Origin of the sequence: Vibrio sp. 11-4(1), assembly GCF_013048625.1 — a bacterium.
GTDB lineage: Bacteria > Pseudomonadota > Gammaproteobacteria > Enterobacterales > Vibrionaceae > Vibrio > Vibrio diabolicus.
Map to the genome: position 1 here is coordinate 346,029 of NZ_VHSY01000004.1, position 56,258 is coordinate 402,286.

Consider the following 56,258-nt stretch of genomic DNA (forward strand, 5'->3'; position numbering starts at 1 on the left):
TGCAGCACGTATTGAGCGTACTCGCTGATTGTCTGTGTTTTCGTGTTGACAGTTTGGTACTAGGTAAAATCAACAAGACTATGATTTCAAGGAACATTTTATGTTAAAGAAACTACTAAGTTGTTGTATCACCTCCGCGCTCTGTTTTCATTCTTCTCTCGCTTTTTCGCAACCCAATGAGATTGCGGACAGTGCAGAGTTACAACAAGCTCCCGACACATTGCCTGCCACATTAATGCTTGCACCGGACGACATCGCCATTGCAGATCGCTATATAGTGGTATTTCAACAACCGCAAATGATGGCGAGCAGCTCACCGGAATTCGAGCAATTCACGCAACAGTCTGTAGACCGCATGTCCGGTTTATATTCGATAAAAGTGGAGTCGGTTTTTGACCACTCGATAAGTGGATTTGTCGCTAACTTGAGTCCTGAGCAGCTACAAGATCTACGTTCTGATCCTCGTGTGGACTACATTGAGCAAGACAGAATCCTATCGCTTGACCCAATAGTCTCGGTAGATGCAAATCAAACCAATGCCATTTGGGGACTAGATCGAATCGACCAACGTAACTTGCCACTCGATAACAACTACAGTGCCAACTTTGATGGGACTGGGGTAACGGCTTATGTTATCGATACTGGTGTGAACAATGCACACGTTGAGTTTAGTGGGCGCTCGGTTTCTGGGTATGACTTTGTCGATAATGATGCAGATGCAAGTGACTGTAATGGACACGGTACACACGTTGCGGGCACCATTGGCGGCAGCTTGTATGGTGTTGCGAAAAACGTCAACCTTGTCGGCGTGAGAGTATTGAGCTGTACCGGATCGGGTTCTACGTCTGGTGTTATTGCCGGTGTGGACTGGGTGGCTGCGAACGCTTCCGGACCTTCAGTCGCCAACATGAGTTTAGGTGGCGGTCAATCTGTTGCTCTAGATAGCGCAGTGCAAAGTGCGGTTCAATCAGGTGTCAGCTTTATGCTAGCAGCAGGTAACTCCAACGCCGATGCATGTAACTACTCTCCAGCGCGCGTAGCTACAGGAGTGACTGTCGGTTCGACCACAAGCACGGATGCACGTTCGAGTTTTTCAAACTGGGGCAGTTGTGTGGACGTGTTTGCGCCAGGCTCACAAATCAAATCTGCGTGGTATGACGGTGGTTACAAAACCATTAGTGGTACATCGATGGCGACGCCACATGTGGCGGGTGTAGCAGCATTATATCTTCAAGAAAACAGTTCGTTATCTCCAAGCCAAGTAGAGGCCTTGATCGTTAGTCGCGCAACTAGCGGAAAGGTGACGGATACAAAAGGCAGCGTGAACAAGCTACTTTATAGCTTAACGGATGCTGATTGTGGCCAAGACTGTGGTGGCCCAGATCCAACACCGGATCCAGAAGGTAAGTTAACCTCGGGTGTGCCAGTGAGCGGTTTAAGTGGTTCAACTGGTCAAGTAGCGTATTACTATGTTGATGTCGAAGCTGGGCAGCGCTTAACCGTACAAATGTATGGTGGCAGTGGTGATGCAGACCTGTATCTCCGTTTTGGTGCAAAACCAGCACTGAACGCATGGGACTGCCGACCTTTCAAATACGGTAACAATGAAACATGTACGGTCAGCGCGACACAAAGTGGACGTTATCACGTCATGATTCAAGGTTACTCAAACTATAGCGGTGTCAGCATTCAAGCGAGCTACTAGTTATTATTTTCGTTATTGAAAGAGAACAAAGCCCACTTGTCGGTGGGCTTTGCTTTGGGAATACTGAGTTTAATAGGTGGCGTTCGACGCTATTCAAACGCACCGGCCTTTTTCTTCAAGAACTCAACTCGAAACGGCATCGAAGCTTTCTATTAGTACACCGCATAAGTCGGGTTCTCCAAGTCGTATACATCAAATAGGATGCGAACTTAATCTCCTCGAGCTAACTCTTTCTCCATCATAAATCTTGGCATGATGGCAAACCCAAGATGATACAAAACAAATTCTTTACTGTGACCGCGGTTCTCAATTGCAATTTTAGGCTGTGAGACAAACGCGTGACCTGACCTTGGCTGTTGATAATCGTGAACGATATAGTGGCTAATCCGAGAAGATTGTATCCACTCAAAACTCAGACCCTATACTGCACATGTTGATGGGCTGGCAACGGTAACATTGGATGAAATGGGCCTTGAACCACGCAAGATCATTATAAATGGGAACTATTAGGCAAAGAGACGCTCAAACGAGCTAAATTGGAATGAGGCAAAAACGTTACAAACCATACCGACACGCCTCTGGATATAAATGTTCGAGTCCTTTTCTATTAAATCATTAATAACCAAGGATATTGCAAAGAGAGTTGTGGACAGTTAGCAGTATCAGTAGGCTTGTGCTAGCCAGGGCGCCTGACATTGGGAGAGCACTAAACATAAACCTTGGATTCTGCTACCGTAAAGCCCATATTTAATTTGAGAGAGATGGATAATGAACGACAGTTGGGCTAACTTCTTTCCGTACTTTGCTGGAGCTTTTAAGCTTATTGTACTAGGTATTGGAGCCTACTTAGCTATTAAATGGCATTTTGATGAAGAGCGAAGAGTAAGGGAAGCCGAAGGCGTGGTATTCGATAAACCAAGCTTCAAGAAAAAGCTCGCAATGATGCTAACCTTCCCATTCCTTCTAGGTCTTCTAGTCCTTCTCGTTATTTATGCAACTAACTGGTTTCTCTACTGACGGAATTTATTGATACGATCAATGTTTAAGCTCTCAACGGGTTTGGAGCAAAAAAGAGTCAGCCTAACGGTCTGGCTCTTTTGATGAAAACACATGGTATCGTGGAATAACTAGGGAAGCTGTGGCAGGTTACACTCACTTACTCCTTAGGCAGGTGACCAGTTTCCTTCGCAAGCTTTTGCATCGCCTCGGCAAACGTTGTTGTCCCGCCTTTAGCTTTAACCTGTATTACCTTATACCCCATTTTTTCCAACGCTTGGCGCTCTGCCAAAACAGCTTTGTCATCTTGCTGGCTACCTTGAGCTGGCTGATGAATGTAACATCCCTCTAATTTACCATCTTCGACCAATTGGTGGTGTTTCAGTGCATCGATATCAAAATTCATAATAAGTCTTTCATTAAAAGTGGGAGTTTCTGTGGCTAGTTACATACGCTTCAAAGGCTTCACGACACTATCTAAGCCTTCAATTTTGAGCGCTAAACACAGCTTGAGCAAATCCCCTAGTTCGCCGCTTGGCCAGCCCTTTTTATCGAACCACAGTAAGTATTCTTCAGGTAGGTCGATTAACACTCGCCCTGCATATTTCCCAAATGGCATTTGCATTCTAGCGAGTTTAATGAGGTTTTCTTTTTCTAACATAAGTGACAAAGATTTTAGGTAACTCGTCCAAGAATATCACTGCCGCCCTCTCCTCACCAGCAAATCGCACTCACGTTTATTTTGGCGGCTTTGACTCGCTTTGTGCTAGAGTACGCGGCATAAAAAATGAGAACGAGAAAGCAATGAAGTCACCTTGTCGAGCAGCATGTAAAAATAACGCCGGAATATGCTCTGGTTGTCACCGAACGATGGATGAAATCATCCAATGGAAAGACAAAACCGATCTCCAACGAGATACGATTATCGAACAAATCGCAGGGGAAGATTCAACGCACAATTGTCCTGAGTGCGGGACTCAAGCCCATTGTGATATCGCCGCAGGCAAAGAAACCTGTTGGTGCTTTACTATTGAAACCCGTGATTTACCCAAGCCAAGCGCCAACCAGCTGTGTTTGTGCCGAAAATGTCTAGAAAAAAAGCCAGTCGCATAATACGACTGGCTTACTGTTCTGCGTTTTCTGACTGGTGTTTATTTAGCGGTTAAAGCGGGTGCTTCAAACTTAATACCATCCCACCCTGTTACCATAAAATTACGAATATTCTGGTGATCGCTATTCTCTGGATGCTGCAATACATCTTCACGATAAAAACGGCCAAAGCAGGCTAGTGTCGCTTCTTTGTCTAGGTTATTTAGCAAGCCGAAAGCGAAGATCTTACACGAACCGTTGTTCTCACCCGCGTTGTTTTGCGTCTCACCATTAACAAAAGCGGTTGGCTCAAACGTATAGTTATCTTCGATCACCGCCATCGTTGCTTCAAATTCGACCTGCTCTGGTGAAGCTGCCAATAAATCTAAAAACGATTTTAATTCCATTATTCCTCAATCCCTACTTCATCATTTTGATGACACATTAGTTTCATAAAAAGCCAATATAAGAGTCATCAATCATACATATATTCAGAGCCTTACCAAATCACACGTCATTCAGCGTTCCATCATTCCAATTGCGGAAATGGACAGAAGCATAAACCCCATGCTGATTGACAACGTATCGGATTGATAAGGAGATATCATGATCACCCCTTTAAAGGCAATCGGTGCACTCGCATTGTCATCACTTGCCATCGCGTGTTCATCACAACCCGAAGATACCGTTGCTTCATTCGCTACACAATGCAAACCGACCACTGCGCCCGTTGCTGGGGAAACGTCAATTCAAGGGTTAACGTTTATCGGGACATCCGTTGCTGATGCCCCATTCGACACATCGGCAGCTGAAATCGTCAGTTATGACGCCTGTACGGATAAGCTCTATGTGGTCAATGCTGAAGCAAAACGTGTCGATGTACTTTCTATGGATGACAACGGCGTACCAACGCAAACCGCATTCATTGATCTCAACAGTGCTGGCGAAGCAGCTGGCGTTGAAATTGGCGCTGCAAACAGTGTCGCTGTATTCAATGGTTTGGTCGCGGTTGCGATTGAAAACAGTAATAAACAAGCGAATGGTATTGTTGGTTTGTACCGCTCCGACGATTTGTCATTAGTCATGACGTTTCCAACAGGCGCATTGCCAGACATGGTAGGCTTCTCGAAAGATGGCCGATATATCGCAACCGCTAATGAGGGCGAACCAAACAGCGATTACAGCGTCGATCCTGAAGGTAGCGTCACTTTGATCGATCTGAACCTTGGCGTTGCTCAAGCAGAAGTGACACAAATTGGCTTTAACGAGTTTGATGGTTCACGAAAAGCAGATCTCCCAATGAATGTGCGTATTTCGGGGCCAAACGCCACTATCGCTCAAGATCTAGAGCCTGAATACCTCACTTTTGCAGATAACGGTAAAATCTATGTCGCGCTACAAGAAAATAACGCCATGGCAATCGTCAATCCAGTGAGCAAATCGGTAGAAAAAATTGTTGGCTTAGGTGAGAAGTCTTGGTCGGACGCTAAACTCGATGCATCTAACAAAGACAAAATTATTGGAAACTTGAAAAGCTACCCACAACTGGTTGGCTTATTTATGCCTGACACCATCGACAGCTACTCAGTGAATGGGAGTACTTACATCGTATCCGCAAATGAAGGCGACGGGCGTGAGTACGGATTCAAAACCACTCAAGAACTGTGCGACAAAGCTGGCTTTATGTGGGATGAAGACGATTACCTTGGTACAGATGAATACACATCTGAGCAAGGGAGCTGTTTAAGCCATATTGATGAAGTGCGCGGTAAGAAGCTGAAAGTAGCAGCAGAACACCCATTGGCAGAGGCACTAAAAGACAACAAACAACTCGCGCGTTTAAAAGTGATTAAGTCGGCACAAACGCTTTCTGCACAAGATAAGGTTCAAGCATTTGGCGCACGTTCATTCTCGATTTGGGATGAAAACGGCAAGTTGGTGTTCGATAGTGGTGACGATTTCGCGACCATCGCGCTGCTGAATGAAGGTAAAAACTTCAACAGTACCAACGATAACAATCACAGTGGCGATGACCGAAGTGATGATAAAGGCATTGAGCCAGAGGCGATTGAAGTAGCACAAATTAACGGTCGTCATTACGTGTTCATCGGCTTGGAGCGTCAAGGCGGTATCATGATTTATGACATTACCGATCCGAAACAAGCGCAGTTCCTACATTACGTAAACCGTCGTGATTACAATCAGCCAGTGTGTACAGAAGTCGAAGATGGTGAATGCGCGAACGGCACATACAATCCAAAAGCAGGCGATTTAGGCCCAGAATCCATCAATTACTTTACCCGTAGTGGTGGTCATTTTATCGCTGTTGGCAATGAGGTATCGGGCACGACATCCGTATTCCGAATCAATCTATAAAGTAATGTAAAAGTCATTTAGAACCAAAACGCCCGACGTAAGCCGGGCGTTTTTTGTATGAGGTAATGTCCTACTCTGCCGATGCTAGCGCGTCACATTTTGATGCGCAGATAAAATCGTTCTTATGCAGACCTTTGATCGAGTGACTCCACCAAGTTACGGTGACCTTACCCCACTCCAACAAAATAGAAGGATGGTGGAACTCATCTTCTGCCAGTTCCGCGATTTTGTTACTGAAAGCCCATGCTTGTTTGAAGTTCTTAAATTTATACACCTTTTCTAGTTGAGGTATGTCTTCTCTTTCAATGATCTGCCAATCAGACAATTGCAGCAGCAGAGATTGTTGTTCTTCTTTGCTTAGTGCAATGGCATCGATACTACAAGCTTCGCATTTTTGTTCATTCAACATGAGCAGGTTCCTTTGGTTCAAAAAGTGGAGGAAGCAGTCCAGCTTCAATCGCTAGATCGGCTTGTTTCAATAAATTTAACTGACTGATTTTAAAGAGCTGAGAAAAGTCATCAATCACGTAGTACTTCGGTTGCATGATGTCGATACGATAAGGCGTTCTCAGCACAGTTTGTAATTCAAATGGGTCGCGAATTGCTACATCACTCTCGAATGCGTAGAGGGTTTCGCCAGGAGATGAGAGAATACCACCACCGTAAATTTTGGTTTTGTCCCCTTCTTTCACCAAGCCAAACTCTACGGTAAACCAGTAGAGGCGAGCGAGATAGGCTCTTTGTTTTGGGGTAGCGGCTTGCCCTAGTTGACCATAATGTTCGGTAAATGCAGCAAAATCTGGGTTGGTTAACATCGCACAATGACCAAATATTTCATGGAAGAAATCCGGCTCTTGCAAGTAATCGAACTCTTCTCTGGTACGCAAGAATGTGGCGACGGGAAAGCGCTTATTACCGAGCAGATTAAAAAAACGGTCGAAGTCAATAAGCGCAGGAACGGGCTCCACTTGCCAACCTGTTGTCTCCATCAGGACACGATTAATTTCTGGCAATTGAGGAACGCGGTCTTGAGGTAAATCAAGCAGCGTTAAACCGTGTAAATAAGCCTTACAAGCTCTGTTTTGGATCACACCCATTTGTCGTGTTACCAAATCTCGCCAAATGGCGTCTTCTTCACGGCTCCATTCAACCCTGCCTTCCTGGTTTACGGGTTTAGAACGATACTGAGTCATGGCACATCTCCATTAACAAATCCTTTACATTAAGCCTATCTTCAGTCTTAAGAGCTTCCAATCCCTACACGATTTTCTCAGTATCAATCCGATGTAACATATTGTTTACAACACGTCGTAACTGCATGATTTTTATGACACGATATAATATCTAGCTTGTTTGACTTTATCGTGTATTCCTCTCAAACTAAAATCTGTTACCACTTTGTTATAGAGGGACCTATGCGCGAGAGCAGCAAAGTATGGCAACCGAGCGAAAGTCGTATCGAAGAAGCCAACATCACACAGTTTATTGAACACATTAATCGACAAGGAAATACCATTGAAAACTTCGCCGATCTGCATCAATGGTCGCTCGATCATGTGGAAAAATTTTGGCAAGAAGTCTGGTTATTCTGCGACGTCATTGGTACTCAAGGAGAGACTGTAAAGGAGCAAGCAGAAAGTCGCTGGCAGCAACCCGTCGAAAATAGGGACATGAAATGGTTCCCAAACGCACAAATTAACTACGCAGAAAACTTGCTAACCTACGCGTGCCACCAACCCGATGATCTCGCGATTTGGTTTGAAAATGAACGTGAAGAAAAGCAAACCTACACATGGAAACAATTGTGTGAAGAAGTTTCGAGTGTCCAGCAATGGTTGAAAGAATGTGGAATCAAGCAAGGTGATGTCGTCGCTGGCTATTTGCCTCACTTACCTCAAACGGTGATAGCCATGTTAGCAACCACCAGTTTAGGGGCAACCTGGACTTCTACCTCACCTGATTTTGGCGTTGAAAGCGTTTTGGAGCGCTTTGGTCAAGTGAAACCTAAAATCCTGTTTACTTGTGATGGCTATACATTCAATGGCAAAACTTTCGATATGTCTGAGAAAAACCAGCATATTGCGGATCATCTTGATGGTCTTAAACAGGTTTGCCAAATTAGCTACCTTAAACCACACATTTTTGAATGCGACGTCTGCACTCAAGATTGGCAAAACGTCCTGAATCAATACACACCCGAAGCGCTGACTTTTACTCGCGTTAATTTAAACGATCCGCTATTTGTGCTCTATTCTTCAGGCACGACAGGCAAACCGAAATGCATCGTTCATTCCGTCGGCGGAACAGTGCTTAACCATTTGAAAGAGCACCAACTGCATTGCGACATCCAACCTAACGACAGAGTGTTTTATTACACGACCTGCGGCTGGATGATGTGGAACTGGCACGTTTCTTCACTCGCGAGCGGCGCATGTTTAGTAATTTTTGATGGTAGCCCTGTTTATCCCGCTCATAACGTGCTTTGGGACCTCGCTGAACAAGCCGAAGTGACGCTGTTTGGAACTTCGGCGAAATACCTAGAGGCATTGGAAAAAGTTTCTTTTTCTCCGCCGAAAAGTGATGCATTTCCAAGTCTGAAAACCATTTGCTCAACGGGCTCAGTTCTGTATCCAGAACAGTTTGATTATGTCTATCAGCACATTAAAGAAGATGTCCACCTCGCATCGATCTCAGGCGGGACAGACATTTGTGGCTGCTTTGTGTTAGGCAACCCTATTTCTCCCGTTTATCGAGGAGAGTGCCAATCAGCGGGATTAGGGGTCGATGTCAGAGTCTTTAACCCGCAAGGTAATAGCGTAATCGGAGAGCGCGGTGAGTTGGTTTGTGCCAATTCATTGCCCAACTTCCCCGCTGGCTTTTGGAACGACACCGGGGAGAGATATCATCGTGCTTATTGGGATAAGTTCGACAATATTTGGCACCACGGCGACGATGTTGAACAAACCAGCGTTGGTGGATACGTGTTTTATGGTCGAAGTGATACCACGTTGAATCCCGGTGGCGTAAGAATCGGCACAGCCGAAATCTATCAGCAAGTGAACAGTATAGACGGTATTCTAGATTCCATCGCAGTAGGAAAAGAAGTCGATCGAAACGAACAAATATGGCTGTTTGTCCAATTAATGAAAGGGATAGAGCTCAACGACGAGATGATCGCCTCCATCAAAGCACAGCTAAAGTCTGCATGTTCTCCAAGGCATGTACCTAGTGCAATTTACGCAATAAGCGATATACCTAAGACCCGTTCGGGAAAATTGGTTGAGTTAGCCGTTAAGCAAGTCGTTAACAATCGGAGCGTAGAAAATTTAGGCGCAATAGCCAACCCTGAAGTGTTGGAGGAGATACGCAGGATAGTCGCCCAAAAATAACCTCAGAACACTTGATTGTTAGAGAACCACTTTGCTTGCGTCCGCAGCGATAGGTGAAGAACAAGTGAGGTTAACTTGGGACATCCCCTCAACCGATAAGAAAAAAGCGAGCTAGGTAGCTCGCTTTTATCATGTGGTGTTCTTTATTCAGTATTAACGGCGACCAAGCCCCATTAATACCGGCATTGTTTTACCGTCAGATGTAATGTCAAAAACGTGTTGCGATTCAACTTCAGTAAAACCTGCATCTTTCAAAGCGCGTTCAGACTTCGCCAGGGTAAAACCGTCTTGTTCAGATTCTGCAATCCAATCAAAATGAACAAAGTAACCGCCGTGGTTAAGTAAAGAATGCGAGATTTTTAATGACGCGTCTAAGTCTTCCACAAACGCTAAAACTGACGATGCAACTACTAGGTCAAACTGTCCACGAAACGCTGGATGCTGAGCGACCAAGCCGCGAGACAATGCATCTACGACAGGTTCTACATTGGCAAGCTCTTTTTTATCGAGTTCTTCAATCATGGCTTCCGATGCGTCTAATGCTACGATGTCTTTAACCATCGGTGACAATCGTTGACTTAACTGCCCTGTTCCGCATCCAAAATCTAGTACTTTAATGCCATCAAGCTGAGTTAGCTGTTGTAACTGCTCAAACACCGACTGCGCAAATTGCTCTGTTGCTGGATTTGATTCCCAGTTTTTTGCTAAGCCGTCCCAATCTTGTGCCATCGTGGCCTCCATGTTCACTTTTTGTAACCCACATAGATTACCGCAAAACCGTTAAAAGACCATAGACTTATCTGGCGGATTCGCGTTTTTTTCGATAATCTTTCACGGCTTTGGGAGCACATCTGCATAATACCCAAATTATTTGAATTCATTTATTGGTTGTGTCAAATCATGAACTTAACTCAAGTAGAAGCCTTCTGCACCATCGCTGAGTGTGGTTCTGTTTCTGAAGCAGCAAGGCAACTCGATTGTAATCGCACCAAACTCAGTATGTCGATTAAGGCTTTAGAGAAAGATCTCAACGTTGAGTTGTTTACCCGAACTGGCAACCAGCTCACCCTCTCTGAAGCTGGGAAAGCCATTTACAAAGATTGCGAACACCTACTTATCATCGCACAGCGGATAAGAAAAACCTGTGCTCAAATCTCTGAAGGTTTTAACGCGGAAGTTTGGGTAGCACGTGACGACTCCTTACCTGATGATCTCTGGCAGGAGCTTTCTCATACACTGAATAACCGCTTCCCTTCCACAACCTTCAACTTAATCTTGGCATCCAGTGGCGACTTAGCCAACTTAGTCAGTACCCACCAAGTGGATTTTGCCTTTGGTGTTGATTATGAGCGCGTCGACGATCCTCGTATCGTGTATAACCCGCTAGGCAAGATACGTATGATGTCAGTATGCAGTGCAGAACATCGCCTAAGTAAGATGCGCCGAGTCTCAGACGAAGATCTGCGCAGCCAGATGCAAGCGTTGATGGTGTACCTAAATGAGAAAGACAACCCTGAACTGCAGCCTTTCTCGACTCGATACATTGGCTTTTCGAGTTTTGACTACATGCTCAACACCATCTTAGAAGAAGACGCTTGGGGTGTACTGCCAGAACCATTAATCCGCCATTACCTTCGCCAGCAAAAGCTCGCCGTTATCAAGCATACATACGGATTGACACAAGAAGACTACTGTATGTTTTCACCTAACGGTCAAACTGAGCACCCAGCAATGACATGGTTAGCGGATAAATTGAGCGAGTATTTATTTGACTTCTAAACATTTTATCAGTGAGCGCCAATTTTATTGGCACCAAGATCATGTAGCAAGTCATTGTTTTATAAGAACATAAACAAAAACGCAACTTTTTAGATTAGAACCTGCTCACTTAGTGGTTGCCTAAATTACCTTATGCGAGAAGAATAGTAAGGTATTAAAATTTAAAGGCATCTTTTATGTGTGACAGGACAAGCAAAAACGAAAACCGTATTCTAACCATTTCAGCCCTTTTAGCATCTGGGTTCGCTGCTGGTGGTATGGTACTTGGCTTGCTTGTAGGATCAATTGTCATCGTTTTTGACGGTGTTTACTCTTTGGTCAGCTTACTGTTAACTTTATTGTCACTGGCCGCTTCCTACTATATTAACAAGCCCTCAAAATCTGTATTCCCATTTGGAAAAGCGGTCTTAGAGCCAATCGTTATTGCGATAAAAGCGGCTGTCATTTTAGTGGTTGTAAGCTTTTCTCTTTACTCTGCAATTTCAGCATTGATGTCCGGAGGCCGTGAAGTCGATGCTGAAATTGCCACTCTATTCGGCATCGTAAACGTCATCGGTTGTGGTTACGCTTGGTGGTTTATGGCTAAACGCAGCCGTCGCTTCTCATCAGGCTTGATTGAAGCAGAGAAAAAACAGTGGCAGATGGATACGCTATTAAGTGTGGCAGTGACGGTAGGATTTGTTGCAGCTTGGGCTGTATCACTAACGCCATTCGCTGAATATGCGGTTTATGCCGATCCTATGATGATGGTGCTAATGGGCTTCTACTTTCTGAAAGTTCCTTTTGATATGTTGGTTGGTGCACTACGTGAGCTACTAATGATGACACCAAGCAAAGAGCTATGTCAGGTCGTTGGCAATGATGTACTAGAGATAGAAAAAACATCTGACCACCAGCTAAAGTTAGCGGGTATCACTAAAGTGGGCCAAGAGCTTCGCATTAACATCGATTTGCACGTCGATGACGACACCATCGCATTAGATAAATTGGAACAAACTCATACTCAGTTAACGAAACGTCTGTCGAAGCACAGATTCAAACTGCAACTCCATTTAAACGTCGCAAACTGTTAGAACACGAAAGAAAAAAGCTCCCTCGGTCGGGAGCTTTTTTCTTTCTGTCATTTGAGCATACAGCGCAAAGATAAAATCAGATAATTTTGGTTTAACCTGCAGCTTCACGCTTCTCCTTGGTGACAACCCAGCAAAGCAAAGAGCCCACCGTAACCATCACAACCCCCTGCCAAAAGCTCGGGCTCAACGTCACACCAAGAATAATGGAAGAAAATAGCGCAGAGAAAATGGGCGTAAAGTAAGAAAGTGTCGCAAGAAAGACCATGTTTCCGCCAACAATCGCGATGTTCCACAAACCATAACCACCAGCCATCAACGCCGCAGAAGCAAAAAGGTAGCCCATTGCTTCCCATGAAAAAGTCATCTCTGGCTCATCAGCAAACGCATATTTCACCCATAGCGAAACAGCAGTAGCAATGAAAAACAACGTAATCGCGTTATGTTTGGATTGCTGCCTTTGGGTTAAATTACAATAAAAGGCCCATATAACTGCTCCTGCGAAAGCCATAAAGTACACCAAAGGGTTACTACTGACATTGGACATAATCTGAGTAACGGATAAGCCATTCTCACCACTCACCGTCCACGCGACTCCGATAAACGCCAGCGCAACCGCTGGATAAAGCAGCAAGTTTGTTTTTTTGTTACTGCCTAAAACCGCAAACAAAACGGTGAGTGCTGGCCAAAGGTAATTGACAATCGACACTTCAATAGCCTGCGCACGCGAGTTGGAATATCCCAGAGATAAAGCGAGAAATATTTCATAACAAACGAACATCGCGCCACCAAGCACGAGATATTTTGGAGAAAAATACGATAACTTCGGAATGCCAACTACGATAAGAAGGAAAATAGAACTGAGAGAGTACAACATGGCCGCCCCGCCCACGGGACCTAAGCTCTCCGTAACCAACCTGGCAATGCCAAGTAAGCAACTCCAAGAGAGGATGGCGATACAACCATAAAGTGTGAAACGAAATTGCACTGATTTCATGTGACCTACCACTCACGAATGCCAAAGGAAACATCAGCTTAACTCAAAAATGATCAGGTTCAACGTACTGTTTTATAAAAATCAGTATAAAAATCACTCCATTACGCAGTTGGAGTCGATATGAAACATTTTCTGCCCTCGAGTGTTATGCTTACACCTTTTGTTGTGCGCTACTATGATGAAGAAGACGACGATAGCGAAATCGCCGAAACTGATTCGAGCACTCAGCATCTAAAAGAAACAGAGCAACAAACGGAAACCTCAGACTAAAGGAATTCTCAAATGAAAAAAGTCGCAGTTATCTTCAGTGGTTCAGGTGTTTACGATGGCACAGAACTGCATGAAGCCGTATTAGCACTCCATGCCATTGAAAAAGAAGGCGCATCATGGCATTGCTTTGCTCCTAACATCGATCAATTACACGTGATTAATCATCTAACTGGCGAAGAGATGGACGAAACACGAAATGTGTTGGTGGAATCTGCACGCCTTGCACGTGGCAATATTGATGATGTTGCAAGATTGAACCCAGATGAGTTTGATGCCCTACTCTTACCTGGCGGTTTTGGTGCCGCTAAAAATCTCACTGACTTCGCAGTATCAGGGGCTGAGTGCTCGATTAATACACACGTAGCTCAAGCATGTCGCGCATTCGCTCATGCGAAAAAGCCAGCAGGTTATCTGTGTATTTCACCTGTCATTATTCCGATGATTTATGAGCATGGCGTGAAAGGAACCGTAGGCAACGATGAAGCGATCTCGATAGCATTTAATCAAATGGGCGGTGAACACATCACTTGCTCTGTCGAGGATATCGTTTTTGATGAAACACACCTCGTTCTATCAACCCCAGCTTATATGTTGGCAGAGAATATCTCTCAAGCGGCATCAGGTATCGAAAAGTTAGTATCAAAGCTGATTGATATTGCCTAATTATTGATAGATAACTTATAAACCTACCTCCCATCCCCATTGATAGTTAAGTTATTAATGGGGATTTTTTATACTTTAGTCTAATTTAGAGATATATCCGTATTAGATATCAATTTTTGCCAATCGATTGCGTCACTGGTTTCATATTTGTTCTACTTTATATCTGTGTTGCACCTATACGCTGTGCAACAAGATCACTGTCACAGTTTTTCTCTTGCAAATACCTCTAAATAGGTAAACTTGCTTCAGATCAACTTCAATCTGGAAACGAGTGTGCGACAGTAAATGGCAAATTAAGAAAGATTATTAAAAATAACGACGGAGCTATCCAATATGACAAGTGCATTTTTTATCCCTACGGTAAACCTAATGGGCGCTGGTTGTTTAAAAGACGCAGCAGACAGCATCCAATCTCAAGGCTTTAAAAAAGGTTTGATCGTTACGGATAAGATCCTTAACCAAATCGGTGTAGTCAAACAAGTTCAAGACCTTCTCACTGAACGCGACGTAGCAACCGTTGTGTACGATGGCACTCAACCAAACCCTACTATCACCAACGTTAATGATGGCTTAGCTTTACTAAAAGAAAACGAATGTGACTTCGTTATCTCACTCGGAGGCGGCTCACCGCACGATTGTGCAAAAGGTATCGCTTTAGTGGCGTCAAACGGCGGCAAGATCGGCGATTACGAAGGCGTTGACCAATCCGCAAAACCAATGCTGCCTCTCGTATCAATCAACACAACGGCTGGTACTGCTTCTGAAATGACGCGTTTCTGCATCATCACAGATGAAGAGCGCCACATTAAGATGGCGATTGTGGACAAACACACAACACCATTGATGTCAGTGAATGATCCTGAATTGATGCTTGCTAAACCTGCGTCTCTTACTGCCGCAACAGGTATGGATGCGCTAACACATGCGATTGAAGCTTACGTATCTATCGCTGCGACACCAATCACTGACGCGGTAGCAATCAAAGCAATTGAACTGATTCAAGCTCACCTTCGCACAGCAGTGAAAAACGGTGAAAACCTTGAAGCTCGCGAGCAAATGGCATACGCACAGTTCATGGCAGGTATGGCATTCAACAACGCATCTCTTGGTTACGTTCACGCAATGGCGCACCAACTAGGCGGCTTCTACGACCTACCACACGGTGTATGTAACGCAATTCTTCTACCTCACGTACAACGTTACAATGCGCAAGTATGTCCAGAGCGTTTACGTGACGTTGCTAAAGCAATGGGTGTTGATGTTGAAGGTATGTCAGCAGAGCAAGGTGCTGCGGCGGCCATTGATGCTATCGTTGAGCTTGCTAAAGATGTCGGCATCCCATCAGGCATTAAAGAGCTTGGTGCGAAGCTAGAAGATATCCCAACCCTAGCGGACAACGCGCTAAAAGACGCTTGTGGTTTCACTAACCCGAAACAAGCAACGCACGAAGAGATCTCTAAGATCTTCGAAGAAGCGATGTAGGCTCGCTAAGTAAACAATTCTCTAGTCTTAATTCAATCCCCGATCTCGTATTGGGGATTTTTTATGTTCGCATACCCTGCCAAACGTCCTCTTTTAGTGTTAGTTTTTAAGTATCTTGGATTCATATTGGAAGGAACCATGAGAACGATCACTGCGACCCTACTCGCTTGCCTAGCTTTTTCTATTGATGCTGCGGAATATCGTGCCAATGAGGTTGCCAATGGGTTTCAAATCCCATGGGGAATTGAATTTCTCGATAAACAACAAATGATCGTGAATGAAAAAAACGGCACCGTTTCATTACTTAATATTGCTTCGGGAAAACAACAAACCCTCTTCAAAGTACCGAATGTGAACACCAGTGGGCAAGCTGGTTTATTAGATGTAGCTCTAGTGCCGAATACCGCTCCACAAAATCCACAACTTTTCTTTACTTACAGCAAACGTACCGATAAAGGAAATACTGTGGCCTTAGCGACCGCACAATTGAAAAACAATCAACTTGTGGATTGGAAAGACGTCTTTGTCGCCGACGCAATCACGGACACCAGCCGTCATTACGGCAGCCGTATTGCGTTTATCGATGATAAGGTTTACTTCTCAATTGGGGACCGTGGCGAACGTGATAATGGGCAAGACACTCAAACCCATGCAGGCACTATTCTTCGCCTCAACCTTGATGGCTCGGTACCACAAGATAATCCATTCAAGACTTCTGAGGCTCGCCCTGAAATATGGAGTTACGGGCACCGTAACCCACAAGGCATGTTTTACGACGAAGCAACAAAACAGCTTTGGTCGATTGAGCATGGCCCTCGTGGTGGTGATGAAATCAACCTGATTAGGAAAGGTGCAAACTACGGCTGGGCAAAAGTCTCTCAGGGTAAAGAGTATTGGGGACCGTTAGACGTTGGAGAAGCGAAAAGCTTACCGAATATGGAAGACCCAAAGTTGGTTTATATTCCGTCTATCGCGCCAAGCAATATGGTGGTGTATCGTGGTGATAAGTACCCAGAGTTGGATGGAAAAATCCTCGCCGGAGCCTTGAAGCTGGCGCACATCAACGTGGTTTCTATTGAGAATGGCAAGCTCACCGAATCAAAAAGATTGATGGAGAATCTTGGCGAGCGAGTCAGAGATATCACCATCAGTCCGGATGGCTATGTCTATTTTTCAACAGATACAGGCAAAATTTTCCGTCTTGAAGAGAAGTAATCAAACACCAACATCATTGAGACTATTTAATTTGTGACGTATCAGTGATTTATTTTCGTACAAGTAACACGTTTGAATCTAAAATTAACAATAACCTTTTGTTTTTAGAAAGATAGCTTGGTTTAAGTCGTACGAGGTCATCATGGTTCCTTTTCCATTAAAACTTGAAAGAGTCAAAGCCGTTATTTTCGACTTAGACAATACACTCGTCAGCTCCGATATGAACTTCAAAGATCTTCGTCAGCAACTAGGCTGTCCACAAAACGAAGATTTATTGGATTTTGTTGATAAGCTTGACCATCCACATCAGAGAGAGCATGCCCATAATGTTATCTTTGATCATGAAATTTCTGATGCTGAGCAATCATCTCCGATGCTGGGTTGCCACGAGCTTTTGGCATACTTACATCAGCATAAAGTTAAAACCGCGATAGTAACGCGCAACTGTTTGATCGCTACGCAGCGTAAGTTGGAACATAACCGAATTGATGTTGAACATGTCCTCACTCGTGAATGCTACCCAGCAAAACCTGATCCTTTATCGCTCCAAGTCCTAGCCAAAGAGTGGCGATTAATGCCAGATGAAGTACTTTATGTGGGCGATTTCCTTTATGACCTACAAGCCGCATACAACGCCCAAATGCCATCCTGCCTTGTTCACCACAATACGACTGCACAATTCCACGACTCCGCCTCTCTTGCTGTAACAGAGCTGACCGATTTACTCGAACATTTTCAGTCTTTTAAGCACATTCACGACTAACTAGGCACTTTCATAAACAAAAGGAGCACTCGCGTGCTCCTTTGACTTATTCCCGATTTATTTATGCGCCCCCAAGTGAGTGCTCGGGTGATGCGTCGCTTAGCCTTGTAGGTAAGCGTTAAGCATCCACATTAATTTTTCTTGCTCACGGATGTAGTCACCCATCAATGCCGCGGTACCTTCGTCACCTGCTTCACCCGCGTTTTGTAGAATCTCACGCTGTTTTAGAAGTAGAACGCTAAAGCCTTGAACCAGACCTTGTACACACTCCTTACCAGAAGTCGCGTTTTGATGTTCTTTAATTTCACTTGCTTCCAAGTAGTGGCTGAATGCGTGCGCTGGTGTATGACCCAAGGTAAGAATACGCTCTGCAAGCTCATCGATTTTGGTTTGTAGATCCGTATAGATCTCTTCAAATTTTACGTGCAGTTCGAAGAATTGCTGACCTTTGATGTTCCAGTGGTAACCGCGAGAGTTCATGTACAACACTTGGTAATGTGCTAGCAGTTGATTTAGCTGTTGAGCTAGTTGTGCTGATTGTTCGCTGTCTAGACCAATTAGGTTTACTTGTTTGTTCATAATCTTGCTCCTAGAAGGATGATACCAATCGTAGTAACGAACGATTCTCTTACTGAGATTGGTATAAAGTTTAAAAATTCTTTTGCAGTATTTGCTGCCGATGGAGTCATATTACGACTCCACCTCGGTGAAGAGAATTTGGTTTTAGCTATGATTTAAATAGCTAAATCCAATGAGCAAGTAGACGAATATCGGCGTATCATCCAACAAAAAGCCCCAACCCTTTTTGTGTGAAAAGGATTGGGGCTTTTTTACGATTTGGTTAACGCTCAAAATTCGATGAACAGATGTAAACCTCATCTACGCCGTTTTGAAAGTTGCCATCTGTTGATTAAGCTCGGTAACTTGCTCTTTTACTTGCAATGATGTCTCTGATGCACGTTGGCTGTTATTCGAAACCTCATCCACTGATTGAGTAATATCGGACATCAATCCAGTGATCGAACTAGTCGCATGAGATTGCTGCTCTGCCGCTGCCGCAAGTTCTGCCATTTGTTCATTCAAAGAGCCAATTTGCTCAGTAGTAACAAGCAAACGAGTTACCGCTTTTTCAATGTGCTCCGCGCCCTGCTCCGCAAGTGATTGGCTGTGTTCAATTTCCTCAACTACCGAATTAGTCGAGCGTTGAATCGCATTGATGATGCCGTTGATTTCTGTCGTCGATTGAGTAGTGCGAGTCGCCAACATACGCACTTCGTCCGCCACCACCGCAAAGCCTCGTCCTTGGTCGCCCGCACGCGCCGCTTCTATCGCGGCATTCAATGCCAGTAAGTTAGTTTGCTCTGCCAAGCCTTCAATCACTTCAGTCACTCGACCAATGGCTTCGCTCTCTTTGCTTAACTGCGTCACTTGCGTACTCGCGGTTTCAATGCTGCCATGTAAGCTTTCCATAGTGACTTTGTTTTGCTCTAAAGCATCACGACCTTGTTCAATCTCACCTTTTGAATCAGAAAGCTTCTGCACTGATTGATTGGCTTGATCTAGGGTGTTACGCGCGGCTAAAGCGATTTCATCCAATTGGCTTCCCATTTCAACAATGCTGGTTTGTTGCTGTTCTACATTCGATGAAGTGACTTGTGCCGATTCCAACAAAGCACCCATGCTGGTATCCACTTGATGCGCTTTCTCGCTCACCCCTGCCACGATGCTCGCTAACGATTGGTTCATGCGGTTAATCGAATCGGTAAGGTCTGCCAATTCATCTTTCCCAGCAACAGTGAGCGGAGGCTGAGAAACGTCCCCTGAAGCGATCGTCTTTGCACGCTCCGATAAGTTTTTCACTCGGCGACCAATGGTGTTGCCCATGTATTTTGAAATCGCTATCGCGGCAAACAAAACCAATACCGCTGCAATCAGCATGGTGGTGAGTACGTTTTTGATCGACTGATTAATGCCCTGTCCGCTTTGATCTGCACGACTTTGTTGAGCCAATACGATCGTTTCTAAACTTTGGTCTAGGGCATCCGCTGCTGGCAACAGTTCGTTCGCCATCAACAAGTTTGATTCATTCCACTCTGGTGACTGACGCAATGCAATCACCTGCTCTGCCAAAGGAAAGTACAGCTGCTGCATTTCTTTAAACAGTGACCACAATGATTGGTCGTTATCAGTAAGCCTGTCGAGTTTGCCGTCGATTTCCGCCACAGACTGATTGTGGTACTTAATCAAGTCGTGGTATTTGTCCAGATGATCTTGCTGGCCGTACAACAGGAAGTCTCGCAAGGCGGACAGAGCATTAGCGAGCGAGGTATAGCTGTCGGCGTAGACTTTAAACAGACGTTTTCTGTCTCCACCAAATGGGTTTCCTGACTCTTCATTGATTAAGCTTTGAAGCTGATCAAGTGCCACTTCTGCAATGGGTGCCGCTTCGTTAATAAAGAGGTTGTGCGCGGGTAAGTTCTCATCACTGTGGCTAAGTTTAATCAGCTTGTTCAAAGAGACTTTTACCGCGTCCCACTGGCTTTGAGTCGCTTGAAAATCCTGTTCAGAGATCAAAGCCTGCAACGTTGGAAGCGACTCGTCTGTAGATGCCATGATATTGCGTACGTCCTCACTCAGACGTGCGCTCGCCTCTTCATCGCCACCTAGCAACATGTAGGCTCGAATAGAAGACAGCGACGCTTGAACGGACTGTTGGATACCGCGACTGGTGTCGACGGTCGGTAAATCGGATTTAAGTAACGAAGAGGCGTATTGCTCTACAGTAGTGACGTTGCGATACGTGAATACCGCTGATGCCATAAAAAGTACGGCTAGCAGCACAAAACTGAGCTGCAACTTCCCTGATATCGTAAGGTTCATCCATAAACTCCTGACAACGATGAGCCTTAAATATAACGATGTTTATAAAAATGTTAAATGCTTGTATCAAAAACAACTTCAGAACAAGGCATTATTTGTGATTGATTGCATTATTTAGGGATAGCAGCTAAATGAAAGGCGTCTCTAGTAACTATACCGGATATTAGCAAACACCAAAGTTGCAGGTGTTTCTCCAAATAAGCTGCCGTCCGTACCGTTAAAATGTTGAACTACAGTTAGCAGTTGCCAATTATCACTGAGTGAATAGCTGCTGGATAATCCAGCAAAGTAAGAGCCATCATCATAGTAACTAGCCGATAAGGTGACGCGGTTGAGCGCCGTTAAGTCGAAGCTAGCATCGGCATAAACAGTATGCTCCGTGAAGCTCAAGGTTTTCGCAGAGAGAGGGAGGTTTAGGTAAGTTAATGCGCTGCTCGCTGGCTTTGGTTCAGAAATAAACAACCAAGCACCTCTCACCATCCAGTTACGCACACCACCAAAACTGTAGTCTGATTCCAAACTAGCGACTGTCGTATCCTCAGTAGGCTGACCTTGACGCTCTGTATCAATAGGATCAAACCAGCTTAACTCGCCTCGAAACCCGGCTTGATAGATATCAGTCGCGAACCCTGCTCCAAGAACATAGTCTTGCCGAGATCGACCCGCAATGATTTGATAGTCCCAACCAGAAACGTTGGAGAAATATCGTAGTGACGTGCTGTTTTCTTTAGACTGCTTTGACGGAGAGAAAGCGAGATCTAACCCATCGGCAAACCCAAGTTTTTTACTCACCATGACAGCGTCGGTGCCCGCCCGCTCTTCGTAATCAAAGTCGTAAATAGAATAGGCGTTGTAGATGTCGTTTGGGTTCCAAATGGTGTTCATTGACCAGTTGACCCGGAACCGCCCTAACCTTGCACCCCAATCTTGGTCACTCCAAGAGACGTAGAGTCGATCCAGTTGGGTATTGAGGATTGCATTATCTTCTCGCCAGTTTTTGCTTAGATCAAAATACCCATTATCAAGCGCCACGAGTTCCGCATATTGAGGAATCTCAAGCGCATCGCCCCACAATGCTCTATTCCTGATACCAAGATTTATTCGCCATTCAGGAGAAAAGCGATATTCAACGTTAATCCGGTTATGGAGTAGATGGTCAAGGGTATTATCCTGCTCGTCAGGCATACTATAGGTCGCCATGTATTTCACATAGCCATTGATATCCCATGCTTTTTCAGGCTCCAAACCCGGTATGCTGGCATTAGTTTTAATGCAAATTACCGCAGGACTTAACGCAAAAAAAAGCCGCAATAACTTGGATAGTAAGCTTACGCCTTCTACTCTACCACGCATGGCTCTTCTCTATGGTGTTATCAATGTTGGCAAAATCTCGTGCCAAACGCCCGTCCTCAAATACTATGATTCGATGTGCGCGCTTAATAACTCTAGGATCATGGGTAGAAAAGATAAATGTCGTGCCTTCTTTTTCACTGAGTTGTTCCATGATATCAAGCAGCTCGGCTGTACTTTTTGCATCCAAGTTGGCGGTAGGCTCATCTGCCATTACAAACCTTGGTTTTGGTGCCAATGCTCTTGCAACCGCAACTCTCTGTTGTTGGCCTCCAGACATTTTACTCGGACGTTTATGCATCTGCTGTGATAATCCAACCTGTTGCAGTAGCGCGCTGGCGCGTTCACGACATTCCCTTTCTGTTTTCCCTTGCAATTGCATAACAAACTCGACGTTTTCAAGAGCTGTCAGTACGGGGAGCAGACTATAATCTTGGAAGATAAAGCCAATGTTATCGCGTCGATAAGCGATCAACTCTTTTTCTGACATATCAGAGATTAAGCATCCATCAATTTCCACGCGTCCTGATGTAGGGGAATCGATCCCGCCCAACATGTTTAGTAGGGTCGTTTTCCCTGAACCAGAAGGTCCCATAATAGCGACAAACTCACCTTGCTTGATCTCCAAATCTACGCTCTGAACCGCATGTACCGGAAAGTCACTCTTTGGGTTGTACGTTTTGGATAAGCCTTCCAATTTAATCGTCATTACGTTTTCTCCGCCATGGCATCCGCAGGTCGATGTTTGAGAATTTGCCTTGCTGGATACAAAGCCGCAAATAAGCTCGCGATAAAAATAGCCACAATAATCAATTGATATTCATAAAACGACACTCTTGGATAAAGCAAGGTATCGACGCCATAAGCACCTAATCCATCCGCAAGTGCGCCAAGCGATAAGCCAGTAATACTCAGTATTTTCAACATGACTGCGCTTCCTAATAACCCTAGCGCGCAACCACTTAAACCAAGGAATAGCGTTTCCAAAATAATCAGTGTGCGAATTTTATGCTGCTGCATGCCAACCGCCATTAACACCCCAAACTCTCTCGTTCTTTCAAAAACTGACATCAGCATGATGTTGATGATTCCCAGAGTCATGGCAAGTACGAAAACGACCAACATAATTTGGTTAGAGATATCCATTGAGCTCATCATTGTTGCGAGTAAAGGCTGTATTTCTTGCCATTTTCTCACGACCAATTGTTCACGGTTGGCTTGTGGCAATATTGATAACGTAAATGCCTCTGCACTTTCTAGCTGTTTAGTCTCGTTGGAGTTCAACAAAACGCCAATTTCATGCGCACCCGACAAGCCTGCGATTGTTTCGAGATCGACTTTACGGACGTAGACATTACCGTCATCAAACGTGGTGGATGGCGTTTTAAAAATACCTCGAACGCGAAAAGCTGCGCCAGATACATCACCCTTGATGTCAGATAATGTTAAAACCACTTTCGATCCAACACGCAGCTTCAACCGATTTGCGGTTTTTTGCGAAACAAGAATGGGGTTTCTTCCCACTTCGTTTAACCATTCTCCGTCTATCACATGGCTTTTAAGAGGTGTGATACTTTGCTCTTGCTCAATATTGATGCCATTGATCCGAACACCTCTCGTACTACGCGCAGAAGCAATCATGCCATCAGCAAGAAATCGCGCCGATACCGCTTTAACATCTTGATGTGCAGCCAAAGCGGCCGTTATCGTTTGATAATTCGTTATTGTGTCACTAAGGTCAGGATTATTAAGGTAGGATTTCTGATGCACTTGTAGATGACTGGTTTGCCACGCAATCGCGTTTTTGATCATGCTGTCGACCAAACCGTTCATGAATCCAATCATGGCAACAACGCCCATTAAGCCGAACACCATCGCTCCTAGCATAATGGAAGTTCTGAGCTTGTTCCGCCATAAATTACGCCACGCCAATTTAATCAACATGCGCGCCTCCTTTTAGCCCACTAGCAATGGGCAAGCGAAGAAGTCTAGCCATCGGATACATCAGACATAACGACAAAATAACGAGAACGACAAGAATTTGATCAATTAACAAATACGGCTCTAGCGAAACAGGTACGATTGGTTCAAAGCCACTCTCCAGCATCACTTGTGCAGCATCGCCTGTAATCTCAATCGGATTGATATAGAAATACGCAAGCACAGGCGCGCTGATCAAGATACCGAGCACAAGACCAATAACGGAGATAAACATCGATTCAATGGCGACGAGCCCCATAAGCTTGCTGCGCAACATACCCGTCGCGAGCATCACCGCAAATTCACGCTGGCGCTCTAACGTCATCATCAAAATCGTGGCAAACAGGCCAAAACCAACAATGCCGTACAAGATATAGATCAAAAAGATCCCACCCGCTTTGTCCAAGGCGATCTGTTGGGAAAGTTCTGGCGACAGCTCCTGCCAGCTTTTTACTGCGACGCCATTCCCGTAGTGGCGCTTTAGTTGTTTAACAATGTCAGGCAACACGCGTAAACTTTGAGTGTTAAGGACCCATGCGGTGACTTGGTTATCAAGCGAATACAGCGCTTGTGCGGTATCAAGAGGCATGTAGACCAACTGAGAATCTAACTGCTGCAAAGGAAAGTGCAAAATACCGGACACCTGATACAGTCCAGCCGCCGTTTGACCACGATAACCCGAACCATACAACACCAGTTCATCACCAACGTTCAAATGAAGGTAGTTTGCCAAGCCCTCACCAACAAGCACCGAGTTTTGTCCAGATGCAATAAAGCGCCCTTGTACGATTTTGTCACTAATGCTGGAGTAGCTATCTTCAGCGTCAGGCTCAACGCCGAGCACCATCACGCCTTTGGATCGTTCGTCTTTGGCGGCAAGCGCAAATGACTCAATTCTCGGCAGAATGATGTCGATATCAGGATTATTTTTGGCAGATGCAATGAACGCAGGCGTTTGTGGGAGGACATCATCAATGCTAGAGGAGTCCCCAAAATCGGGATGTTGTAGCTGAATTAATCCCGTATAGAACTTCGCAGCGTTTTTAATATTTGAGGAGTAACTTCCTTCTTGGAACGCTCGAGTCAGTAAGGAGAGAAACAGAACAAGAGCTAACGCAGAAGCGGTTAACAATGTCCGCCGTTTTTGCCGCCATAGATTTCGCCATGCGAGCTTGATGAGCATCCGATTCTCACCTCTTATCTAAACCAAAATCCACCCTAATCTCGCAGAGCCTTCATTTGCTGCTGGGAGAAAAAGTCATCATCGATATCAAAATCAAATTGCGCTTCGTGCGTAATCAAAACCGTTTTATTTCCTGGTTTATCTATCGGTTGCATCTCCATGCGAGTCGCAACGTCTCGCCCACCCAACGTTTTCACATCGTAAGTCGTCAAAACATTTACTAGTTCATCAAATTCATCGTAAAACTCGACTTTGCGCTGTAAAAAGCTCGTTTGAGAGATCCACAGTCTGACTTTGCTCCAAACCACTGGGGCGTCAGGCTTGGCAAGTGCATCAACTACCCAAACTTTGTCACCATCAAAGGTTTCACTTTGAAGCAGTTGATGTTGATAATCGACAACAATAGAAGATTGGTTAATTAAATCATCATTCGTGAAGTCTGATCCCATCCAAGACTGACTGAGCATGGATGGCGCAATTTTAATCACTCGCTCGATACTCGGCACCCAATTCCACATTTCTCTATGACGTTTTAACGAGGCGCTACCTTTATCTTTCGCCGGAGCAGTCACCAAGACCAAAGATAATTCCGTACCTTTCGTCCAACTCTTCATGGTCATTGAACGTGACCAGTCAGGGCGAACAATTTTCATGGTGGCTTCGCTATAACTGGATTTTCCGCGCATCGCTTGATCAGACTTTTGGACTATATCGAAAGCGCTCTCAGCGTAAGAAAAAGAAGAGAGAAGTACACAAGCGAGAACACAAAACGTTTTATACATACCTTCCCTTTGTACCGACACGACCTAGAATTTGAATCGAAACGGGTATAATAATTTTAAATTCAATTGAGTATAGCAAGTGAGGATTTAGAAATAGCGATTGGTGACTCAAAAATGCTAAGGGACTTGACGAAGCTCAGGTTGAAACTGGCTGTCTGTTATGACTTGAAACACCGCGCGATTTTTACCTTCAGACTTACCTTGATACATCAGTTGATCAGCGTCTTGTAAATTCACGATATGAGTAAATTCAGGGTAGTATGCGCAGCCTAAGCTAATGCTCAAATGAATCGCTTGCCCGCCAAGGATAATAGGTTGTTCGTACACGGCTTTGCAGAGCATTTGAGCAAAGTTGCGCGCCTCTCGCTCAGAGAGCGATGCCGTCACGAGTGCGAACTCTTCTCCGCCAATTCTCGCTAATGTCATACGTTCATCAGTCATTGATTTTGCTGTTTCAGCCACGGCCACTATCGCTCTATCTCCGACAAGATGACCGTATTGGTCATTAATTGATTTAAAATCATCAATATCAAATACCATTACCGTCAAGCTTCGCTGCAAGTGATTCAAGAGCGCCAATTGTTCAATCAAGTGTCTACGGTTGTAGAGTTTTGTTAGGGAATCCGTTAACGTCATCTCCAGCAATTGCTGGTTAGCAATCGTCAATTGTCTTGTGCGCAGCGCAACCATGCGTTTGAGTGCGAAGATATGATACAGCGTCGCGACCGCCATAACGAAAATCGCAATAGGTAGGAGATAAAGAGGATAGACCGTTTTCACCACACTCCACCGATTGAGGATCCTTTCTCGATCTGTATCGATAACTTTTTCAAACGCTCGAGAGACATCCAAAATGGAAGCAGAACTATGCAACCCTGCTGCAATCCGAAGGTCTTTACTATATAAATTTATTACAGGAACAAACATGCCTGCTCCCGGCATAGTTGCCATATAAAAGTTAGCAACTTGAAGGTCCGCGACAAAATACAGCACCTTCTTAGCGACAGCGGCCTGTATCATCGTGTCGTTATTGATGTACTCTGCAATAGGCGCATTAGGATAATTCGTCTTAATAAACTCAGACTCGTAACTTCCTTTAACGACACCAATTGGCAACGTCATTTCACCAGCTAAAACACTTTTGACATCAATCGAAAGCACGTCTTGATTGACATATAATTTGGTTTGAATGGGCATGATAACTGCGCCAAAATCCAAGTAATCGGCTCTTTCCGATGAGTAAACTAATCCCGCGTGAAAGTCAGCACGCCCCTCTTTTACGGCCTGTAAAGAAGCCTCCCAATCAAGAAGCAGAAACTGAACATCAATTTGGTTGTCCGCCGCATACGCTTTCCAGAAGTCGATCAAAATGCCTTTGGGTTCACCGTCTGGGCTAAGGTAAGAGAATGGCTTCCAAGCTTTGGAGTTAGCAACTATTAAAGAATGAGACTCTGACTTGTGCGCATACGTCATCGGGCAAATAGACAGCCATAGTAGTAACAAAGAAGCACACGCTTTTGTACACTTGCAACCATAAGTACCATAACTCGTCGATGACATACCTACTTCTCACCAGTCTTTTTAAACCATAATCTCGGCTGTTTTGTCTGATCTAAAGATATAGCAGAGCGGTGTCGGACAGGAAGCGGCTCCTATTGATATGAATCTAACTTAGTAGGTTTTAGTACTTATTTGGTACTTTTCAGCGTCTAGTTTTAAGAAGAAAGCTAGCCAGTATAAGGTGAGATAAGAGTGATTTAACTAACACTAAACCATTGAATTTGAATAGTTTGATAAAAACCAGCATCAATAAAAAAGCCCTATTCAAAATCCACATCGGGGAGAACTTTGAATAGGGCTCTTTGCCTCTATGCTTCATTTTCCGACTGAAGCTGCCTTTACCTTTTTTCGCTTTTACTACTCGTGTTCTGAACAATTGACTGGTGACAACCGCTTTTAACGCATTGTCCTTGATTTCACCTCTGCCGAAATCGGTCTCGTGTTGTAACTCATTCGGCTGAGGACTGGTTTTAGGTTTTGCCATAAATCCTCCTTAATGGTCGAACCAGATTGGACAATAATTATATAAATAAGTCAAATTTATAGATTTAGTTGAATTTTATGCTGAAAACTTCACATCACCGTCATTTATTTGAAATTTAATCAAAAACATGCTGGTTAAATAGTGACTAAATACAAATATTTGTCCATAAAGCACTAATATATGTTGACTCTTCGTGGAATTAACCTAGACTCAAACACGGCTAGAAAGAAAGTTCTTTGTTTTCACATTTCGTTGGATTACTTGTAACCCGTCGTCCTGTGGTACGCAATAGCAATTTATTTTTCCACGCTATAAGCGCCGTTGAGGCGAAAGATTACATTATTTAGATATTTAGGAAATAGACATGTCTAACACAGCTACTGGCACAGTTAAGTGGTTCAACGAAACTAAAGGCTTCGGTTTCATTCAACAAGAAAACGGTCCTGACGTATTTGCTCACTTCTCTGCAATCACTGGTGACGGCTTCCGTACTCTAGTTGAAGGCCAGAAAGTAGAATTTGTTATCTCTCAAGGTCAAAAAGGCCCTCAAGCAGAGCAAATCAAAGTACTTTAATTCTTAAAGAATTTGATACGATAGCCAGCTTCTAAAGCTGGCTATTTTTTTGTCTATAACTTATTTTTGCCAACAAAAACGATATAAATCCATGGCTCTTAAACCGACTATTTATAAATTTCGTATCGCCATTTCCGATATGAATAACGACTATTACGATTCTAAAAATCTAACTATCGCCCTTCACCCTTCAGAAAAACCTCAACGAATGCTGGCTCGTGTTTTAGCTTACTGCTTAAACGCTCAAAGTAATTTAGAGTTTACGAAAGGGCTTTCTACAATTGAAGAGCCTGATTTATGGCATGTTGGCGATGATCAAAGCATTACTCACTGGATTGAAATTGGCGAACCAGAACCAGAAAGAATTAAGAAAGCCTCTCGCCTAGCAAAACACGTGAAAGTCTACACTTATAACACTAAAGCGACGGTATGGTGGGATAAAATGTCAGGAAAGTTCTCAATGCTTCCCGTCAACGTAGAAAGCTTTGACTACGACGCTATCGACTTGATTTGTCAGCACCTTGACCGAGGCACTAGCCTTTCTGTTATGATTACCGGCAGCTCTATTTTTGTTGATATCAACGATCAACACGTCGAAGTAACGGTGAAGGAACTAAAAAGCCATGACGTCTCTTAATGAACTGAGTCAAGAGATGGGATTCAAAGAAATTCCCTTCGTTAAAGAACATAAAGCGGCAAAGCGACGTTGGTTAAAAGAACAGTCACAACTGTTTACAAAAGTTTGTGAGAACAAACCCGCCACGGCGCCTACTCTTCACCTGCTTGGTCTTTTGACTAAGTCGCATATTGAAGCCAGCGCTAACTATGAGCAACATGCGCATTCTGCCCAGCAAATGCAGCAAGTGCTGACTGACTCCTTGGGTGATGAGCACGCGGATAAGTTCACTAACCAGTCCGCAGAAGACCTTATCTTGATAACTCACCTTTGGCTTTATACTCAAGGCTATTTGAATATGGACTTTAGCTTGGCGCACGATCATGCCGAGCAAACTCAGAATACATTGCAACACGAGCTTGTTGTAAAACGCATGGATGTTGATGCATTCAGAACCGAACTGATGCAAAGCTTTTATCTAGGTAGAGAAGCCAGTCCAGCTTCGACTAGCGGTTTTTGGGGCAGGTTAAAACGCTTATTTTCCGCATAAAATACATGGTTTTATCCATTTCAAACAACTGATAGACTTCACGCTCAATGCAACAAGCATCATTATTGCATTTTTAAAGGACAATTACCCAATGAACATCAAGGGATCATTATGAAGTTTATCCGTTGGATTTTAGGCAAGGTTATCTTATTGCTGAACGCCGTGTTCTCACCTCGTGGTATTAAACGCAGTGCAGAAGAACAACAACGTATTGATGAAAAAGCAAAGCAATACGCACTTTACCAATTTGAAGCTTGCCCTTTTTGCGTAAAAGTCCGCCGTGCAATGAAGCGTCAATCAGTGAACATTGAGCTACGTGATGCAAAAAATAACCCGACTCATCGAGCTGAACTGGAGCAAGGTGGTGGACGAATTAAAGTCCCTTGTCTGCGTATCGAAAAAGATGGCGAAACACAGTGGCTATACGAGTCATCTGACATCGTCGCTTACGTTGAAAAAGAATTTGCCTAAGTTCCCCCTATGAACATTGGCGGATGTAAAAGAGGCACCATACAGGTGCCTCTTTTCTATTCAGTCTAGCTGCTCGTTGCTATGCCTAGCCTTTGGGTTCACTCTTCTTGCTCATTCCCAGACGGAAACGCCAGTAAACACATAAGGGCTCAGTGAAAACGACACGACGTAGTTTATCGACCAGCCACCGCCTTACTCATCAACGATCAGCGTTAGCTCTACGCGTCGATTACAAGCTTTGCCACTGGCTGTCGCATTGCTGCACTGCGGTACATACTCGCCAAAACCTCTAGAAAACACGCGTTGACGAGGAATACTCGTCGCCAGCAGTTGCTTTTCCACTTCACGAGCTCGTTTTTCTGACAACGTGTCATTAAAGCTGGCGGCTCCCGTGCTATCGGCATGGCCATCGATCACGACATCCACATCCGTTCTTCCTGCTAGATAGTGACCAATGTTTCGAATCCAGTCTTGAGATTGCGCTGATAACTGAGCAGAGCCAGTTTGAAAATGCACTTGCTCTTTCAAACGTATCATTAAGTGACCGCCACTGAGTGTCTCATGAGGAATATTGTGCCTGTTCAGAAACATTTCCAGAGAGGTCACATTTTGCGACTTTTTTACTGATGCCCTCTCAGTCTGATACGTGCGAGGTGAAGAAGCCACACTGGAGGCGCTCGGATAGCCCCACTCAGGATGTCTCAGCTCGGTGTTTGTTTTAGGAGCTGTATCTAAAATGTTCCCGCCAGGAACCATGTCTTGATCAAGGCTACTGCACCCAGTCAGAATGCCGCAAACAATTAAAAACCACTGCTTCATACCACTACCAACTTAGAAAAACTCTTGTCCATTGTGTCGACAAAACACGCCAAATCTTTAGCGCTTTTATCCGCCGATTGGTTTGTATATGCAGCGTTCATGCCACTGGAATCAATATCAAGTATCTCTCAAATAAAAAGCGATGCCAAAATATCTCCCTGCAGCCTACACATCAGGAAAAGTCTGTTACCAATCGTCTCACTTTATTGTTATTTAATGGTTTTAGTCACTATCGTTAACCGATAAACTAACGCAAATTTCTTACTTAGAGCATTATTATGTTAAAAACCATATCGAAAGGCTTTGCTGTGATTGCCGCTATGATGGCTTTGTCGGCATGCGATAGCGGCAACACTCAGCCTCAGCAAGGCAAACAATACGAAGTTTTGCCTGTATCCCTTGAAGAATATGATTTGGCGCCATTGACAGAAGCTTTTGCCCTAACTTGCGGCCACTGCCGTTCAATGGAAGAGTTTGTCCCTCAAATCGAATCGCTAACTGAGCAAAGCGTTGAAAAAATGCATGTAACTTTCAATGAAAGTGCACAAGTAAGCGCCATCATCTTCTACACTGCAGTCATGCAGCTAGAGTCGACACCTGACAAAGCATTTATGGCGGATCTTTTTGCTGCCGTACAAATGGGTCCTGATGCGACTGCTGAGGAACGTCAAATCGCCGTAGACAAAGCCTTTGAGTCTCGCAACCTTATCAGCCCTTACCATTTAGATGAAGCACAGCAAAAAACGCTGTTTGAGTACATCACTAAGGCAGAAGCGATCACGACTCGCGGCCAAATTAACTCCGTTCCAGCCTTTATCGTTAACGGAAAATACCAAGTCATTACTGGTGGTCATGACAGCGTCGAAGCCATGGCAGAAACCATTAACTATTTGCTAAAACAACCTAAATAGACAAGGAGCTTACGTGTCTAAATTTTTGTTCCCTCTCATTATTTTCATTCTGGCGGGCTTTTTCATTTACCGCACTTGGACAAACCATAAAGTAGCGGATGAAAACTTTGCGAAAGGCCAAGCATTCTTGCTCGAGAATGCGAAGAAAGAAGGCGTCATTACAACAGAAAGTGGTCTTCAATATATTGTTCTTGAAAAAGGCGAAGGTGAGGTTCACCCAACCGCGACAAGCAAAGTCAAAGTGCACTACCACGGCACGTTGATTGATGGCACTGTGTTTGATAGCTCCGTTAATCGCGGTGAGCCAATTTCGTTTGGTCTTAACCAAGTCATTAAAGGCTGGCAAGAAGGCCTACAATACATGGTCGAAGGTGAAAAAATCCGCCTTTTCGTACCAAGCACGCTCGGTTATGGCAAAAGTGGCTCAGGCCCAATTCCACCAGCAAGTGTTTTGATCTTTGATGTTGAATTGTTAGAGATTCAATAGTTCTAGAAACTTTGCATTAAAGCCAAACTATCAAAACCAAAAACGCCGCGAACCACGCGGCGTTTTCTGTTTAAAGAGAGGCTACAAGCCAATATAGTGATCCGAAAGCAATGCAATGAATAACGCAAAAAGGTGATAGATAGAAAATTTAAACGTCTCCATCGCGGTATTGAGCTCTGGCGCGTATTTTAGCTTCCATGCATGGTACATAAAGCCAGCGTTAAGTAGTAACGAGGCAAAAAGATAAACTACGCCGACCATTCCAACCAACACCGGCAGCACACAAACCAACGTCAACAACACCGTATACAACAGAATAGAAGTTTTGGTGTACTCGATACCATGTGTCACTGGCAACATTGGAATATTCACCTTACGATAGTCCTCTACGCGATGAATTGCGAGTGCCCAAAAGTGTGGTGGCGTCCAGATAAAAATGATCATCACAAGCAGCCAAGCATTCGCATGCAACTGCCCTGTTACGGCAGTCCAACCGAGAAGAGGCGGCATCGCACCCGCAATACCTGCAATTACGATATTTTGGGGCGTAGCGCGTTTGAGGTACATGGTGTACACCATCGCATAGCCGAGTAAACTCATCAAAGTCAGCCATGCCGTCAGTGGGTTGACCAGCGCATATAAAAGAACAAACCCTATGACGCCTAACGCCGTCGCAAAGGTTATCACCGATAACGGCTTAGCTTCACCCGATGGCAACGGACGTTTGTGTGTCCGAGACATTCTCGCATCAATGCGGCGGTCAATCAGGTGATTAAACGCTGCCGCGGAGCCTGCCATCAAACCAATGCCTGTTAGGCCAACCGCCGCCTGCAACCAAGGAAACTCAGTAACAGGCGCTAAACTCATCCCGACAACGGCCGTCACCAGCATTAATGCGACTACTTTAGGCTTCGTTAACTTCAAATAAACGGAACTTAGTCGCTTTCGCTCATTTAACGACAGTGCGATTTCTTTACTCATAGCGAACTCCTTTCGCGGTGTAACTCCAAGCTTTTTTGCCTTGCCACAAATAAAACTGACTCACACAAACAAGACTTAACATAATGGCGGCACCCAAGTTATGTGCCACGGCGACATAAATAGGAAGTTGGAATACGACATTGCTCACGCCCAACATAATTTGACACGCTAAAGTGAGTAGTAACCATCCTCCAATGCGCTGTGAATGATGGGAATCTTGCCTCATGAGCATAATGCTATAAGCCAATACGACGGTGGCGGTTACAATCGCACCGAGGCGATGCGTAACATGTATGGTCATTCTTGCCGGATACTCCAATACACCAAACTCGTAATTCTCGAATCCGGTTTGCCAGAAAGAAAACGCCTCTTTCCATGAGAGATGACTCATCCAATCTCCCTCACAAATCGGCAGTGAGGTGCACATGAGCGCGGCATAGTTTGACGAAGTCCACCCTCCGAGCAGCACCTGCATAAAAACAACCAGAAAGACCAATAATGAGAAGCCTCGCAGCGAGCTGGAAGATGGAGAAAAATAGAGATTATTTTGCGCTTTTAACTGACAGTAAAAAATCGCCTGCAGAACCAGTAAAGTAAAGCCACCAAGCAGATGAAGCATTACGATGACTGGCATTAATTTGAGCGTTACGGTCCACATCCCCAAAAGTGCTTGCCCGACCACCAGTACACTGAGCAGCATCGGAATAGTAGGATTCACGCGCTCAGACCTCATTGATATCACTGTCATGGCAAAAATGACCAAACCCAACGTTCCTGCAAAATAGCGATGAATCATTTCAAGCCATGCTTTCTCATGCTCGACTGCCCGTTCAGGGAAATTAAGATTGGCACGTATTACGTCTTCTTCTTGATGAGGCACACCAAAGTGCCCATAGCAGCCGGGCCAATCAGGGCAACCTAACCCTGCATCAGAAAGGCGAGTATACGCGCCTAACATGATCACCACGAAAGTTAGGAGCAAACTGAATTTAACCAACTGAATTAACTTCATATACGCCCCTTTCTAACCAACTCGTGACAATTTTAAGAGCTTGCGTAAATCCGCCAACATACCTTTGTTGAACGAGACTAAATCTTCATTCGGTTTTGGCGAGTAAGACATCACCAATTGCCCTAGAGGATCAACGATTAACATTTGTCCGGGTTTCACTTTGGCGGTAACCGATTGATTCATTTGCATTGTCGTCATCGATACATCTACGGTACCGGACAACTCTGTCTGCCAAAGCACCGGCACCACACGCTCTTGATATTTTCCTAAAGCGACATGGCTTTGCTGAAGCAAGTAAAGCTGCTGCCTGCATTGTTCTGTGCACTCATTAGGTAAAACATAAGCGAGTTGCCACCTGTGCTCCTTGAGTGGGGACTCTTGACCAAGTAGCTCTAACGTTGTGTATGGTTCAACTAACACACCTCTATTGGTCACACCGCTTTGATACCACCCTTGGGTGAGAATGACCTTAGCGATGACGGCAGGAAGCGCAAACGTACACACCAACGCAATCAACATTAGCCGCCCTTTGGTTACTTTAGATGTCATGCTTCACCTCCATATGACGCAATTTTCTTTGCCAACGAACAAACACAATTAAGGTCAATAATAAGAAAACGCCCGCCATCGAAAACCACTGAATCGAATAACCGAAATGCTTGGCGCTGTTGAGCGGCAATGGGTTCCAAGGAAAGTCGTAAGGCCAATTTTTTAGATTGTCTGGCTGCAAGACTGCGGGCATAAGTTCAATATTAAGTAGCTGATTCAGTTGCACGATATTCAGGTTCTGCACACGAATGGCATCGCCAACTTCTGGCATTAATTCAGAGCTCAGCGGGTTAGCAGATTTTCGGTACAGACGTCCCGTGATAAAGGTCGACACTTCGAGTGTTGTGACGGTTGGTAATACTGAACGATCTGCTATTCCCTCCACAAAACCAAGCTCTAATAATGCATAGGTTCCTGATTCATCACTCATAGAGACAATCTGAAATGCTAAATAGCCCACATTGCCCTGATGCGTTTGGTTATCCAGTAAAATCACGGGAAACGCCTGAGGAACAACATTAGCTTCCACTTTTTTCCCGAGAATGCTGCCTTCTCTCCAATCGTTTTCTTCAAGAACTTCGCCTAATGCTTGGTACGCACTATCCGCTCGCGCAAGAATGGCTTGTTCCAAAGCCTGTTTCTCTTGCCCTCTTTCAAGCTGCCAAAAACCCAGTTTGACCAAAAGAGAAAACACAACCACAGTTAAACCAACTGCAACCCAAAACCGTTTCGATAGCCATAATTGTCTTGATAACAACAACGATGAAACCGGAGGTGCTATGTCCACCGTATTTCTATTCAAACTGACGCTTGTCCTTTTGCTGCTTTTCATTATCTTCAACCTCGCAAAAGCGCTTATCGAAATGGTTCGTGAAGACCCAGATAATCCCGAAAAAAGAGACAAACCTATGAGTCATTACTTAGGCCGTCGAGTCATGTTCTCCGCTTTAGTAGTTATCCTTCTACTTATTGCGCTCAGTTCAGGCTGGCTGGCTCCGAATCCCCGTCCTAACTAATCGCCCAATGCACCTACAGCACGTACACGAACACAAATAGACATAACCAAACCACATCCACAAAGTGCCAATACCAACTACCTGCTTGGAAGGCAAAATGGTTCTTAGACGAAAAATGATCTTTAGCGATTCGGAGCAATAATACGATTAAGAAAATCGTCCCAAGACAAACGTGCAAACCGTGAAAACCCGTCAGCATAAAGAAGGTGTTTCCGTAGATACCAGATTGCAACGTGAGCCCCATTTCTTGATAAGCATGAACATACTCAACCGCTTGGTAATATAGGAAAAAGCCCGCAAGCACGATGGTGATTTCCAACCAAACAATCAGTGCCGTTCTTTTGTCTTTTTCAAGGCTTATGTGCGCCATATGCAGTGTAATCGACGACAATAACAGCAAAATAGTATTAGTAAGGGGAATGCCCTGCCACGGCATAGCTTGCGTTGTTTCTCCACCCGGAGTCAGTGTGAGTGGCCACATAGCTTCGAAGGTTGGCCACAAAACCTCGTTGGTCATGAAGTTGTTATCTGCCCCACCTAGCCAAGGCACAGAAATCATCCTGGCGTAAAATAACGCACCAAAAAAGGCACCAAAAAACATCACTTCAGAGAAGATGAACCAGCTCATCCCTTGGCGAAAAGAACGAGTAATTTGCGAGCTGTACTTTCCACTCAGTGACTCAGTAATCACATTACTAAACCAGCCCGCCAACATGTAAAGCAAGAACAGAAAACCTACCGCTAGCACAATACTGCCAATGGTTCCCACAGCCCCTTCACTTTGTGTCCCCTGAACGGTCATTCCTGCACCAACGGCAACTAAAAATAGAGCAAACGCACCGATGATCGGCCAGCTACTTTGAGCGGGAACATAATATGTTCCTGGCTTGTTACTCATAATTTCTCTCCTTACTGACCAGCCTTGGTCTGTATCTCTCTCCTTGAGTGGCTAAGAACCTGTAGGAGGGGGAAGTTTATAGAGTGTGTAAGACAGCGTTAACGTGTGTATCGACTCCGGTAAGTCCGGTTCGATATAAAAAATCAACGGCATTTGAGCTTGTTGTTTGCCATCCAAAGGCTGTTGGTTAAAACAAAAACACTCAATCTTATTGAAATAAGCGGCACCATTCCCGGGAGAAACAGAGGGAACGGCTTGCCCTACCAACTTCTGCCCGCTTTCATTAAATGCAAGGTATTCGGTTTGCACGACTTCACCGGGATGAACGTCCATCGAAATCACTTTGGGTTTAAACTCCCAAGGCATATCGGGGCTTACATGCGCCATAAACTCCACGCGAATGGTTCGGCTCATATCTGGCTGCATACCAGTTGGTTGAATGGCGGCCACTTCACTTGTTTTTCCATTGATACCCAGTGCGTCGCACATTACGTCATACAATGGGACAAGTGCGTAGCCAAACCCGAACATCAAAAGGGTCGCTAAAAGCAACTTCACTGTGAGCTTTTTGTTTGATGGATTCGGTTTCATCTCACTCACCCCTTCGTTTTTAATCGACTTTAGGCGGCGTAGTAAACGTATGATGGGGCGCCGGGCTTGGCACTGTCCATTCTAAGCCTTCCGCACGTTCCCACGGTTTTGCAGCGGCCTTTTCACCGCCACGAATACACTTAATCACCACCCACAAAAAGATCAATTGTGACAACCCAAACGCAAATCCACCAATAGAGACGATTTGATTGACATCAGCAAACTGAATAGCGTAATCCGGGATACGTCTTGGCATACCCGCTAAACCTAGAAAGTGCATCGGGAAAAACAAAACATTAACTGAAATAATCGAGCACCAGAAATGCCACAAACTCAGCTTGTGGTCGTACATATTGCCTGTCCACTTAGGTAGCCAATAGTACGCTGCCGCCATAATCGAGAATACAGCACCAGATACCAACACATAGTGGAAATGCGCAACCACGAAGTAAGTGTCATGATATTGGAAATCCGCCGGCACAATCGCCAGCATCAACCCTGAGAAACCGCCAATCGTAAAGAGCACAATAAAGGCAATGGCAAGCAACATTGGCGTTTCAAATGTCAGAGCCCCACGCCACATGGTGGCGACCCAGTTAAAGACTTTCACCCCTGTTGGTACCGCAATCAGCATGGTGCAATACATAAAGAAAAGCTCTGCAAAAACTGGCATCCCCGTTGTAAACATGTGATGCGCCCACACAAGGAAAGACAACAACGCAATGCTGCACGTCGCGTAAACCATCGAATGATAACCAAACAGCTTCTTGCCACTGAAAGCAGGAAGGATGGCAGAAATGATGCCAAACGACGGTAAAATCATGATGTACACTTCTGGGTGACCAAAGAACCAAAAGATGTGTTGGAACATCACCGGGTCACCGCCACCAGCAGCATCAAAGAAGCTAGTCCCGAAATATTTGTCAGTAAGAACCATCGTCACCGCACCTGCTAATACCGGCATAACCGCGATCAACAAGAAAGCGGTGATTAACCAAGTCCAAACAAACATTGGTAACTTGAACCAAGTCATTCCCGGAGCTCGCATATTTACTATCGTCACGATAACGTTGATCGCGCCCATAATGGAGCTGATCCCCATGATGTGAACAGAGAATACAAACAGCGCGGTGCTATCTGGGCCATAAGTCGTGGACAGCGGAGCATAGAACGTCCAGCCAAAATCGGGGCCGCCGCCAGGTAAAAACAACGAGCTCAATAAAATAAGAAATGCAAAAGGTAGAATCCAAAAGCTCAAGTTGTTCATACGAGGTAGCGCCATATCTGGAGCACCGATCATCATTGGAATCATCCAGTTAGCAAGGCCCGTAAATGCTGGCATCACAGCACCAAACACCATCACCAAACCGTGTACCGTAGTCATTTGATTAAAAAACTGTGGATCAACCAGCTGAAGTCCAGGCTGGAATAGTTCGGCACGAATGACCATCGCCATCGCACCACCAGTCAGAAACATCGCGAAACTAAACCAAAGGTACAGGGTGCCAATGTCTTTATGGTTTGTGGAATACAGCCAACGAGCAATACCTTGGGGAGCATGATGATCATGGCCATCATCAATCGCAATGGTACTGTTTGCACTGGCTTCCGCTGGAGCAGACTTCACTGCCTTATCTGTTGGCTTACTCATATTTCCTCCTTAGCACTGCCTTGTGCCTTAAAGGCATTCACATCGGATGCTTGCACCGTATCGCCAGTGTCGTTGCCCCACGTATTTCGCTGATATGTAATGACCGCAGCAATTTCTTTGTCACTTAACTGGTTCGAAAAAGACTGCATTGCAGTGCCCGGACGGCCATTCACAATCACATCAATGTGCTCTGAAATTGGGCCTGTTGCGATAGGGCTGCCCTTAATCGCGGGAAATGCACCCGGAATCCCCTCACCATTCGCCTGATGGCACACAGCACAACGCGCCGTGTATATCGACTCGCCCTGCGACATCAACTCCTCCATGGATAAGTCTTGAGAGAGCGCTTCTTGTGCCGCGGCTTTTTGAAGTGCGATTTCTTCCTTCTTACTCGCTAACCATTCATCAAACTTTTCTTCTTCCATCGCATGCACCACCACCGGCATGAACCCGTGTGCACGACCACATAGCTCCGCACATTGACCGCGATATACGCCTGGCTCATCAATTCTTGTCCATGCTCCATTAATAAAACCAGGGATGGTGTCTTTCTTGACAGCAAAATCCGGCACCCACCATGAGTGAATGACATCATCAGAAGTCATCAAAAAACGCACTTTACGATTCACAGGCAACACCAAAGGGTTGTCTACTTCCAATAGATAATGCGCGCCTTTTGTCTCGATACCATCAATTTGCTTTTGGCTGGTGGCAAGCAAACTGAAGAACTCCACATCTTCACCAAAATAGCTGTAATGCCATTTCCATTGCGAGCCTGTGATCTTGACCGTGATATCTGATTGGCTTGTGTCTTCCATTGCGACTAAAGTTTTCGTTGCGGGAATCGCCATGGCGACAAGAATGATGATAGGTATGACTGTCCAAATAATTTCCACTTTTGTACTTTCGTGGAAATGTGCAGCAACTGCTCCTTTTGACTTGCGATGACGAAAGATGGAATAGAACATGACACCAAATACAATCAAAGCAATTACGCAGCAGATATAGAAAATCAGCATATGTAATTCATACACTTGCCCACTTATCGCTGTGACCCCTTTGGTCATGTTGTAGTCACTTTCCTTTGACCAACTGAAAGAGGAGAATGTGATTAAAATCACATTCAGTGATAAGGCTAGAGTAGTCGTTAATCTTTTCAAAAGATCTCTCCTCTGCTCAGCCGCTACGCTTGCGCGAGCTTCCTTGCGTCCCGATGCAAATATCGAACAACTTTACGAAAAATCACAAAAACTACGATTTCAACACAGTTTGTTATATTTATGTTAAAAGGCTAGTTATAGTTCCAAGGTTCTTCAAGAAATTAAATATGATTAAATTTTGTTCGGATAAGAAAAATTAATTCGGTTTATCGATTGCCCTCTTTGAAATGTAATTGAGAACCATTTACATTAATTTAAAAGAAAACATTGAGATACTTACAAAACGAAGTGTCCAAGAAAGTAGGCGCCCCCTACTAAGGAATGATTGATATGACAGCACTAATTACTCAATGGCTAGAACGAGACCCTGATCCTAAGACTCGCGAAGAGCTACAATACCTCGTCGATACAAATAATGAACAAGAGCTTACTGATCGCTTTGGATCGCGCCTTGCCTTTGGTACAGCGGGGTTACGCGGCAAAGTGGGCGCAGGTCCAAACCGAATGAACCGTTTGGTGATTCAAGAGACAGCCACTGGCCTAGGAAACTATTTGCTAGAGCAAGTCAAAGATGCCGCAAGTCGTGGTGTCGTTATTGGCTACGACGGTCGTCCTGATTCGAAACAATTCGCGCATGATACCGCGTCCGTACTGACAGCCCTTGGTATCAAGGTTTACCTAACGTACGATGTTGCAGCAACCCCAATTGTTGCGTTTGGTGTCCGAACATTGAATGCTGCGGCCGCTGTTGTTGTTACCGCTAGCCACAATCCACCAGAGTACAATGGCTTTAAAGTATATTGGGAGAATGGCGCACAAATCATTCCTCCACACGACTCTGGAATCGCAGCGAAAATTGATGACGCAACAACGAAGCCATTACCTTTAATGTCTCTCGATGATGCAAAACAACACGGTTTGTTAGTTTGGTTGGAAGACGACTACTACCAAACTTACCGTAAAACGATGAACGAAAACGCGCTGCTTACTCCTGACAACAACACCGATATTTCTATCGCTTACACTGCGATGCATGGCGTTGGGGCGAATATGGCGGAAACGCTCCTCGCAGACGCTGGCTTCAAAAAAGTGGCAAGTGTTAAGGAACAGCGCGAACCTGATGGTAGCTTCCCAACCGTCAACTTCCCAAACCCTGAAGAAGCGGGAGCAATGGATATGGTGATGGCGTTAGGTAAGTCCGTAGATGCTGATATCGCTTGTGCCAACGATCCAGATGCCGACCGTTTTGCAGTGGCGGTCAAACGCCCAGATGGCGAATACCAAATGTTAACCGGCGACCAAGTGGGTTCACTGTTTGGCGATTACTTGCTAGAACAGCAACCTAACGCTCTGGTTGGCAACACCATCGTATCGTCGAGAATGCTGAGTAGCATTGCCAAAGCCCATGGCGCCCAATACTACCAAACGTTAACAGGCTTCAAATGGCTTACTAACGTTGCCATGGAGCAAGAGACTGAAGCCAATCCATTCTTGTTTGCTTATGAAGAAGCGCTCGGTTATACCGTGGGTAACAAGGTGTGGGATAAAGATGGTTTATCTGCAATCGTCGCATTTGCCCAGCTAACAGGTAAACTTAAAGCTCAAGGCACAACACTATGGGATAAACTGGAAGAACTGTACCGCGAGCACGGTTTCTACTTTAACGCGCAGCGCAGTATCGCTCTCGACCCGAACTCTCCACCAATCGGCGACAAGCTCCGTGCAAACCCACCAACAGAGATTGCTGGTAAAAAAGTCGCGGTAACTGAAGATCTAAAAACATCAGTTCGCATGTTTGATGACGGCTCAGAAGAATCCATTGACTTACCAGCAAGTGACGTATTGATTTATCACCTAGAAGATCAGTCTCGTGTGATTGTTCGCCCTTCGGGTACTGAGCCAAAACTAAAATGTTACTACGAAGTCATCAACCTTTTCCCTGCGGATATGAGCTATGCACAAGCACAGCAAGCGGCAGAGGCGAAGATGAACGAACTTATCGACGCGCATCAGACAAGTTTGTAAGTCAAAGAGAAGCAGAGACATCTGATACGATAAGAGGCGCAAATTCGCGCCTCTTTTTTTGATTTTGACTAGAACAAGTCAAGCTAACCAGTGCTTTTCCCTAGCTTACAATTTCCTTTTGTAGAAAGTACTTGTGGATGCCCTCTGCAGGATAGCCTGAGTACTGCCCTACTTTTTCAAAACCCAATTTGAGATAGAATTCGAGAGCTTGGAAGCTGTAGGTATCCAAATAAACATGGGTAACCCCGTGAGGCTTTACTTTTTCTTCTAACATTGACATTAACTGGCTACCGATACCAGATGTCCGACTTTCAGCATCTACCCACAAAAACTCAACAAACACCGTGTTTTTAAACATTTCGCCAGTCAGACCACCCATGATCTTGCCATTCTCATCTTTTGCGAAACAACCTACAGCATGCACTTCCCCTTCAGGCAAATGCAGTCGGTTATAAGATCGAATACCTTCACGAACAGAATCAAGGTCTGTTTGATCTGGATTTAAACAAAATTCAAGCTTCATACATCCTCTCCTTAGGAAACATCAATATCCTAAAACAAAAAGCCAGCAATTGCTGGCTTTCTGGTGGAATATGATAACTTTACAAGGCGAAACTGCTCAGCATCCACAACGCGAGAATAACGAACACTAAACCCATTAGTTTATGTTGATACGTGCGGAATTTTTCGTTCTCGAGCAGCCCCTTACCCAATGTGCCTGCCAGCCCAACAAGTAATAAATTGAATGACAAGCCAAGGACGTTTAACAATAACCCTAGTGCTAGCATCTGCTCACCAGAAGACGCTGTAATATTGCTTGAGACAAACTGCGGCAAAAACATCACAAAAAATACCAACGCTTTAGGGTTAAGCAAATTACTCATCAAAGCACGTTGATAATAAGTTGACGCCATTTTGTTTTGACCATCAAGCTCTGGAGCCGAAGATGCCTCAGCTCGTAAGCAGTCCCAACCCATTTTTAACAAGTAAGCGCCACCTAAGAGATGAAGGACTTTAAGGGCGATTGGGCTCATTGCAATCAGGGTAGATACTCCCATTGCAGCAAGCAAAGTAAGAATAACACCAGACGTCGCATTGCCTAAGCTAGCAAACAGACCGACCTTCTTACCGTAACTCATACTAGAGCTCGCGATAAGCAACATATCGGGCCCTGGTAACAGCAACAAAGCCACTACTGCGGTGAGATAAACAGGAAGTACAGATAAATCAATCATGATGGAACCGCTTTTTCTACAACAAAGCGGCGAATGTTATACCAACAAAATGACAACAGCCAGCCCAAAATCACCAAGATAATTCAGAAAATAAAAATCATAGTTTGCTAGTACGAAAAATAACAATCAATTCGCCTATTTATAAAAATCGAATAGCAATTTTGTACAAAAATAAGCACGATGGATCCGTTACACTTCTAAGATGATTTTCTTGAGCAGACCGGATAAAGATGAAAGAAAAGAATAAGGAAATCGCTACCTTCAAGATAGCTCAAGAGCTCGGCGGTTTAGAACTTCTCGATGCAAAGTACGAGAAGCAGAATTTCTCACGCCATAGTCACGAGGGTTACACTATTGGCGTCATCGAGAAGGGAGCACAGCAGTTCTTTCGAACAGGCGGAAATCATATCGCGCCACAGGACAGCATCATCCTTGTTAATGCCGATGAAGTACACAACGGGCATTCGGCCTCAGAAGGCGGTTGGGAATACAAAGCAATGTACCCCGTACCACAGCAGTTTCAGACCTTAGGGCAAGAGCTTGGTTCACCAAATGTCGCGCTGCCCTATTTCCCTCAACCTGTGGTTTATGATCCTGAACTAGCAAATCAGTTGCGATTGGTGTTTGAAACGCTAGAAAAATCAGACAACCGACTACTACGAGAAACTTTGATTTACGGCACGTTGATCAAACTAGCCAGCAAACACAGCACCCACCGGGCACCGCTCAAAGAATCAACCAGAGCTCAGCGACAAATACAGCTGGTCAAAGAGTTTTTGGAAGACTTCCCGCAAACGGACGTCTCGCTAGAAGAGCTCGCAAAACTGGCTGGGTTAAGCCCTTTTCATTTGCTAAGAGAGTTTCAAAAACAGTTTGGCTTCCCTCCCCATGCTTATCAAATTCAACAACGTTTACGAATGGCGAAGAAGTTGCTCAAACTTGGACAAAAAATTTCAGATGTAGCGCAAGAATGTGGCTTCCATGATCAAAGCCACCTGCATCGACACTTTAAAAAAGCCATGGGCGTCACGCCCGGTCAATACATTCGTCACAGCTAAAGAGCAATATTGTACAAGGCGTTATGCCGCTACCACGTTACCTTGATAGCCTGATTTTGGAACAACTAAGAATAAACTATGGACCACACTTTGCTGTTAAAAGAAGAATCAAAAGCTGCGCTATTTTGGCAAGGCACACTTGCGATGATGCCACTGAGTATCGCGGTGTTACCTTGGGGTTTACTCGCAGGCTCATTCGCGATTGATACTGGGCTTCACCCTTTGGAAGGACAAGCACTATCCGCCATTCTGTTCGCAGGTTCCGCGCAGCTCGTCGCGATGGGGATGATTAAATCGGGGGCAGGTCTAGTAACCATGTTACTAACAACGTTTTTTATCACCTCTCGACACTTCCTCTACAGTGTATCGATGCGCAGTAAAATTGCACCACTTCCTCTTAAATGGCGGTTATCACTCGGATTCTTACTCACTGATGAGCTGTTTGCGATTGTAGGTCATCATTCCGATAAACAATTTAATCGCTGGTATGCGCTTGGGGCTGGTTTGAGTTTTTACCTGTTTTGGAATATCGCGACATTGACGGGCATTATTGCGGGAAGCCTGCTCCCTGAACTGAACGAAATGGGATTGGAATTTGCTGTGGCCGCGACTTTTATCGCAATTGTAGTTCCGACTATTAAAAATATGGCGGTGCTCGCGAGTGTTGTCGTGGCATTAGTGAGCTCGGTCGCCCTAACCTATTACCAAGTGGAAGGAAGTTTGATGATTTCGAGCATTTTAGCCATGCTTACAGGCTACTTTGTGGAACAAGTACAGGAGAAACACTAATGATCATGTTGTCTATTTTACTGATGACGGGACTTGTTTTCACCAGCCGCTACTTGTTTTTAGAACCCAAGCTACCACTGCGATTAGGGACACGTACACAAAAAGTGCTCAACTACGCCAGCCCTGCGGTACTCACTGCGTTCTGGGCGCCTATCGTTTTCATTCCCGATGGAGCACTCAGCGTGAATGTGCACAACCCATTTTTATTGGCTGCCTTGCTGGCTGCGTTAATCGCGTACTTTACTAAAAATGTTCTTTTAACGACGGTGATCAGCATGGTGGTATTTCTCGTTCTGCGAATTTGGCTTTAATTCGCCACCCACTCAATCTCCAACAAGGTGACATCACCACACTTTAATCGTCCAAGGAAGATGTCACCTTGATGCACCTCACCAACTCCTTTTGGTGTGCCGGTCATTACCACATCGCCATCTTGAAGTGTTGTGTAACTCGTTAATTCATCCAAAATGGTTAGCGGCGGATAGAGCATCTGGTTAACGTGACCTTTTTGTACACGAACGCAGTTAATCAAGAGCTCTAGGTTAAGATCATTAATATCAATGTTATCCAAAGAGACAAATCGACTAAACACTGCGGAGCCATCAAACGCTTTAGCACGCTCCCAGGGCAACCCTTGTTGTTTAAGTGAAGACTGCAAACCGCGCTTGGTCAGATCCAATCCCAAACCGACCGCTGAATAACGTCCATCTTTGATCAGAAAACAGATTTCAGCCTCGTAATGAAGAGGCTCTTGATGAAATGAACGCAGAGTCGTCGATACGGAAGTCGCGGGTTTATTAAATACCACCATTTGCTCAGGTATCGCATTATCAAGCTCATGAATATGTTCAACGTAATTTCGCCCAACACAAAGTACTTTACCCACTTCTACTTTCTTTTCTTCAACTTGAATAACGCTCATCGCTCTTCCCTTCAAAACAAAAACCTCATCATAATCTAACCTATTGACTTAACGACACTAAATACCATCCTCTAGTGTGAAAAATAAGACATTCACCCCGTTTTGAGTTTTGTATCATCTAATTGAAACATCACGGTATTTGCAAAACAAATAGACAAAAAAGCCAGCACGAGGCTGGCTTTAAATCAATAAGGATGAATGATTGTTCTCGCTAAATCCTATTATAGGTAGTAACGAGCACCTATCGCCCATTTGTCATCAGTTTCACGACCATAGTCATCATTTAGGTCAAACTGGTAACCCGCGTAACCAACAAATTTAGGCGTGAAGTTGTACTCTGCCTGCAGTGCCATTTCCTCACGAGCGGTTTCTGTTTTAGAGTTTTTGAACTCTTTACCTTCAACCATCTCGTAGTTAACGCTCAAGTTTAAACTGTTCGCTAGAGCGTATGCGATGATCGCCTCGTACGCATCACTTTCTTCTAAACGGTCACCTTTTGCACTGAAGTTCATGTTTTCGTTTGAACCATAAACTGCAGCAAGGAATAGGCCTTGGCCGTACGCACCGTAAGATGCTGATACAACGTGTGATTCCGCCGTGTGCTTACCTGCATATGCAGGGTGCTGGAAATCACCGCCATTGTAAGAGTAACCGATTTTAGCGCCCATGATTGAGTAAGAAAGCGCAGCTTGCACACGGTCATCGTATTTAGCACCGCCAGTTATAACTCCAGCATCGTTGCGCGTGTAATCATCGTTTGCACCCTGCCAACCAAGACCAAAGTTGATCACACCCGCTTCACCCAGCTCGATGGCATTACGGTAAGAAAGCATTTTATCCGCACGGCCAGTGCCAAGGTTTCCATGATCGTCATAGATGAAGTCGTTGGCAAACGCGATTGGCATATCTGCAATACCTGCGACATCGTAGTAAGGTGACCATTGCGTACCACCTACTGCACGACCATAAACCTCATGTGTTATACCTAAGTAACCTAGACGAGTTTTAAACGACTCTTCACCACCGTCTAAGTAGTTTAGCGCCCATTCACCACGTGCGTCTGCGGTGAAGCCATTACCCAAATCCTGTGTCGCAGAGATATTGATACGAGGAGAGTTAGTACCCACATCCGTGTCACCTTGCTCTGATCCATTTAAATTAACAGAAACGTGGCCGCCCATCGAAAATGTTGTGCCATCGTTATTATATAGTTCCACTGCAACTGCTTGAGTACCGAAGGTTGCTGCCGCGATTGCCGCTGCTAATAATTTTTTATTCATTTCTAAATCCATTACTTATTAGTTGGTTAGTCAGTTTTAGACCCGGCTTTGGTTCACTTTCGTAAAAACGAAATGATGAACAAAGAGAGGAATACAAAGGCTATCCGAGGCATCGTTTCCACCAGATTACTTTTACCTTTGTGTAACAACTGCCGACACTTTATTTGATTAGTTCCTGACAACCGAGTGAAAAGATCTCAGACAAAACCTAAAAAGCAATCGTTTACTTAGTCTTTAAGAAATCGAGAAATAAAAACCTTACAATAAGAAATGCTTTAGAGAGAGTTAGCTCACAAATAGCTGATGATTCGCTATTTTTAGGCCAAACTTCCCTGCCAAATTGAAATGTTTACTTACATTTAGGGTCAAGAAGCAATTCAGGAACTTTTTGAAAAAAACACAGTCTTTAACGGAGAGGAAAAAACCTCAAAAAAGATAAACCTTTCTTTTTATAAGTGGTATGAGAAGGGGAACTTATTCTTTCCAGCAATAAAAGTGCAATCAAATCATAACTTAACAGAAATCTATCTTTCATTTTCAGCCTTTACCTTAGCGTCATCAACACATCGGGCAAGAAAGCCCATCGATTACAACTAGGGTAATAAGAAAATGAAAAAGGCAGCACTAACTACTGCAATTCTTACAGCATTGGTATCAGCACCATCATTCGCAGCAACTGTATACAAAAACGACGGTACTGAATTAAAAGTTGGCGGCCGCGTTGAGTTTCGTGGTGACTTCATCGGTTCAGACGGTGCTGAAGTTGAAGGTTCCATGGAAGATAAAAGCCGTGCTCGTCTTAACCTAAAAGGTAAAACAGACATCGGCAACGGCCTTTCTGCTTTCGGTGTTTACGAAGCCGAACAAAAAACGGGCAAGAGTGAATTCAAAAACCGCTACATGTATGCAGGCGTCGACTCTGATATCGGTGCTTTCTCTGTAGGTCGTCAAGACATGGCTGCAGTCATCATCTCTGACATGACGGATATCACAGAATTCTCTGGTGTTCAGCAAGTTATCGATTCCTCTTCTGATAAGCAAGACAGCGTTTTCGCATACCGTGGTGCGTTTGATGCGCTACAACTGCAAGCAACCTACCAAGCAAACTCTAGTGATAACGAAGATAAATACGGCATCTCTGGAATGTACTCACTGCCAATGGGCCTAGACCTCGGTCTTGCATATTCTGGTGGCGACGTAGATAAAGACAACTCTGAAGATCAAATTCTAGGTGGTATCGCTTACTCGATGGATAACCTTTACCTAGCAGGTACTTACTCTCAAGGTTCATTGACTGACGCTGAAGACTTTACGGCTTACGAGCTAGTCGCAAGCTACAAAGTAGCGAGCAAAGTGACACTTGCTGCGCTATACACAGCTCAAGAGAATGATCCAGACAACGGTTCAAAGTACGACACCGTTGAAGGTATCGAGCTTGTTGGTTACTACAAACTAAACAGCAACTTCCGTACTTACCTGTCTTACTACATCAACCAACTTGATGAAGCAAAAGATGCAACAACAGGTCTAGTAACAGAAGGCGAAGATACACTGCGCCTAGGCGTACGTTACGATTTCTAATTCACTCTTGTCCTAAGAGCGAGTCCACTTGGCCAGCATGCTTGCTGGCCATTTTTTGTGTAACCCAACATAACTCAATAAGTTTTCACACTATCCAAACGTCGCTCTGCAATGAAAAACGAGCGTAGTGACTCCTGCCTCTGCCCTCTTTTAATGCGATTTGTCACTAAGTTAGTGCATTTCTCCTAATAGCCAACCGAACTAAAATAAAAAAGACAATTAAAATCAAATAGATAAAAACTGGCACGCGTTCTGCAATACCAATTATGCAAATGCATGGCAGCGTTTGTGCTTCTCGTTCTTTGTACCTGTTATAACAGGCACGTCCTTTGAATTGGTAATGTCGCCTCCCTCTGGGAGGCATTTTTTTATTGGCGCGAAAAACAATAGGACGTATGATCCCGCCACCTCTATCAAACTGGAATTTTTCAATTGAATCATCATCCTGTTCAAGGTGCGTCCTGGATGCTAACAGCTGGCTTGGCATTCGCCATAGTGAACAGCTTCGCCCAAATTGCTAGCATCAACTTTGGTGTCTCTTCCACCACATTCGCATTATTCCAATACGCTATTGCCTTATTTGTCATTCTGCCCTATCTGCGTACACTTGGAATTAGACGCTCACTAAGAACCCAACACTTTGGTTGGCATACCTTCCGTATTTTTCTCTCTGTTATCGGGATTCAGCTTTGGCTTTGGGCACTCGCTTATCCAGTTCCGATTTGGCAAGGCATTGCGCTGCTGATGACCTCTCCATTATTTGCAACGGTTGGATCTGGCTTGTTACTCAAAGAGAAAGTAGGTACTGCACGCTGGTTAGCGACATTAACAGGGTTCGTTGGTGCTATGATCATTCTTGAGCCGTGGGCAGATTCATTTACATGGGCGACCCTGCTTCCTGTTGGCGCCGCATTTTTCTGGGCAGCGTATTCTCTGATGGTAAAGAAAATGTCGGTCAACGATCCGCCCTCAACCATGGTTGTCTATTTATTACTGCTGATAACGCCGTTTAATATCTTATTGGCAATACCGACATTTACTATGCCAAATACCTGGACGATATGGGGCGTACTTTTAGCCGCAGGCGCGCTTACTGCACTCGCTCAATGGGCTATCGTTAAAGCATATGCAGTAGCAGACGCCTCGTTTGTGCAACCATTTGATCACGCAAAACTGCCTTTGAATGTCGTTGCTGGCTGGTTGGTGTTTGGCTGGGTACCACCTGGTCGTTTATGGCTAGGCGCCGCGATTATTATTGCCTCCATTGCGTTTATTACACACTGGGAAGCGAAAAAGACAAAGCTAGTTGAAAGAAAAGTCTAATTTCAAGGTTCTATATTTTCAGGAAAGGAAATGAGGAACACCATATGAGTCAACCAATCAAAATTACACTGTACCGCTGGGCTGGTAGTTGGGGTCCATTCAAAGTCAATATTCCTTGTGGTGAATGTACGTTAACTAAAGATATTTTGACGGATACTTTTAAAAACGAACTCGCTGATGTCCCCGTTGAACTGGAAGTAAAAGATTGGTTATCACATTGGTGGGAACCATTAAAAGCAGGGGCCTGGCATGCTCCGATTCTTATTGTCGAAGGAAAAGTGGTCAGCCAAGGAGAAGCGCTAAACCGGGGCGTGCTTGTGCAATCAGTTATCGCTGAATGGGTCAAACGCGATGAGCTAAAAGGCAACATTGTTTATGGTAAAGCCACCTGCCCTTACTGTGTCAAAGCGAAACAACTACTTGACGATGCTGGTGTTCAATACGAGTATCATGACGTGGTTAAAGACAGCGCCGCTTTGTATCGCATGATCCCCGAAGTAAAAGCCATCATTGGAGAAAAAACGCCGGTAACAGTGCCGCAGATCTGGTTGGATGGAAAGTATGTTGGAGGCGCTGACGATTTAGAAAAGTGGTTAGCAGCAAAGGGGCTAGATAAAGTGCCTAATAATGTCGTGGAGATACCAAGCCAATCCGCTTAGCGTTTGATTCAAATGCCATCCGTCTTTGAGTAGTGGTTTACCAATGTTGTTCAATATGTAGGCTGCCACTAAAAACAAGACAGATAAAAGCAAAAAGCCCTGATTCTTCAATCAGGGCTTTTTAAATTATTTCGCCAGTTTTTTCATAACACGAGCAAAAACAGAAGCTTTTTTCTTCTTCGCTTTACCGTAAAGCGCTTTGTGCATCGCGTCTTTTGCAATCATCTGGCCAATATAAGCACCACCAAGTTCGTTACCCATGACCTTCTCCTGAATGTATTGACTTAACTATGTTGTAATTTTACACCACAATTAGATAAAAACAAGACTGGCGTCACATTTATTTTGTAATTAACTTTCAGGTTAGTTCTGATTACTTTTTCTAAACGGGCGCCTATCGCTTAGGTTGCTGGTATGTTTTACCCGCTGCGACGTACGTATCTTTCTGTTTGATTTCAAAGAATGTTTCAAAGAACCACGCAGCAAATTTGATCAAGTGATCGCCTTCATTCATGACGTGCTCCACGTATTCTTGCTCTTCTCCGGACTCGTCTTCTTGAGTGGTAATATGGTAAATACGTTTCTCGCCATCAACTTCTGCAAGACCAAACTGACCCGTTAGGGATTGTGCCGCTTGTGCAACTTCTTCTTCCTCACACGCCTTCAAGACTTCGAGTGCCTTTGGCATGCTTTCTTGCTGAGTAATTTCTTTTACCAGTGTTTCAAATTCGTTTTGTTGCATTCTTTCACCTAACGATTAGAGATCGGATAGTCATTTGGGCAGAAATGTATCCCCAAGCTTGAGAGGAGCATCAGGCATTGCCCTCTTCCTCTCAAACTGAGTCATTCAATATACACAATGATCCTGACTTAATTTAGCAGCGCATTTTAGAAAGCTGCCTCTTTCGTTGCAAGTATATTCAGGTGGAAGTTTCTACTTGAATCGTCCCTTTGGGTACTTTACGAAATTGACTCAATGCCAGCACACAGCAAGAAAGTAACGCAATAAACAAATAAAACACCCCAAGCTGGTTTTGATTCGTGACCCAAGAATCTACCAAGTATCCGCCAAACAACCCGGCTAAACACATTTGAATTGATCCAGATAGCGCAGAAACCGCTCCGGCCTGTTGCTTATGTGGCGACAGCAACAAACTAATTGATACCGGAAACGACATGCCTTGGGCAAAACTTAAACACGTAAATGCCACTAGTAATGAAAATACACTGAAGGGTGTAACCAACAACATGAAGCCAGCAATAGCAACAATCGCGAAACTCATCAGCAAGATTTGCTGAGCTTTGTAACGAGCGTTGATCAAATTAAGCACCAAGCTACCCGTCAGCAAACCAACTGACGGTATGATCATCAAAGAACCGTAATCTGCCGCCGTTAAGCCTAACTCTTGTTGCATTAAAAATGGATACAAGGAAAGCGTGACCAGAGCCGATAAATAACTAAGCCAGTTGTAGCTCGCACTACCAATCACTTGAGTATTCGTTAACAGGCGCAAATAATTTGCACTCACCTGGCCTACTTTAAATTTTCGCTTCGGGTAAGGCAGCGTTTCTGGCAGCACCAATAAACCAAGCGTAAAAATTGCCATTAAGTAAATCAGCACAAACACAAAGACAGCATGCCAGCTCAGGTGAAAAGCAATCCAGCCACCAAACAGTGGAGCAATAATTGGCATCACAGAAGCAGTTACTGAAATATAAGATAGCGCTTTGGTTAATTGCATACCGTCATAACTGTCACGCAATACGGAGCGACCAAGCACCGAGGCACTGCCCGCTCCCAAACCTTGAAGTAACCGCCCCGCTTCAAGAGCAATAATGTTGTCCGAAAAAGCGATACACATAACCGTACCAACTAGGTACACACTTTGGCCCAGAATAAATACTGGTCGACGACCAATCGCATCAGACAATGGGCCATAAAACAGCTGAGAGATACCGAAGCCAACGAGAAATAGTGTGACGAGGTTCTGAATCGAATGTTGCGGCAAATTCAAGTCATGACCAATCAAAGGCAAAGAAGGAAGATAAATACTAACGCCAACTTGGCCTGTGGCAATGATCATCATCGCTAATAACAATGGTGTTTTACGCAAACGTTCCTCCTACTTTGTGACAGATTGATGGCAAACAGTGTATATTTGATACTCAAAGATGATAATCAGCTAAGTTGGAAAGGAATTAATTCCCAAGGAGACACAATGGACTGGATTCAAAGCGTGAAGAGTTATATTCGTGTGGTCGAAGAAGGTAGCTTTAATGCTGCAGCGCGGAAACTCAATACCACCAGCTCAGCTATCAGTAAACGAGTTCAATGGCTAGAAGATAAAATTGGCGTTCAGCTACTTAAACGCACGACCCGCTCTATTAGCCAAACCGAAGCTGGTGCGCTGTTTTATCAACGAGCAAAAAATCAGTTGGATTCATGGCAATCAGTATTAGATGAAACTCGCTCAGTCAATCAATCACCAGCGGGGTTATTGAAAATTGGCGCGACACTGGCGGTTGGTTCTAAGTTTTTGGTGCATTACCTAGACGATTTTCTTGAGAAATATCCAGACATCACGCTTCAATTAACGACAACGCTACCGGGCCAATTGCCAGAGCTAAGCTTAGACCTGTTTATTAGCCGGGAATTAGAGCAACTGAACTCGCTAAGTTTCAAAGCCACCGCACTTTTCGAACATAAAGCCCAGTTTTACGCCGCGCCTAGTTACCTAAAAAAATATGGCACCCCACAATGCGTTGAGGATCTGACAGAGCATAATGTCCTGATTTGGGGTGAAAAGCCCTCACGAGAAATCAAAACCAATCGAGGCAAACGTATCAGCTTGTCCGGTAACTTTGCCACGACCAACCCAGAAGCGCTGTTTCATGGTGCCAAAAGAGGCATGGGTATTCTGATGACGAATAACGTCATGATCAAAGATGATCTCAAATCCGGCGCGTTAGTGCCTATCTTGCCCGATATCACAGCGGATAAAGCCACTGTATATGCCTACTATCCAAAGCTGGATTATCAGCATACCCGAACTAAGCTGTTCCTCGATTATCTCAAATCGCGATTAGAAGAGGAGAAGCGTGCTTAGCTTGAATTTCTAGCGCTATATATCGATGAGGTTCAAGCATAAAAACATGAAAATAATGATTTGTTCGTTCACAAAATTTGAAAAATTCGCCTTAGTAACCGATAGTTTATTTGATGCATATCAAATAATAATTCTTCGTGTCTCACACGATATGGTAATCACAACGCTAGGTGAAATGCTCAATGGGTCAGGTACAAATCAGTTTCCACAAAATTGATGAAATATTGAAGCTAAACGGCACGGCTCAGCTAAACCGAGTCACGTTAGATATTCATCAACAATTGCAGAGCCATTGCACTTGCGTTGTAGAAGTTGCGCATCTTCAACATTCGGCTCATACCATCTCCTTCGCTAGCAATGGAAAAATTACAGACAATCTAAGCTACCACCTTTCAGGCACCCCCTGTGAAAAAGTGGCAAAAGACATTGGCGAACATATTTTCTATCAGGACCAAGTTTACAAACGCTTTCCTGAAGATCAGATGTTTCAAGAGGATGGTATTCAAGCTTACATTGGTCTGCCATTAAAGACACAAAATGGCGAGGTTCTGGGAATTTTATTGTCCACCTTTACCCGAAGCATCCACGCTAAGGAAGCGCAAGATATCCTCGACTTCCACCGCTTTTATGCCAATGTCATTATTCACAGCTTACGTGAAAAGTGGGTCAGTGAACGTTCAGATAAGCTTCTTAATCAGCTTAGCTATGAAGTATCGCATGATAACCTAACTGGACTGCTCAACCGTAGCTGCTTAGCTGATACCTTGGAGACATTGACGCAACAGGCCACTCGTCCATTCAGTTTGGCTTACCTAGACATCGATAACTTTAAATCGATCAATGATATCAACGGAAACTACATCGGCGACCAAATCATTAAGTTTACGGCGAACGCCATTCAACAAAGCTTGTCATCGCCAAACAACGCTTTTCGTGTAGCAGGAGATGAATTCGCCTTCATTACTTACGACGAAGATCCTGTCGCCGTGTGTCAGGAAGTACTCGACAAAATTGAAAGCGGCTACAGCGACAAATCTAACCGAATTTCTTTCACTGTTAGTATTGGTATCGCGCGCGCACCAGTACATATGTTGAACAGCGATGAGCTAATTTTGAATGCCAGTCTCGCTCTCAAAGACTGTAAAAAACATCGCGATACACGAATTCAGCATTACGACACACACCTTAGCGCCCTTTATCACCGTAGAACGCAGCTTATTGAAGCTATGCGCATTCAACTTAGCGCTGACATACATGATAGCGAAGAGTTGTATGTCGTTGTTCAGCCAATCGTAGATATCACAAGCGATCGCTGGAATTACTTTGAAATCCTAGCCCGCTGGAACAGCAATGTTTACGGAAACATCTCCCCTGCGGAATTCATTGAAGCTGCCGAACAATCAGGCCTGATTATCGAGTTGGGTGAACGTATTATTGAACTCGCATGTATCGCAAAACAAGAGCTAGAAGCCAACTTAGGATACAAAGTCAAACTCTCTATCAATTGCTCTGCGTATGAGCTGGTCGACTCTAACCGCTATATTAACCACCTAACTAACATGGTTGAAAAGTATCAGCATGAAGCAAAAGACTTTGTTATAGAGCTCACCGAGACCGTTTTACTTTCGCAAAGTGGCCGTGAACAAATGGTACTTAACTCATTGCGGTACTTAGGCTTTAAAGTCGCGTTGGATGATTTTGGTACGGGCTACTCAAGCTTGAACTATATACACAATTATCCGATTGATAGCATTAAAATCGATGCAACCTTCGTTCAAAACATGCTCTCAAATACAACCTCTGAACAAGTGGTGTTTTTGATAGCGCAATTGGCAGAACTGCTTGATGTGGATTTGATTGCCGAAGGCGTAGAAGACGATAGAGCATTACAAAAATTAATTGAAATGGGCTGCCACTACATTCAAGGCTATTTCTACTCTCGCCCACACAGTGTTGATGAAATCGTACACCTGATAAATG

Annotated in this window: 60 protein-coding genes (1 of these 60 only partly in view); 28 read left to right on the top strand and 32 right to left on the bottom strand. The window is 44.4% G+C overall.

What is annotated here, in order from left to right:
• Positions 1 to 100 precede the first annotated feature (100 nt).
• Complete coding sequence (locus FKN16_RS10420; protein WP_170902632.1) at positions 101 to 1,705, top strand: S8 family peptidase; 1,605 nt, start codon at positions 101 to 103, stop codon at positions 1,703 to 1,705.
• Positions 1,706 to 2,473: 768 nt separating this feature from the next.
• The gene (locus FKN16_RS10425) at positions 2,474 to 2,722 is read left to right on the top strand and encodes a hypothetical protein (protein ID WP_170902633.1); all 249 of its coding nucleotides are present in this window, start codon (positions 2,474 to 2,476) and stop codon (positions 2,720 to 2,722) included.
• A gap of 139 nt (positions 2,723 to 2,861) precedes the next feature.
• On the opposite strand, the gene FKN16_RS10430 is transcribed toward FKN16_RS10425, so the two are convergent.
• Both FKN16_RS10430 and FKN16_RS10435 read right to left on the bottom strand, forming a co-directional pair.
• The gene (locus tag FKN16_RS10430; protein WP_046873683.1) at positions 2,862 to 3,107 is read right to left on the bottom strand and encodes a hypothetical protein; all 246 of its coding nucleotides are present in this window, start codon (positions 3,105 to 3,107) and stop codon (positions 2,862 to 2,864) included.
• Positions 3,108 to 3,146: 39 nt separating this feature from the next.
• Complete coding sequence (locus FKN16_RS10435; protein ID WP_005375557.1) at positions 3,147 to 3,362, bottom strand: DUF3820 family protein; 216 nt, start codon at positions 3,360 to 3,362, stop codon at positions 3,147 to 3,149.
• A 143-nt stretch (positions 3,363 to 3,505) separates the two neighbouring features.
• Between FKN16_RS10435 and FKN16_RS10440 the strand changes: the two genes are divergently transcribed.
• A complete protein-coding gene (locus FKN16_RS10440; RefSeq protein WP_082244968.1) occupies positions 3,506 to 3,814 on the top strand; it encodes a cysteine-rich CWC family protein in 309 nt (102 codons plus the stop codon).
• Between the two features lie 38 nt (positions 3,815 to 3,852).
• On the opposite strand, the gene FKN16_RS10445 is transcribed toward FKN16_RS10440, so the two are convergent.
• Positions 3,853 to 4,197 (bottom strand): HopJ type III effector protein, encoded by a 345-nt coding sequence (locus tag FKN16_RS10445; protein ID WP_065646937.1) that lies wholly within the window; start codon positions 4,195 to 4,197, stop codon positions 3,853 to 3,855.
• A 199-nt stretch (positions 4,198 to 4,396) separates the two neighbouring features.
• Here FKN16_RS10445 and FKN16_RS10450 point away from each other — a divergent pair, with 199 nt between their 5' ends.
• Positions 4,397 to 6,166: a choice-of-anchor I family protein gene (locus tag FKN16_RS10450; protein ID WP_170902634.1), complete on the top strand. Its 1,770-nt coding sequence runs from the start codon at positions 4,397 to 4,399 to the stop codon at positions 6,164 to 6,166.
• A 70-nt stretch (positions 6,167 to 6,236) separates the two neighbouring features.
• Here the strand turns inward: FKN16_RS10450 and FKN16_RS10455 are convergent, their stop codons facing one another.
• Positions 6,237 to 6,575, bottom strand: a complete 339-nt coding sequence (locus FKN16_RS10455; protein ID WP_005375563.1) for a 4a-hydroxytetrahydrobiopterin dehydratase — start codon at positions 6,573 to 6,575, stop codon at positions 6,237 to 6,239.
• Positions 6,565 to 7,359, bottom strand: coding sequence for a phenylalanine 4-monooxygenase (gene phhA / locus FKN16_RS10460; protein ID WP_170902635.1), 795 nt, complete (start codon positions 7,357 to 7,359; stop codon positions 6,565 to 6,567). The genes FKN16_RS10455 and phhA overlap by 11 nt, the downstream gene beginning before the upstream one ends.
• A 222-nt stretch (positions 7,360 to 7,581) precedes the next feature.
• Here phhA and FKN16_RS10465 point away from each other — a divergent pair, with 222 nt between their 5' ends.
• Positions 7,582 to 9,555 carry an acetoacetate--CoA ligase gene (locus FKN16_RS10465; RefSeq protein WP_170902636.1) on the top strand — a complete coding sequence of 658 codons (1,974 nt, stop codon included), beginning with the start codon at positions 7,582 to 7,584 and terminating at the stop codon, positions 9,553 to 9,555.
• 153 nt (positions 9,556 to 9,708) lie between these two features.
• Here FKN16_RS10465 and FKN16_RS10470 read toward each other — a convergent pair whose 3' ends face one another.
• On the bottom strand, positions 9,709 to 10,284 hold the full coding sequence (locus tag FKN16_RS10470) for a class I SAM-dependent methyltransferase (RefSeq protein ID WP_170902637.1): 576 nt from the start codon (positions 10,282 to 10,284) through the stop codon (positions 9,709 to 9,711).
• Between the two features lie 171 nt (positions 10,285 to 10,455).
• Here FKN16_RS10470 and FKN16_RS10475 point away from each other — a divergent pair, with 171 nt between their 5' ends.
• Entirely contained in the window at positions 10,456 to 11,334 is an 879-nt protein-coding gene (locus FKN16_RS10475; RefSeq protein ID WP_006742040.1) for a LysR family transcriptional regulator, read from the top strand.
• Positions 11,335 to 11,510: 176 nt separating this feature from the next.
• Complete coding sequence (locus FKN16_RS10480) at positions 11,511 to 12,407, top strand: cation diffusion facilitator family transporter (RefSeq protein WP_170902638.1); 897 nt, start codon at positions 11,511 to 11,513, stop codon at positions 12,405 to 12,407.
• 91 nt (positions 12,408 to 12,498) lie between these two features.
• Here the strand turns inward: FKN16_RS10480 and yddG are convergent, their stop codons facing one another.
• Positions 12,499 to 13,401 carry an aromatic amino acid DMT transporter YddG gene (gene yddG, locus FKN16_RS10485; RefSeq protein ID WP_170902639.1) on the bottom strand — a complete coding sequence of 301 codons (903 nt, stop codon included), beginning with the start codon at positions 13,399 to 13,401 and terminating at the stop codon, positions 12,499 to 12,501.
• Positions 13,402 to 13,521: 120 nt separating this feature from the next.
• Here yddG and FKN16_RS10490 point away from each other — a divergent pair, with 120 nt between their 5' ends.
• The 5 genes from FKN16_RS10490 to FKN16_RS10510 all read left to right on the top strand — a co-directional run bounded on the left by FKN16_RS10490 (position 13,522) and on the right by FKN16_RS10510 (position 17,794).
• Positions 13,522 to 13,671: a hypothetical protein gene (locus tag FKN16_RS10490; RefSeq protein ID WP_006742043.1), complete on the top strand. Its 150-nt coding sequence runs from the start codon at positions 13,522 to 13,524 to the stop codon at positions 13,669 to 13,671.
• Between the two features lie 12 nt (positions 13,672 to 13,683).
• Positions 13,684 to 14,334, top strand: a complete 651-nt coding sequence (elbB, locus tag FKN16_RS10495; protein ID WP_048625237.1) for an isoprenoid biosynthesis glyoxalase ElbB — start codon at positions 13,684 to 13,686, stop codon at positions 14,332 to 14,334.
• Between the two features lie 333 nt (positions 14,335 to 14,667).
• Positions 14,668 to 15,816, top strand: a complete 1,149-nt coding sequence (gene yiaY, locus FKN16_RS10500) for an L-threonine dehydrogenase (RefSeq protein ID WP_005391135.1) — start codon at positions 14,668 to 14,670, stop codon at positions 15,814 to 15,816.
• Positions 15,817 to 15,954: 138 nt separating this feature from the next.
• Positions 15,955 to 17,031, top strand: coding sequence for a PQQ-dependent sugar dehydrogenase (locus FKN16_RS10505; RefSeq protein ID WP_170902640.1), 1,077 nt, complete (start codon positions 15,955 to 15,957; stop codon positions 17,029 to 17,031).
• A gap of 142 nt (positions 17,032 to 17,173) precedes the next feature.
• Positions 17,174 to 17,794 (top strand): HAD-IA family hydrolase, encoded by a 621-nt coding sequence (locus FKN16_RS10510; protein ID WP_046873693.1) that lies wholly within the window; start codon positions 17,174 to 17,176, stop codon positions 17,792 to 17,794.
• A gap of 99 nt (positions 17,795 to 17,893) precedes the next feature.
• Here the strand turns inward: FKN16_RS10510 and FKN16_RS10515 are convergent, their stop codons facing one another.
• From FKN16_RS10515 to FKN16_RS10555, 9 genes are all read right to left on the bottom strand, one after another.
• Positions 17,894 to 18,373, bottom strand: a complete 480-nt coding sequence (locus tag FKN16_RS10515) for a Dps family protein (RefSeq protein ID WP_170891920.1) — start codon at positions 18,371 to 18,373, stop codon at positions 17,894 to 17,896.
• Between the two features lie 300 nt (positions 18,374 to 18,673).
• Positions 18,674 to 20,674 carry a methyl-accepting chemotaxis protein gene (locus FKN16_RS10520; protein WP_170902641.1) on the bottom strand — a complete coding sequence of 667 codons (2,001 nt, stop codon included), beginning with the start codon at positions 20,672 to 20,674 and terminating at the stop codon, positions 18,674 to 18,676.
• A gap of 144 nt (positions 20,675 to 20,818) precedes the next feature.
• Positions 20,819 to 22,027, bottom strand: a complete 1,209-nt coding sequence (locus tag FKN16_RS10525; RefSeq protein ID WP_170902642.1) for a hypothetical protein — start codon at positions 22,025 to 22,027, stop codon at positions 20,819 to 20,821.
• Positions 22,017 to 22,733: an ABC transporter ATP-binding protein gene (locus tag FKN16_RS10530; RefSeq protein ID WP_005391145.1), complete on the bottom strand. Its 717-nt coding sequence runs from the start codon at positions 22,731 to 22,733 to the stop codon at positions 22,017 to 22,019. Before FKN16_RS10530 ends, FKN16_RS10525 begins: the two co-directional genes overlap by 11 nt.
• Complete coding sequence (locus tag FKN16_RS10535; RefSeq protein WP_170902643.1) at positions 22,733 to 23,968, bottom strand: FtsX-like permease family protein; 1,236 nt, start codon at positions 23,966 to 23,968, stop codon at positions 22,733 to 22,735. The genes FKN16_RS10530 and FKN16_RS10535 overlap by 1 nt, the downstream gene beginning before the upstream one ends.
• On the bottom strand, positions 23,958 to 25,187 hold the full coding sequence (locus tag FKN16_RS10540; protein WP_170902644.1) for an FtsX-like permease family protein: 1,230 nt from the start codon (positions 25,185 to 25,187) through the stop codon (positions 23,958 to 23,960). The genes FKN16_RS10535 and FKN16_RS10540 overlap by 11 nt, the downstream gene beginning before the upstream one ends.
• 35 nt (positions 25,188 to 25,222) lie before the next feature.
• Positions 25,223 to 25,969 (bottom strand): outer membrane lipoprotein-sorting protein, encoded by a 747-nt coding sequence (locus FKN16_RS10545; protein ID WP_006742052.1) that lies wholly within the window; start codon positions 25,967 to 25,969, stop codon positions 25,223 to 25,225.
• A 117-nt stretch (positions 25,970 to 26,086) separates the two neighbouring features.
• Complete coding sequence (locus FKN16_RS10550) at positions 26,087 to 27,529, bottom strand: sensor domain-containing diguanylate cyclase (RefSeq protein WP_170902645.1); 1,443 nt, start codon at positions 27,527 to 27,529, stop codon at positions 26,087 to 26,089.
• A 142-nt stretch (positions 27,530 to 27,671) separates the two neighbouring features.
• Positions 27,672 to 28,013: a ribosome alternative rescue factor ArfA gene (locus tag FKN16_RS10555; RefSeq protein WP_104972780.1), complete on the bottom strand. Its 342-nt coding sequence runs from the start codon at positions 28,011 to 28,013 to the stop codon at positions 27,672 to 27,674.
• 364 nt (positions 28,014 to 28,377) lie between these two features.
• Between FKN16_RS10555 and FKN16_RS10560 the strand changes: the two genes are divergently transcribed.
• The 4 genes from FKN16_RS10560 (at position 28,378) to FKN16_RS10575 (ending at position 30,224) form a co-directional block, all read left to right on the top strand.
• A complete protein-coding gene (locus FKN16_RS10560) occupies positions 28,378 to 28,587 on the top strand; it encodes a cold-shock protein (RefSeq protein WP_005375625.1) in 210 nt (69 codons plus the stop codon).
• Between the two features lie 91 nt (positions 28,588 to 28,678).
• A complete protein-coding gene (locus FKN16_RS10565) occupies positions 28,679 to 29,224 on the top strand; it encodes a YaeQ family protein (protein ID WP_005391156.1) in 546 nt (181 codons plus the stop codon).
• Positions 29,211 to 29,753 carry a hypothetical protein gene (locus FKN16_RS10570; protein WP_104972781.1) on the top strand — a complete coding sequence of 181 codons (543 nt, stop codon included), beginning with the start codon at positions 29,211 to 29,213 and terminating at the stop codon, positions 29,751 to 29,753. The genes FKN16_RS10565 and FKN16_RS10570 overlap by 14 nt, the downstream gene beginning before the upstream one ends.
• Before the next feature lie 111 nt (positions 29,754 to 29,864).
• Positions 29,865 to 30,224 (top strand): glutaredoxin, encoded by a 360-nt coding sequence (locus FKN16_RS10575; protein WP_053809555.1) that lies wholly within the window; start codon positions 29,865 to 29,867, stop codon positions 30,222 to 30,224.
• 192 nt (positions 30,225 to 30,416) lie between these two features.
• Here the strand turns inward: FKN16_RS10575 and FKN16_RS10580 are convergent, their stop codons facing one another.
• Positions 30,417 to 31,043 carry an OmpA family protein gene (locus FKN16_RS10580; RefSeq protein WP_053809556.1) on the bottom strand — a complete coding sequence of 209 codons (627 nt, stop codon included), beginning with the start codon at positions 31,041 to 31,043 and terminating at the stop codon, positions 30,417 to 30,419.
• A gap of 278 nt (positions 31,044 to 31,321) precedes the next feature.
• Here FKN16_RS10580 and FKN16_RS10585 point away from each other — a divergent pair, with 278 nt between their 5' ends.
• Positions 31,322 to 31,954: a thiol:disulfide interchange protein DsbA/DsbL gene (locus tag FKN16_RS10585; protein ID WP_170902646.1), complete on the top strand. Its 633-nt coding sequence runs from the start codon at positions 31,322 to 31,324 to the stop codon at positions 31,952 to 31,954.
• Positions 31,955 to 31,967: 13 nt separating this feature from the next.
• Positions 31,968 to 32,441, top strand: a complete 474-nt coding sequence (locus FKN16_RS10590; RefSeq protein ID WP_005391162.1) for an FKBP-type peptidyl-prolyl cis-trans isomerase — start codon at positions 31,968 to 31,970, stop codon at positions 32,439 to 32,441.
• 81 nt (positions 32,442 to 32,522) lie between these two features.
• On the opposite strand, the gene cyoE is transcribed toward FKN16_RS10590, so the two are convergent.
• Genes cyoE through FKN16_RS10610 form a run of 4 tightly spaced genes read right to left on the bottom strand, consistent with a single transcriptional unit; the run spans position 32,523 to position 35,815 of the window.
• A complete protein-coding gene (gene cyoE / locus FKN16_RS10595; protein ID WP_170902647.1) occupies positions 32,523 to 33,422 on the bottom strand; it encodes a heme o synthase in 900 nt (299 codons plus the stop codon).
• On the bottom strand, positions 33,415 to 34,434 hold the full coding sequence (locus FKN16_RS10600) for a COX15/CtaA family protein (protein WP_170902648.1): 1,020 nt from the start codon (positions 34,432 to 34,434) through the stop codon (positions 33,415 to 33,417). The genes cyoE and FKN16_RS10600 overlap by 8 nt, the downstream gene beginning before the upstream one ends.
• 12 nt (positions 34,435 to 34,446) lie before the next feature.
• Positions 34,447 to 34,983 carry a hypothetical protein gene (locus tag FKN16_RS10605; RefSeq protein ID WP_047008370.1) on the bottom strand — a complete coding sequence of 179 codons (537 nt, stop codon included), beginning with the start codon at positions 34,981 to 34,983 and terminating at the stop codon, positions 34,447 to 34,449.
• Positions 34,973 to 35,815: an SURF1 family protein gene (locus FKN16_RS10610; protein ID WP_170902649.1), complete on the bottom strand. Its 843-nt coding sequence runs from the start codon at positions 35,813 to 35,815 to the stop codon at positions 34,973 to 34,975. Before FKN16_RS10610 ends, FKN16_RS10605 begins: the two co-directional genes overlap by 11 nt.
• Between FKN16_RS10610 and FKN16_RS10615 the strand changes: the two genes are divergently transcribed.
• Entirely contained in the window at positions 35,763 to 35,999 is a 237-nt protein-coding gene (locus FKN16_RS10615) for a DUF2909 family protein (RefSeq protein WP_170902650.1), read from the top strand. The genes FKN16_RS10610 and FKN16_RS10615 overlap by 53 nt on opposite strands.
• A gap of 13 nt (positions 36,000 to 36,012) precedes the next feature.
• Here the strand turns inward: FKN16_RS10615 and FKN16_RS10620 are convergent, their stop codons facing one another.
• The 4 genes from FKN16_RS10620 to coxB are packed head-to-tail and all read right to left on the bottom strand — an operon-like array spanning position 36,013 to position 40,299.
• On the bottom strand, positions 36,013 to 36,897 hold the full coding sequence (locus FKN16_RS10620; protein WP_170902651.1) for a cytochrome c oxidase subunit 3: 885 nt from the start codon (positions 36,895 to 36,897) through the stop codon (positions 36,013 to 36,015).
• Between the two features lie 51 nt (positions 36,898 to 36,948).
• Positions 36,949 to 37,488, bottom strand: coding sequence for a cytochrome c oxidase assembly protein (locus tag FKN16_RS10625; RefSeq protein WP_005391173.1), 540 nt, complete (start codon positions 37,486 to 37,488; stop codon positions 36,949 to 36,951).
• Positions 37,489 to 37,507: 19 nt separating this feature from the next.
• Positions 37,508 to 39,139 (bottom strand): cytochrome c oxidase subunit I, encoded by a 1,632-nt coding sequence (ctaD, locus tag FKN16_RS10630; RefSeq protein WP_170902652.1) that lies wholly within the window; start codon positions 39,137 to 39,139, stop codon positions 37,508 to 37,510.
• Complete coding sequence (gene coxB, locus FKN16_RS10635) at positions 39,136 to 40,299, bottom strand: cytochrome c oxidase subunit II (protein ID WP_170902653.1); 1,164 nt, start codon at positions 40,297 to 40,299, stop codon at positions 39,136 to 39,138. Before coxB ends, ctaD begins: the two co-directional genes overlap by 4 nt.
• A 330-nt stretch (positions 40,300 to 40,629) precedes the next feature.
• Between coxB and FKN16_RS10640 the strand changes: the two genes are divergently transcribed.
• Complete coding sequence (locus FKN16_RS10640; RefSeq protein WP_170902654.1) at positions 40,630 to 42,324, top strand: phospho-sugar mutase; 1,695 nt, start codon at positions 40,630 to 40,632, stop codon at positions 42,322 to 42,324.
• A gap of 100 nt (positions 42,325 to 42,424) precedes the next feature.
• Here the strand turns inward: FKN16_RS10640 and FKN16_RS10645 are convergent, their stop codons facing one another.
• Positions 42,425 to 42,847 carry a GNAT family N-acetyltransferase gene (locus FKN16_RS10645; RefSeq protein WP_053809566.1) on the bottom strand — a complete coding sequence of 141 codons (423 nt, stop codon included), beginning with the start codon at positions 42,845 to 42,847 and terminating at the stop codon, positions 42,425 to 42,427.
• 79 nt (positions 42,848 to 42,926) lie between these two features.
• Positions 42,927 to 43,559, bottom strand: coding sequence for a LysE family translocator (locus FKN16_RS10650; RefSeq protein ID WP_005375522.1), 633 nt, complete (start codon positions 43,557 to 43,559; stop codon positions 42,927 to 42,929).
• Between the two features lie 230 nt (positions 43,560 to 43,789).
• Between FKN16_RS10650 and FKN16_RS10655 the strand changes: the two genes are divergently transcribed.
• The 3 genes from FKN16_RS10655 to FKN16_RS10665 all read left to right on the top strand — a co-directional run bounded on the left by FKN16_RS10655 (position 43,790) and on the right by FKN16_RS10665 (position 45,717).
• Positions 43,790 to 44,617 (top strand): AraC family transcriptional regulator, encoded by an 828-nt coding sequence (locus tag FKN16_RS10655; RefSeq protein WP_170902655.1) that lies wholly within the window; start codon positions 43,790 to 43,792, stop codon positions 44,615 to 44,617.
• 78 nt (positions 44,618 to 44,695) lie between these two features.
• Positions 44,696 to 45,406 carry an AzlC family ABC transporter permease gene (locus FKN16_RS10660; RefSeq protein ID WP_170902656.1) on the top strand — a complete coding sequence of 237 codons (711 nt, stop codon included), beginning with the start codon at positions 44,696 to 44,698 and terminating at the stop codon, positions 45,404 to 45,406.
• Positions 45,406 to 45,717 (top strand): AzlD domain-containing protein, encoded by a 312-nt coding sequence (locus FKN16_RS10665; protein WP_170902657.1) that lies wholly within the window; start codon positions 45,406 to 45,408, stop codon positions 45,715 to 45,717. Before FKN16_RS10660 ends, FKN16_RS10665 begins: the two co-directional genes overlap by 1 nt.
• Here FKN16_RS10665 and FKN16_RS10670 read toward each other — a convergent pair.
• Complete coding sequence (locus FKN16_RS10670) at positions 45,714 to 46,328, bottom strand: fumarylacetoacetate hydrolase family protein (protein ID WP_005391187.1); 615 nt, start codon at positions 46,326 to 46,328, stop codon at positions 45,714 to 45,716. The two genes, FKN16_RS10665 and FKN16_RS10670, sit on opposite strands and share 4 nt — an antisense overlap.
• 221 nt (positions 46,329 to 46,549) lie before the next feature.
• On the bottom strand, positions 46,550 to 47,608 hold the full coding sequence (locus FKN16_RS10675; protein ID WP_170902658.1) for a porin: 1,059 nt from the start codon (positions 47,606 to 47,608) through the stop codon (positions 46,550 to 46,552).
• A gap of 609 nt (positions 47,609 to 48,217) precedes the next feature.
• On the opposite strand from FKN16_RS10675, the gene FKN16_RS10680 reads away from it, so the two are divergent.
• The 3 genes from FKN16_RS10680 (at position 48,218) to FKN16_RS10690 (ending at position 51,171) form a co-directional block, all read left to right on the top strand.
• Entirely contained in the window at positions 48,218 to 49,189 is a 972-nt protein-coding gene (locus tag FKN16_RS10680) for a porin (RefSeq protein WP_170902659.1), read from the top strand.
• A 465-nt stretch (positions 49,190 to 49,654) separates the two neighbouring features.
• Entirely contained in the window at positions 49,655 to 50,512 is an 858-nt protein-coding gene (locus tag FKN16_RS10685) for a DMT family transporter (protein ID WP_170902660.1), read from the top strand.
• Positions 50,513 to 50,556: 44 nt separating this feature from the next.
• Positions 50,557 to 51,171: a glutaredoxin gene (locus FKN16_RS10690; protein WP_053809571.1), complete on the top strand. Its 615-nt coding sequence runs from the start codon at positions 50,557 to 50,559 to the stop codon at positions 51,169 to 51,171.
• 126 nt (positions 51,172 to 51,297) lie between these two features.
• On the opposite strand, the gene FKN16_RS24795 is transcribed toward FKN16_RS10690, so the two are convergent.
• The 3 genes from FKN16_RS24795 to FKN16_RS10700 all read right to left on the bottom strand — a co-directional run bounded on the left by FKN16_RS24795 (position 51,298) and on the right by FKN16_RS10700 (position 53,285).
• Entirely contained in the window at positions 51,298 to 51,432 is a 135-nt protein-coding gene (locus tag FKN16_RS24795) for a hypothetical protein (protein WP_005391196.1), read from the bottom strand.
• Between the two features lie 133 nt (positions 51,433 to 51,565).
• Positions 51,566 to 51,913 (bottom strand): hypothetical protein, encoded by a 348-nt coding sequence (locus FKN16_RS10695; protein WP_005391198.1) that lies wholly within the window; start codon positions 51,911 to 51,913, stop codon positions 51,566 to 51,568.
• Between the two features lie 178 nt (positions 51,914 to 52,091).
• Complete coding sequence (locus FKN16_RS10700; protein WP_065645770.1) at positions 52,092 to 53,285, bottom strand: multidrug effflux MFS transporter; 1,194 nt, start codon at positions 53,283 to 53,285, stop codon at positions 52,092 to 52,094.
• 105 nt (positions 53,286 to 53,390) lie between these two features.
• Here FKN16_RS10700 and FKN16_RS10705 point away from each other — a divergent pair, with 105 nt between their 5' ends.
• Positions 53,391 to 54,278 (top strand): LysR family transcriptional regulator, encoded by an 888-nt coding sequence (locus FKN16_RS10705; protein ID WP_005391202.1) that lies wholly within the window; start codon positions 53,391 to 53,393, stop codon positions 54,276 to 54,278.
• Between the two features lie 182 nt (positions 54,279 to 54,460).
• Positions 54,461 to 56,258, top strand: partial view of a GGDEF domain-containing phosphodiesterase gene (locus FKN16_RS10710; RefSeq protein ID WP_006742077.1) — the 5' portion only. 23 nt of this gene lie beyond the right edge of the window; the window shows 1,798 of its 1,821 coding nt (coding positions 1-1,798); it begins with the start codon at positions 54,461 to 54,463; its stop codon lies off the right edge, out of view.

Bases quoted from the DNA above. Each gene is read 5' to 3' on its own strand.
- FKN16_RS10420 (WP_170902632.1), top strand. From the start codon at position 101: ATGTTAAAGAAACTACTAAGTTGTTGTATCACCTCCGCGCTCTGTTTT.
- FKN16_RS10425 (WP_170902633.1), top strand. From the start codon at position 2,474: ATGAACGACAGTTGGGCTAACTTCTTTCCGTACTTTGCTGGAGCTTTT.
- FKN16_RS10430 (WP_046873683.1), bottom strand. From the start codon at position 3,107: ATGAATTTTGATATCGATGCACTGAAACACCACCAATTGGTCGAAGAT.
- FKN16_RS10435 (WP_005375557.1), bottom strand. From the start codon at position 3,362: ATGTTAGAAAAAGAAAACCTCATTAAACTCGCTAGAATGCAAATGCCA.
- FKN16_RS10440 (WP_082244968.1), top strand. From the start codon at position 3,506: ATGAAGTCACCTTGTCGAGCAGCATGTAAAAATAACGCCGGAATATGC.
- FKN16_RS10445 (WP_065646937.1), bottom strand. From the start codon at position 4,197: ATGGAATTAAAATCGTTTTTAGATTTATTGGCAGCTTCACCAGAGCAG.
- FKN16_RS10450 (WP_170902634.1), top strand. From the start codon at position 4,397: ATGATCACCCCTTTAAAGGCAATCGGTGCACTCGCATTGTCATCACTT.
- FKN16_RS10455 (WP_005375563.1), bottom strand. From the start codon at position 6,575: ATGTTGAATGAACAAAAATGCGAAGCTTGTAGTATCGATGCCATTGCA.
- phhA (WP_170902635.1), bottom strand. From the start codon at position 7,359: ATGACTCAGTATCGTTCTAAACCCGTAAACCAGGAAGGCAGGGTTGAA.
- FKN16_RS10465 (WP_170902636.1), top strand. From the start codon at position 7,582: ATGCGCGAGAGCAGCAAAGTATGGCAACCGAGCGAAAGTCGTATCGAA.
- FKN16_RS10470 (WP_170902637.1), bottom strand. From the start codon at position 10,284: ATGGCACAAGATTGGGACGGCTTAGCAAAAAACTGGGAATCAAATCCA.
- FKN16_RS10475 (WP_006742040.1), top strand. From the start codon at position 10,456: ATGAACTTAACTCAAGTAGAAGCCTTCTGCACCATCGCTGAGTGTGGT.
- FKN16_RS10480 (WP_170902638.1), top strand. From the start codon at position 11,511: ATGTGTGACAGGACAAGCAAAAACGAAAACCGTATTCTAACCATTTCA.
- yddG (WP_170902639.1), bottom strand. From the start codon at position 13,401: ATGAAATCAGTGCAATTTCGTTTCACACTTTATGGTTGTATCGCCATC.
- FKN16_RS10490 (WP_006742043.1), top strand. From the start codon at position 13,522: ATGAAACATTTTCTGCCCTCGAGTGTTATGCTTACACCTTTTGTTGTG.
- elbB (WP_048625237.1), top strand. From the start codon at position 13,684: ATGAAAAAAGTCGCAGTTATCTTCAGTGGTTCAGGTGTTTACGATGGC.
- yiaY (WP_005391135.1), top strand. From the start codon at position 14,668: ATGACAAGTGCATTTTTTATCCCTACGGTAAACCTAATGGGCGCTGGT.
- FKN16_RS10505 (WP_170902640.1), top strand. From the start codon at position 15,955: ATGAGAACGATCACTGCGACCCTACTCGCTTGCCTAGCTTTTTCTATT.
- FKN16_RS10510 (WP_046873693.1), top strand. From the start codon at position 17,174: ATGGTTCCTTTTCCATTAAAACTTGAAAGAGTCAAAGCCGTTATTTTC.
- FKN16_RS10515 (WP_170891920.1), bottom strand. From the start codon at position 18,373: ATGAACAAACAAGTAAACCTAATTGGTCTAGACAGCGAACAATCAGCA.
- FKN16_RS10520 (WP_170902641.1), bottom strand. From the start codon at position 20,674: ATGAACCTTACGATATCAGGGAAGTTGCAGCTCAGTTTTGTGCTGCTA.
- FKN16_RS10525 (WP_170902642.1), bottom strand. From the start codon at position 22,027: ATGCGTGGTAGAGTAGAAGGCGTAAGCTTACTATCCAAGTTATTGCGG.
- FKN16_RS10530 (WP_005391145.1), bottom strand. From the start codon at position 22,733: ATGACGATTAAATTGGAAGGCTTATCCAAAACGTACAACCCAAAGAGT.
- FKN16_RS10535 (WP_170902643.1), bottom strand. From the start codon at position 23,968: ATGTTGATTAAATTGGCGTGGCGTAATTTATGGCGGAACAAGCTCAGA.
- FKN16_RS10540 (WP_170902644.1), bottom strand. From the start codon at position 25,187: ATGCTCATCAAGCTCGCATGGCGAAATCTATGGCGGCAAAAACGGCGG.
- FKN16_RS10545 (WP_006742052.1), bottom strand. From the start codon at position 25,969: ATGTATAAAACGTTTTGTGTTCTCGCTTGTGTACTTCTCTCTTCTTTT.
- FKN16_RS10550 (WP_170902645.1), bottom strand. From the start codon at position 27,529: ATGTCATCGACGAGTTATGGTACTTATGGTTGCAAGTGTACAAAAGCG.
- FKN16_RS10555 (WP_104972780.1), bottom strand. From the start codon at position 28,013: ATGGCAAAACCTAAAACCAGTCCTCAGCCGAATGAGTTACAACACGAG.
- FKN16_RS10560 (WP_005375625.1), top strand. From the start codon at position 28,378: ATGTCTAACACAGCTACTGGCACAGTTAAGTGGTTCAACGAAACTAAA.
- FKN16_RS10565 (WP_005391156.1), top strand. From the start codon at position 28,679: ATGGCTCTTAAACCGACTATTTATAAATTTCGTATCGCCATTTCCGAT.
- FKN16_RS10570 (WP_104972781.1), top strand. From the start codon at position 29,211: ATGACGTCTCTTAATGAACTGAGTCAAGAGATGGGATTCAAAGAAATT.
- FKN16_RS10575 (WP_053809555.1), top strand. From the start codon at position 29,865: ATGAAGTTTATCCGTTGGATTTTAGGCAAGGTTATCTTATTGCTGAAC.
- FKN16_RS10580 (WP_053809556.1), bottom strand. From the start codon at position 31,043: ATGAAGCAGTGGTTTTTAATTGTTTGCGGCATTCTGACTGGGTGCAGT.
- FKN16_RS10585 (WP_170902646.1), top strand. From the start codon at position 31,322: ATGTTAAAAACCATATCGAAAGGCTTTGCTGTGATTGCCGCTATGATG.
- cyoE (WP_170902647.1), bottom strand. From the start codon at position 33,422: ATGAGTAAAGAAATCGCACTGTCGTTAAATGAGCGAAAGCGACTAAGT.
- FKN16_RS10600 (WP_170902648.1), bottom strand. From the start codon at position 34,434: ATGAAGTTAATTCAGTTGGTTAAATTCAGTTTGCTCCTAACTTTCGTG.
- FKN16_RS10605 (WP_047008370.1), bottom strand. From the start codon at position 34,983: ATGACATCTAAAGTAACCAAAGGGCGGCTAATGTTGATTGCGTTGGTG.
- FKN16_RS10615 (WP_170902650.1), top strand. From the start codon at position 35,763: ATGTCCACCGTATTTCTATTCAAACTGACGCTTGTCCTTTTGCTGCTT.
- FKN16_RS10610 (WP_170902649.1), bottom strand. From the start codon at position 35,815: ATGAAAAGCAGCAAAAGGACAAGCGTCAGTTTGAATAGAAATACGGTG.
- FKN16_RS10620 (WP_170902651.1), bottom strand. From the start codon at position 36,897: ATGAGTAACAAGCCAGGAACATATTATGTTCCCGCTCAAAGTAGCTGG.
- FKN16_RS10625 (WP_005391173.1), bottom strand. From the start codon at position 37,488: ATGAAACCGAATCCATCAAACAAAAAGCTCACAGTGAAGTTGCTTTTA.
- ctaD (WP_170902652.1), bottom strand. From the start codon at position 39,139: ATGAGTAAGCCAACAGATAAGGCAGTGAAGTCTGCTCCAGCGGAAGCC.
- FKN16_RS10640 (WP_170902654.1), top strand. From the start codon at position 40,630: ATGACAGCACTAATTACTCAATGGCTAGAACGAGACCCTGATCCTAAG.
- FKN16_RS10645 (WP_053809566.1), bottom strand. From the start codon at position 42,847: ATGAAGCTTGAATTTTGTTTAAATCCAGATCAAACAGACCTTGATTCT.
- FKN16_RS10650 (WP_005375522.1), bottom strand. From the start codon at position 43,559: ATGATTGATTTATCTGTACTTCCTGTTTATCTCACCGCAGTAGTGGCT.
- FKN16_RS10655 (WP_170902655.1), top strand. From the start codon at position 43,790: ATGAAAGAAAAGAATAAGGAAATCGCTACCTTCAAGATAGCTCAAGAG.
- FKN16_RS10660 (WP_170902656.1), top strand. From the start codon at position 44,696: ATGGACCACACTTTGCTGTTAAAAGAAGAATCAAAAGCTGCGCTATTT.
- FKN16_RS10665 (WP_170902657.1), top strand. From the start codon at position 45,406: ATGATCATGTTGTCTATTTTACTGATGACGGGACTTGTTTTCACCAGC.
- FKN16_RS10670 (WP_005391187.1), bottom strand. From the start codon at position 46,328: ATGAGCGTTATTCAAGTTGAAGAAAAGAAAGTAGAAGTGGGTAAAGTA.
- FKN16_RS10675 (WP_170902658.1), bottom strand. From the start codon at position 47,608: ATGAATAAAAAATTATTAGCAGCGGCAATCGCGGCAGCAACCTTCGGT.
- FKN16_RS10680 (WP_170902659.1), top strand. From the start codon at position 48,218: ATGAAAAAGGCAGCACTAACTACTGCAATTCTTACAGCATTGGTATCA.
- FKN16_RS10685 (WP_170902660.1), top strand. From the start codon at position 49,655: ATGCTAACAGCTGGCTTGGCATTCGCCATAGTGAACAGCTTCGCCCAA.
- FKN16_RS10690 (WP_053809571.1), top strand. From the start codon at position 50,557: ATGAGTCAACCAATCAAAATTACACTGTACCGCTGGGCTGGTAGTTGG.
- FKN16_RS24795 (WP_005391196.1), bottom strand. From the start codon at position 51,432: ATGGGTAACGAACTTGGTGGTGCTTATATTGGCCAGATGATTGCAAAA.
- FKN16_RS10695 (WP_005391198.1), bottom strand. From the start codon at position 51,913: ATGCAACAAAACGAATTTGAAACACTGGTAAAAGAAATTACTCAGCAA.
- FKN16_RS10705 (WP_005391202.1), top strand. From the start codon at position 53,391: ATGGACTGGATTCAAAGCGTGAAGAGTTATATTCGTGTGGTCGAAGAA.